The following is a 56,193-nucleotide window of genomic DNA, read 5'->3' on the forward strand; positions in this document are numbered from 1 at the left end:
ATGACGAGCGAAAATAACAGCTTACCTCTCAATCTTCAGGAAGTGGACAAGACAACCGGTGAAGTTGTTAAGCTGGATGTCAACAGTACCAGTACTGTGCAGCCGGTAGCGCTCATGAGGCTCGGTCTCTTCGTTCCAACCCTGAAATCAACCTCCAGGAGTAAGGCGAACCGGAAAAACGTTACAGATGCCACTGAGGAGCTTGTACAGCTGTCCATTGCTAAAAGCGAAGGGTACACCGACGTTAAGATCACCGGATCGCGTCTTGATATGGACACGGATTTTAAAGTCTGGCTCGGGATCATTCGCTCCATGTCAGAGTATGGGGTAAAAAGTGACACCCTAGAACTGTCGTTCGTTGAATTCGTTAAGATGTGTGGATTTGACTCCCGGCGTTCAAATAAGAAAATGCGCGATCGCATCAGTAATTCTCTGTTTAAACTCGCCTCGGTTACTCTGAAATTCCAGAGCGAGACGAAAGGATGGACCACCCATCTGGTGCAGTCAGCCTATTATGACATCAACGAAGATATCGTGGAGATCAAGGCTGAACCCAAGCTCTTTGAGCTTTACCACATGGACAGGAGGGTACTGCTTCGGCTGAAAGCAATTGACGCCCTGCAGCGAAAGGAATCAGCCCAGGCACTGTATACCTACATCGAGAGCCTTCCCCAGAATCCCGCGCCTATCTCCATGAAACGTATGCGGGATAGGCTGAACCTCACCTCAAATGTCTATACGCAGAATCACACAGTCCGAAAGGCGATGGAGCAGTTGCGGGATATCGGCTATCTGGATTACACCGAGTTTAAACGTGGCCGGGCGACTTACTTTAGTGTGCATTATCGCAATCCCAAACTCATCAGCGGGACGGTGAAGGTACCGCGCAGGGAGGAAGAGGAGAAGGCGCCGGAGCAGAATTATGACGAAGTCATTAAGGCTCTGAAGGCTGCAGGCATCGATCCTCAGAAACTTGCTGAAGCGCTCTCGGCAATGAAGCCGGAAAATTGACTGCGATACGCATTACCATGACTGCCGTATGCATAAGCGATTAGTTATTGACTGTGATATGCATCACGCATACCTCAGTCAATATTCGTTCTCTTTCCTGCAAGTGAAGAACGGACAATATTGACTGCGGTATGTTATTTCTGGCCAGCATATGCTGATATTGACTGCAGTATGTAAGTTTAGCGGGGATGTTAGCCGGCCAGCTGAGTGCTCTCCACGTGACTACATCCCACAGTCAATATTTCAGTACATCCCCGGTCCGCACTGAATGAAACCGCTCAGCAGAGCATTGATCCCCGCATTGCCGCTAAAACCAGCCCCCCAAAGTTCGCTAATCCTGTTGTACCGTTGCCCGACTTCAATCGTAAAGAGAAAGCCCGTCGCTGTCAGAACCACCCCGGGACGAAGTCACTGACGATATGTTCGTACTGAATAACGACCAGGCTTGCCGCGTTGCAAAGGCCTATCTCGTAACCTGCTCGCTCAGGACTCCTGCTGATATCCGGATCACAGTAAGTTTTATTGTCTGCGGTATGAAGGTGTCAGCTGATCACCTGAGGACCGGGCCTGCTTAATGCGGATGATGTCATGGTGCGATAAGAAGGTGAGGGAGAACGGGATGCGGTATGAGACCAGACCCGGACGGAAATGATGTCCGGGTCATACCAGATAAGTGTCACGCTTCTGCGGCCGGCACGTTGAGGGACTTTGAAGGGATTGCCTCTGACTCACATGGGTGCGGAGTCAGTCCCTTTCACGTAGCGGCAAAAGCTCCGGCCGCTTACACAACATTCTCAGCCGGCCGGAGGCAGGGAACGAAGGATCTCCGCGGCATCTCGACCGTCACCGGTAAAGGGAACGGCCAGGGTGGCAGCCATGTCCAGCGCAAATACCCGGGTATAGACTTCCATCGAGCGCGGATCCTTATGCCCGGCCAGTGCCTGGATGACCTTCCTGGGCTGCCGGTGATAAAGCATGTGCATGATATAGCTGTGCCGGAAAGTATGTGGGGTCACGGGGATCGAAAAATATACGCCGTCAGCTTCGGCCCGTTTCACCGCCTGCTTCAGCCAGTTGCGCATTGTCTCATCCGTGACCGGCCATAACGGCTCCCGCCGGCGGGGGCGGGTGGTGACCATCCAGCTTTCCATCTGACGCACAAAACTGGCATCTGTCAGCGGCACCAGTCGCACTTCATCTTTTGGTGGACGCCCGCGGCGCGCCCGTACTTTCTCCGACAGCACCCGCACAAAAGGCCGCAGGCCATCCAGGTCGAACGATTCCGGGGTGAGCGTCCGGGCTTCGCCAATACGGATCCCGGTATTCCACAGGGTGGCGAACAGCATATGGTGACGCTGATCCGGCATATACCAGAGGAGGGCGCTCACTTCCGGCGCCAGGAGGTATGCCGGCGTGGCCCCGGTTGAGGTGGCCATCCGCCGGAGTGCCACCGCGGTCGCAAAATCAACGCCCGGGGCTATCGGCAGCAGGGAGACGCGTTCTGGTGAATTCTGCAGGGGAATGACGTTGTTCATCGGTTATTTTTCACGTAGCGCACGCACTGGTTATGGATACAGTTATTCTGGCCCTAAATGACGGATCCTGCCATGACAATAAATCGCAGCATGCGGATCCTTTTGTTGTCATAACCCACATTGTTGCGGGTAAAACCAAACTGGTAAAGGAGCGTTTTTATCATCTGATCCTTGATGAAGTCAAGACTGGTGCGCCTTACAGGCCATTTCGTGCTTTTTGGGAGAAATGGGGTAATGCCAGGACAGACAGGATCGGACAGAAAGGAAAGGGAGCAGGGAAGAAGAGGGATGCACTACGTAAATTCTGACCTGGTACACCCCTGTAACCCTGACAGTTTTCACGCAGCGCAATGTGGTTGCTGATTACTGCCAGTTGAGATGATGGCCGGCATCCTGTTGCTGACTTAATATACGGATAATAACAATTTCAGTATCAGTCTGCAGAAAATAAATCATATGCCGTTCCACGGGTAATGCGCATATTTACTCCCCCAGTTGAGGACGGGGAGTACCGATATTATGATCACTCACAACCTGAAAAATGTCGGATATCTGATTAATATATTTGTCGGCCTGCTCTTCACCGAAATGGTGGTACCCGTAATACCATATATCCTCCAGAGCCAGACTGGCTTTCGGTGTGAGTTTAACGTTTTTCACCAGAAGTTCTCATGCCAGCTTTCACTTTTTTAAGAAACGCATCCTTTTCCCACGTTACAGGTTCGCCGCTGCTCAGACCTTCTGCCAGTAAATCCCGCAGGGCCTGGAGACGTGACTCTGCCTGTTTCTCGCGCAGGAGGCGAAGTGAGTCGCGGATTACTTCACTCTGTGTACGATAATCACCTGATTCTATGAAATTCCGGAGTTCATCTCCGAGAGCCACTGTCATTGTTCTGGCCATATCAAGCCTCACGCTTGTAAGTTTAAATCTTACATTCAGTTTATTCCATTCTCAAGGTGCGTCCAGTACTGAACATTGGGAGTATTGGAGTAATGCCAGGATGTACATGTTAGGCAGGAAACAGAAGAGAAGAGGGCGCTACGCGATTTCCGGCCTGGTACACCTCCGTAACCTTGCGGGATTTCGCGTAACGCTTTCATAAGTTTACAACAGAAGAGAAAAGATATTTGCTGAAAAATGAAGTCCGTAAGTTAAATAAAAAATCATGATTCGTCCGGCACTATGTACTTAGCTGTCGTTTAGGTCTTAGGTATTTTGCTAAATTACGATGGTATCCCTTGTAAGAGCTATCTGGCTTGTCCTGCACATATTCAGGTGACAATTCAGTGCAATTTCAGGGATTAATCCTTTTGTCGTCTGCAGAATGTCTCAATAAACGGGCTGTTTGTTGGTTCGCCAGAAGGAAAAAATTTATCGTCGCGCAGATTCAGGCAGTGTTGAACTTTTCTGTTCTGTATCAACAGTTCCTGCCTTAAGTTGATACAATATACCCTCAGTAGAAAGTATCGGATAAGGAAACTATGCACCTTCCTGGACAATTTTCTTGAGTCTTTCATGCCGTTTCGTCTTGTTCAGATTCAGAACTGCCATACGTTTCTTCAGCCACTGGTTTTCATAAGAAACCATGAAGATCAAGCATTTATGTCTTTACATTTATTGGAACAGATGCACTTTAATTGTGCTACAAAAAACAAGCCATTGTAAGTTATAGTGATTTTTAATATACAAACCATTATGCATTCGGAATACATGAAAGTGTTTAATGAGCGCTCCAGGTCACAGATGATTAGATGTAACAGTTCACTATTCATCATGATGTATTAGAAACTTTTTAAGTTTTATATGATTATGAGATATTGGGATTATTGAGTTCCAGGACAATTCTGATAAGATAGCGATGACCAACACTACCCTGCAATAACCACTCAAGATGAAAAATATGACAAACCATAAAGAAGAGAACAGGTTATTATCATTATATTCTATGGGGATCCTTGATACAAAATCAGAAGAACGATTTGACAGATTGACGAGGATTGCCACCAAACTCTTTGATGTACCAATAGCACTTGTTTCACTAATTGATAGAGACAGGCAATGGTTTAAGTCATGTTATGGGCTGAAGATAACAGAGACAGATAGAAGTGATTCATTTTGTACTATAGCAGTAGATCTTAGTGAACCATTAATAGTGCCCGATGCAAGCCTTGATCCAAGATTCAAAGAAAATAAATTAGTTAAAAATGATCCTTATATCAGGTTTTATGCAGGGCATCCCGTAAGACTGCCAGATGGTGAGATAGCTGGAACAATATGTATTATTGATACAGAATCAAGAGTATTAACCAGAGATGACTTCTTATTGCTTAAAGATTTAGCAGAAATCGTAGAGGATGAGTTTAGAATAATAAACGAAGCAACTACTGATCCTTTGACAGGTATATGTAACCGGCGTTCTTTCGCCCTAATGACGGATGAATCATTAAGAAAAGCCAAAAAAAAGAATAAAACATTCTGTGTTCTGATCATAGATCTCGATAATTTTAAACCAATCAATGATAACTTCGGTCATTCAGAAGGTAATGAAGTACTTTGCAATTTTGCAGATATGCTGGAAGATCTTAGTAGTTCAAAAAGCGTTGTTGCAAGATTAGGAGGTGATGAATTTGGTGTTTTATTACCCGAGTCAACCTATAAAGAAGCAGAAGAATTCCTTCATAAATTGAGGGCCGGGATTACTAGCTACAATCTTAATTCTCAAAAAAAATACAACATAGATTTTTCTGCAGGGATTATTGAATATGATGAGAAAATTCATACTAAACGTTCTGCTATCATGCAGGATGCAGACGAAAGAATGTATGAAATTAAAAAAGGAAAACGATAGTATATGAAAAAATAGGGCTTACAGCCCTATTTTTTTTTGGCCTCTCAAAAAATCAATTAGTTGGTCACCTGACAAAGGCTTCGAATAATAATAACCTTGAAATTCATCGCAATTCATATTTTTAAGCAATTCAAACTGTTCATTATTTTCCACACCTTCCGCTACTATACCTAAACTAAAAGCTTTTCCTAGAGACACTATGCTTCTTACGATAGATAAGTCCCGTGCATCGTGAGCAATACCACTAATGAATGTTCTGTCTAACTTAATCGCATCAAATGGAAATTCTCTAAGATAGTTGAGAGAGGAATATCCAGTCCCAAAATCATCAATGTGAATTTTATATCCTTTCTCTTTGAGTTTAGTCAGGTTGTTTAAAGCTAAAGTTGGATTAGTTATCATTACGCTCTCAGTAATTTCAAAAATTATTCTGCAAGGATTGACTTCATATAGTTCAGATGTTTTGTCTATATGATTAAGAAGAAAACTATTTTCAAAATCCTTACCTGATAAATTAATCGAGAAAGAAATGTTATTCACCTGTTTTGAGAAACTGAAGACCGTTGTGATAACCATTGCAGTTATAGAATGTATTAAATCTACTTTCTCAGCAAAAGGAATAAAATTGTCTGGTGGTATGAAACCATAATTTGGATGATACCACCGTATTAATGCTTCTGCGCCGGATACTTCAGAGTTAATAAAACTATATTTAGGTTGATAATAAACAATAAATTGGTTTTCGCGAATTGCTTCAGTTAGCAGACCAAGCATAATAATTCTCTCTTCGTGTTCTTTATATAAACTTTCGCTACCAAATATTACATTTTCTTTATCTATTCTGTAAGTTTGAGAGAAGGCAATTTGAACATGACTTATTATATTTGACCCTGAAATATTATAGTTGTTAACTATGACGCAACCTGCGCATATGATCGGTTTAACTAATGAATCGTTACTTGTGATTGATTTTTGTAATTCCTGGAAAAAAATCCAATTTTATCTTGAATAATATCTTTTGTGTGATATTCAACACGCTTCAATTGCAAAGAGAAAATTATAATATCGTTGTCTTTTTTAATAATAAAATCATTTTCTGAACATACTGAAGACAGTTCCTTACAGAGGTTTTCAATAATTGGAATAATGACATCCCTTCCGTAAATCTCACTGATCAGTGTGATATTTCGTACAGAAATCTGTGATATAATTAGTACAGTATCTCTAAAGTTAATTTTTGATAAAGACTTCTCAATATTATTGCAAATATTTTCTTTATCTCTTATTTCATTATCTTCGCTAGAAATGATGACTGATTTATTTTTAATATGATCGTCTGTAAGGATTAATAGTAAACAAATAAAATCATTTCTTCTAGCATACGTTTTACACGCTATCATCTCAACTTTAAAATCAATTGATTTATCGAGTGAGAAAAAACAATTACTGCTGTTTCTTATTAAACCATATTTCAGTTCTGAAAGCCAATTATCTATACTGATAACCGGGCTGTATAATATATCAGTTATTTTTTTCCTTCAAACAGGTTAGTACTTAAAAATATATTCGAATCACTATAAAATGAATTTATAAAAAATTTGTTATTTAACTTAATATATATGGTGCCTTTTGATATTGAATTATTGTAGTTATGTTTTTTGAAGGAAAGTAAATTTTTATATGAACTATCAATTAACTCTTTTTTTATTCGACGTTTTGCTAACCAGTAGCAACCTAAAAAATTAACCAGAATCTGTGTTAGTAAAAAAGATGATTGTGTTGCCCGACTTAAACCTTCAGAAAAAAAGCACAATAAAAGTAATATTGATGATAATAATACAATCAAAAAACAAACAATGCAGTCATTTTTTTCTACATTAGCTTTATGAATAATCGATAGAGGGTCCATAATCAAACCTTATAGTAAAACTAATAATGCAAGAATAAATTCATTAGGGTAATATTCCATGTGTAAACTATTCATTTTATTACCATTTAAAATGGTTACAAATCTATATCAGCAAGGTGATAACATACGATGAATGAAAAAGGTTTTTGTTTATTATTCATGTGTCATGACACTGAATGGATTAGAATAAAACTATCTATTCATACCCTGAATTACCCAGAAAGTATTACCAGATAGTAACAAGTATTATGTTTTTATAGCAGAACAGTAACTATTACAGCAACGATTTTGAAAAAAAAATGATAAGTATGGCTTGTACGGGGCATATTTACCCCATGTGAGAGAAACTTAGACTGGCTGGTTGTTTTTTAGCTAAATGATTTTGAATAGTGAAATAATTGTCACATTTCATTCCACAGGCAATAGGATTTTTCTTACTCCTGTTGTATATTACTCCCGCTGTGCATTTTGAAAAACAACAACATCTACAACATCATCATGTGAGGATAAAATGGGAAATCTGTTTTTCCTGGGGCTTGCTATCGTTCTTTTCGTTGTTTCAATTGTATCCCTGTTCTCATACATAAGAGACAGAAGGAGAATCAAAAGGGCATTCACTGATAGAAGAAGATATCCCTCCAGGCATGAATAAGGTGATAAAAAATAATTCAACCACCATATCTTTAATGATAACAAAAACCAATAAAAACAACGAATGAATTAAATAGCTAAAACTCTAATCAACCACTGCGGGTTTATAATGATTATTATAAGTTATTATATAGATGACATCTATTGCAGTAAACATAAAATAAATTATTTGCAATTTTTACGCTCTTTTTATAATAATTAGGGTTCTATCGATTGTGTGTTTTTAATAGGGAACACTAACCTATAGTTACGCTGGAGAAGGATATTATATAGTATGCCAGATATCGGTAAATCTGAGCGTAGAATGTCTGCGTTACAGAAAAAAATACTCATTGTACTTGCTGCTTTGGATGAGCGTAAGCATATGCCAGTAGCCACTAAGGATATTGAACGAGTGCTAGCACAAGGAGGGGAAAAACCGGTATATGGTTCAAACTTAAGAGCTGCATGCAGAAAGCTCGAAGAAGCAGGTTTTCTTAATACACTCAGGGCACGGAATTTGCAACTTGCTGTAGAACTAACTGAAGCGGGTAAACTTATAGCACAGCCTTTACTTGAGAAGGAGAAGAATGATGAACAGGAGAAAAAAAGGATTAGAGAGTGCCATGTATTACCCCACACCATGCCTTCATGGAGGGAAGTTGCGCATAGTATCGAGATAGATGGAAAAACATATTCTGTATTTCGCTGTGCATACGTAATTCGTTTGAATAAAACAAACTGTCTACAGTTATGGACCAACACCAGGAAAATAGTAAAACTTGAAGGCGACGCAATACAAATTGGTGAATGGTATCAGAAATGTTACGATACAGGGATACATTGTCACATTCAAATTAATGAAGGCGAATGCTTAAGCAAAAAGAGTATGGAATATCTCAATTTTAAACATGGTTTATTCATTAAATAGGTCATGTAATAGATTACGTATTGGTAAGGACATTATTTAGATTACATGGATGTTTTATTCGACGACGACCTTGTGGAATCGGGGATAATTCATCAAATGGATTATCGGGCTGTTAATGGTAAAAAATCAAATAGCATTAGCAATGAATCATTTCAAAAGATGTTTGAAGTAAAAGTATCAGTCGTTACTAAGAATGTTATTCTTTATGAAGCAATAATTCACATTTGAAAAATAATAGTAATTCCGCACGTTCGGTTCATAAGCAAAAAAGATGATGACTACCTTCTTGATAAAGGTATTGTATTTTATGAGGCCGTTCTCGGTGAATTATTCTTACCTGATACCAAATTTATGAAGTGTAAACCAGCTAGAATCGTGTTTATATTTCATGATCATACGGAGGGCTTTTGTTTTGATGATGAAAAGCGACTTAAGAATAGCACTTTTACTTTCTCAATGAAAAATAATACTGTTGAGCAACTAATGGTTACTATCAAACATAATTTGATAAATTACACACATTCGCAACCCTGTTCTATTCAGGTAAAAGAGATTGAAAAACGTGTACGCATTAATTTATCTAAAAAACATCAGAAATTACGATTCAACTGGCAAATCGACTGGATCTCAACACAATATCTTCACAAAATAAAGTCACTGTCAATACTATAAAATATCATATAAAAGAAATAAAGAAAAAGATGAAACTGGCTAGCACATATGAGTTGTATCAATTCGCGCATATGTTAAAATCCCTCAAGAGCTCGAAATAATCTCCTTTTTAATTGTTAACACAGGTATTTTTATGTTATTGTATGTTGTTTTATCTATCTCTCTGGCTTTATTATATGGGATGATAATAAAATATAAAGAGAAGTCAAGGAAATCACATGGCACTGTAAAAAAGCCTATGGCAATCAGGAATAATCGAAATCTAAAGTAGATTCAAAGGGAATAGCTTTCGAATATAAATGTAGTTATTCCGTCTTCAGTAAGTTAATGGTGAATACTTTACCCTACCTCATATTATAAAGGGCGAGTTGTTCTCATTTTTATCTAATGTGTATATTGTTCTATCTTTATATCTAAAACTGAAGTCATTGATTCCAGACAGGGCGCGGTGACGGTAGTTATCCCGTCTTGTCACTGCACAAGGATACTGTGACTCTACGGTCAATCCGACCGATTGGCCAGAATAATCAGAATTACTATTACACAACAAATTGCCTGTTCCTCACGTCAGTGACTCCGGAGGGCGTAAGTAAAAACTGAGAAGTTCTGCGCCCATAATGTATAATCTAATGTAGCTCTATATCATTTTTTCCAGAAATTAGTTGCAACAGATATATTCTGTCTTTCTCAATGAGCGCTGGAAATGTATCGCCAGCAGCTGCCAGCAGAGACCATACTTCCAGGATGGCATAGGCCTTTGTATGTTCAAGAGCGAAACCTAACCCTTCCAGAGAACCTGCTCTGCGAATATGTTCACATATTGCATTTTCACATACCCGTGTCAAGGCTTCATAACTGAGCGAAAAATCATATTTTTTATCCATCTTAAGCTATCTCCACCCAAATGCAGATATCCGGTTACACATTGCAATGCGTAACATTATCAATAATAACCCGATTATAACATCAACTTTCGTTTTGTAATGCCGGCACTACACAATATTTTAATCTGTTTTTTTTTAAAAAAAGAGTATCTTTCTTTTGGTGTGCACCTTAGGGGGCGATCGCCCAGCAAAAAATGAATATTCGTTCTATAATAGCGAGTAAAAAACCGCATTACATGCATCGCTTAAAAGTTGCGCAATGCATCTGGAGCCTTCACAAGGCTATTAATAACGCATGAATTATCTCTGTAAATTCCAACCAGTATCTATCCGAACCATGTCACATTATTTGATTCATACCCGGGATGAGTAAGGCAAGAATAGGTATACTGGCATAGTCTGTTCAGTGCCAGCTAATCGGTCAGTGAAGTTGGTGAAAAATATAGCCTTATATCTTTTCAATTTGAGGGGGGAACTGCATGGTTAGGCGTAAGCTGGAACGTTTGATTAGCCCTGGAAAGTGGATACATAATCTATCAGTCCTCTCTTTATCGATTCTTTCAGCTGGTATATTTTTTTTTGTATTATCTGAGAGCGTAGCTTACCTGGTTTTTCGGGATAAAATTAAAGACTATACATCCGATGTCCTTGTTCGCTCTGAATCGCTCCTGGTTCAGACTGAATCTGTCAAGACTGCTGCAAAGTCACATTTAATATAGGAGACAGTCCATGTACTAATGAAAATATCCTACATCTTCGGGTTGTAGTATGGCCCTATCCGTTGATTAAAGATGTTGGATACATCATAAAAGGAGAATTAGCCTGTAGTGCTCTGTGGGGGAGTTTACGTCCCACTTTGAGTCTGGAACATTTTGATAAAAAATGGCCTTCGCGGGAAGGATTGTGGCTTTTTGGTATTAATCTTATGGATGATATATCAGTCAATGGATATATTTCTGAAGGTATTATGGTGACCATATCACCATTTGTCTTCAGGCGATTCGAAACTGATATGTATTCAAAAAACTTTAGCGCTGTCGTCGGGAATAGTAAGCATGACAGGCATTACTTCAATATAGGACCTGATGCTCCTCTTCTTGATCGGCATGATAGCGTTCCACTAAGGTTTAGAGTGTTTAGGGCATGTAGCCTCCATTATGATCTCTGTGTTGCAGGAGGTGGGTATTTTACGGGGATATTTTCAGAGCACTGGAGTATACAAATGTTATTAGTAACAGTGTCACTACTTTCCGGTTTAATGATTTATATTATCATTATGAACAGAGCGGAACTCAATTTTTCACTATCTGCAAGGTTTGTAAAGGCTTTAAAAAATGAAGCCCTGTCGCTGGTATATCAACCTATTTACAGAATTGACGACGGACGGATCTGCGGATTTGAGGCCTTGCTCAGATGGAAAGATGAAAGACTTGGGAATATTAGCCCTGATGTATTTATACCGCTTTCTGAAAGGGAAGGGGTGCAGGAAGATGTGACTTTATTCGTCATTAACCGTGCTATCCGAGAATTTATCAATATTGCTATTCAGAATGAAATATTTTTGAGCGTAAATATTAATCCAAGCGATCTTGATTCAGAAAAATTCAGGGATAAACTACTAGGATTAATTTCTGAATATAATATCCCATATAAAACAATCCTTCTTGAAATTACGGAGCGTGAAGGCGGGGATTTTGAAGGTATGAAAATTCACATTGATAAATATAAAAATCATGGTGTCAGGTTTGCCATTGATGATTTTGGAACAGGATATTCTAATCTTAATCTGTTAACTGCGCTTGATGTAGATGAAATAAAAATTGACAAATCACTGACTAGTGCTATTGGTACAGAATCTTTACGATATGATCTTCTTCCCGGACTGCATGAGATGTTCCGTTCCATTGCAGAAAAGATTGTGTTCGAGGGTGTAGAAACTCAGGAGCAGGTGAACTATCTGAAGACGTTCTGGCCACAGAGTTATGCTCAGGGCTGGTATTACTCCAGAGCACTTCCACTGGAAGAGGCGACAAAACTTACCATCCGAGAATTGAACTGACCGGCGCTCTCAGCACAAACACTCAGCAATTGCTGACCTATGAGTTGGTAGAAATCGAGGGACAGTGTAATCGCGATTGCCTGACGCCGTAGAGGTATCTGTTAAACCCGAGCTGATATAGTATAATGATTCATAAGCAACGTCAGGTGATATAATCTATTATTTATAATGGGTTAGGATCACTTAAGGAGTGTCCAAATGAAAAGTGAAGAATTTGAACGTAAAGTCGAAGAAGAAATTTCTGCGCTCATTAAGAAAAGGGTTGCAGAAATCAGGAATAAAACGGGTAAAGAGGTTTCAGAAATCGAGTTCATTCCAGTTGAGACAATGAATGGGCTTGATGGATACGAAGTAAAAATTAAGTTGATGTAAATGCTATAAAGGTCGCTGCGGTGGCCTTTTTTTAAATTGGCATTATCGAACCACCTCACGAGATTGCTTGATAATGCCAAAGAGAGGAGAAATTCATGACCATACCGGATTGGGGTGAATTTCGGCAAAGGTTCTTGTCCGAACATGCCGCAACTGGTGTATTACCAAAGGATTGGTTTGAAGCACAGGGATGGCACTACGCAACTCACTTTCGCCTGCTTGTACTAATCCCCCTGACTTCCTAGACCTCTGTTTTCTTTCTCAATAAGATTATTTAGCAGGACTGCAAAAACAGTACAGTTTTGCTACTCTCAAAGAATTTCTCCTCTCATCCAGGGCGGTTTATCAATTAATGGCATACATAAAATAAGTGAAAATGGCACACTACCAAAGAAGTCTCAGAGTCAGATTAACAAAGCGGTATTCTATACCACTGCTTTGTTAATTTTTCTTCTTGTTGCTTTTGCTCCGCTCTTACCTGAAAATGCTGACAAGAACTTCAAGCTTTCAGGTGGCTCTGGGGTGAAACTACTGTCGACCTGCCACTACGAGGCTCAGCGTCCGGCGGATGATGTGCATTTATCAGGGTGCAGTCAGGCCCCCACAGGCGGACATTAGTCTTGCTTGACGTCCCATTTTTCGCGAGTGTTGTTTTTAATTGATTAATTTCGCAGTCAGATGCATGACTGTTCCTATCAGTTTTTTTTAGTCTGAACTCTTTCGCCTAAACCTATTCCTGCAGCACCTTTTTTATGCTCACTTTTTAATTTATCCATTTCCTTTAGTAATTCCTCATTTTTATTTCTCCATTGTGATAATTCGGCAGAAAAACTATCACGCTCCATTTTGGATCTGTTCTCATTTTCTTCAAGTTCTTTTCTCTTTTCGTCTAAAATAACTTTGGTATCATCGAGCATTGTCCTTAAATTAACCGTTTCAGCCTGCAGTTTTCTTGTGTTCTTCTCTAAAATTTCATTGGCCGCTTCTGATTTTACAAGCTGTTTTTTTAAATTTTCAACTTCCTGCGTATATATACTTATTTGGTTATTAACATTGCTTAATTGTTCAGTTAATGCTGAGTTTTCTTCACTCAGTTTAGAGCTTATGTCCTTTGACTCTTGGATTTGAGCTTGAAGTGTCTGAACTTCAAGGGATTCACTGACGCTCTTTTTATGGTATGCAATGTCACGTTCAGCTCTCAGTGTTTCGGTTTCAATTTCATTTTGCAGTCTATTAACCTTTATTGAATGACTATCGCCGCGTAAATACTTATTAGGGTTTCTTTGAGCGTAAGCAATAATCATATTAATAATGGGCAGGAATAAACAAATGGAAAAAGATACAATAAAGGGGAGAGTCAGATACTTGTCAGTGGTTAGATAAAAAGCTGCTTTATCTATTCTCTCTTCAATCTTACTTTCACTAAAAAGTATCGTTAAAACAAATTTCCAATTAATAGTGAGCCACGAGAATATAAATGCTCCAATATAGTAATTTTTAACTCTTTCACTAGAGTTGGATTTTACTGAAGCATAAATTTCTTTAAAAAACTCTAACATTTCAGCCACCTTAATCTTAGCTGTTGTTATTTTATTGTTATTGCATATAAAACTGCCTCTGAAGATTAAGAGGCTTTCTCTAGTTACTCTTCGGTAAAGATTTTTTCAATAGATTTTGTCGGGTAAAATAGCAGATTACTATTCTCACCAACGAGCTGTATGAAATCTAATCTGGTATAGAAGCGTTTAGCTTTATCGTTCAGAGCTTCCACGAAGAGACCATATATTCCTACGGCCTTAGATGCATCCCAGACGACATTCATTGCGTGAGTTACTAGCAATTCACCCCATCCCTGACCTTGAATTGATTTGTCAATAGCCAAGCGTCCCAAAGTAATGCTTGGCGCATTCTGATAAGGGATTTTTCTTTGCTGTGTTTTTGACGGGAGCATTTTTCTCTCGAAACAGCTCCCGGATAATGTGTAATAGCCTAACAGCTTAGGCTTCTGTTCTTTGGTTACTAATACATAACCTTTTAAAATTTGCCCATCATGCTGCCGCTTGAGATGGTCTTTCAAAAATATATTTAATGTTTCCTCTCCACAATCGAATTCGCCTATGTCATAGTCAAATTCGTCGTTGATCATCTCTATCACCAGCTCTTGCATCACGTTTAAGCTACCTCATTTTTTGTAGACGCTTCGCTGCTCGCTTCAGCCGCTCATTCGGCGCAGCAGGGTTTGCGATCGCATCCATGACAAGGTTCCAAGACTCCTCGTTTAGAACCATTCTGCGATGTTGTTCAATCACTTCCGCTGCACGTTCTGAGGCACTGGCAACTACAAACTGTGTAATAGTCTGGTTTGACATTGCCGCGGCTTCTTCGATTAAGCTTTTGTCGTCATCAGTTAATCTTAGATCTATGCGCTGCTTTCTCAGTGCGGACATACATTTGTTCTCCAAGCTGTTCTCACAGGCTTCTGTAAAAACAGTTAATTACTACATTATGTTGGTCACTCGACCGGTATATACTTAGGTTAATCACCTATTCAAAACGTTCTAGATTGTGTACGGAATATTTCCGTACACACAATATAGCGGTTGTGGGTTGCATACTCAACATGTGCAACCAACTTTTTTCACTGTTTTCGAGAGAGAAGTTGCTTACAGCATAAGCACTAACTAGCAGCATGCAGGCCGGACCACGATCCTCACAGCCATCAATCTAGATAACAATCCAAGGGAACATCAGCAAGGGCTGCCCCCGAGACGGACATCTCAAGTTAGCTACTACATATGTTGTTATTGCAAGCTTAAAATGTCAACTGATTCAGACAGTTAGAATGTAAGTATCCCGGCAAAACGAGCCATTCACTTTTAGAGATCTTCCGACATACTGATTATGTCCCCTGAGGAGATCGCTATGCGCAAGATCCGATTCACTGAACACCAGATCATCGCCGTATTGAAGTCCGTCGAAGCTGGACGTACCGTCAAGGATGTTTGCCGTGAGGCCGCTATTCTGGCGGTTAAAGTCAGCGATGAAAGTGGCAAGCCATTCATTCGCGGCTTCAATGCCGGTAATACCTTCCAGACGCATTTCTTTGATCAGCCGATCCTGAAGTGTCTGATTCGCACGTTCCACGCGGCCTTTAGCTTCAGAGCTGTTAGCACAAATAAGCTCGATTGCCAGGTCATAGAGCACACGACCGAACTGGGTAACGGTGGTATTGCGGTTCTCCGGGCCACTGACGCGAAATATTGCGTGTTTATCACTGTACAGCGATACCGGCTTCCCATGCTGCTCAATGTATTCCCGGGTTGCCAGCATGTAGTCAAAGGCTGTTTCTGACTCGCTGAACCGCAAATGCATCAGGCGGCCGGTGGCATCATCGATAAATACAAGCAGGCAGCATTTTGGCGCACGACCTTCAAACTAGTCATGGTGAGATCAGCAGCCCCAAAAGTGACATAAGAATATTGGAGTTACAGCATTGGTGCGCTTAATGCATTTTATGTTAAATATCAATGAGTTGCGGTTAGTGCCAGTTCCCCGAAAAAATAAAATCTTTAAAATCCCATTTCAGGCGTCTTAGTTCCCTCGAGCCAAAAATTTTTTCGTTACTCTGGTCATGGAGGTCAGCGGCAGGCGCTGATCGAGACAACCCACAGAAATGGACTGCTCACGATGCACAAAATATTCTATTCCCTGCAGGATAATTTTATGGACTCCCTCGGATTACCGGCCACGTTACGACGGCAGATTAATAATGGGGTTCTACAGGCCAATCAACCTGATCGGCAGGATACGATCTGGTTACGCTCCGTCGCGGCCTGGCACACCTGGCTCAGTTATGAGCAAAACTGCGTACGTTACCTCCGTCACGGCCACGACGGTGATTATGACTATCTAAAACTCCACATCCCGCAACTGGCCGGGCTGGTCAGCTGCGAGATTACAGAAAATTATCTCTGTGATATTTCTGAAATCGGTGGGATGAGCAGTTCGAGAAATAGTGACAGGCAGTGCAGCAGCCTGGAGGATTTTGCACTGCAGTGCTGCCGGGAACTGACCATCCCAGTGAGTGGTGATCATCTGGACAACAATCTCTCTCATTCTCAACTGCGGTTGAATGAGATGGAATTCAGCAAATTCTCCTGGATGCCGGCACGGATATACTGGAACAACCTGGGTGGGTCACATCATTTTGCTGCTGCCCGGTTCCAGGCTAGCCAGTTGGGTCAGCAGGTTCCTCTGACAGGCCGACTAACCTCCTACTGGATTAATCCGCAAAATGTGAGGCTGCTGACGGAGAAATGGGACCTGTTCCTGATATCGGATACCGTGGTTTATGGCGAATTTAAAGATGCGCTGGCGCGACTCAAATGCCCGTTTGGCGTATCTCATCCCCCTCGATGGGAAAATGGAGACGAGCAGCTTTTCCGGATTATATGGCTGGAACGTGATCAACCTGTCCCGGCGCGGGTATCGCGAACTCTGACGCAGGCGGGATTTCCGTCAGTAGGTCAGCTGCTGCTCAAACCGGGACTCTGAGCCTGTATAAAAGTCACTTTTATCAGGCGCGCCGTAAAACCCCGTCCTTCAGGACGGGGATATGACAGGCGGGTACAACGACAGATTTAATCCGGTGTGATGAAAAGTGGAGTCAGGCATTTAATTGCTATTACTATTGTGTCCAGGTGTGCAGAGAAAGCCACTGCTCGGCTTATTCATCTAGAATTAGGCTGATCTCGTACAGATTTCCTGTTTCATCAAAACTAAACCAATATGCGTTATAGTCTTTATCTTCGCAGTTTACATAAAGTTTCCCTGTGAAGTTTAAATCGGTGTAGGATCCATCCTGATTATCTTTGAGTAACCGTCCTTCTTCGGAAACAACATAGAATGGACAGAAAAACTCTAAATCTTTTGTGCAAAAATTTTCGGAAGTGGCGGCTTCGGGTAGTGGTCTTTTCTTGTACGTGATGTTATTTACAAAACCCATTATAGATACTTTCCTTTCAGTCGGTTATGAGTGAACCATTTTGCATATATGATGTAAATCACAAAAGTTAAGAGTGCGGACAGACTATATATCCAAATAACAGGGATTTCATTGTAAAAAGTTATCGACTGGCCGCTGTTATCTTCCAGAACCAGAATTGCTTTAAAATATTCAGTCACCTGAAAGAACTGGTAGAAGGGTTCCATCAAAACATAAACATAAAATAAATTAAGCAGATACATTAGTGTCAAATCATGCTCAAGCCCGTTCAGGGGGACATGCTGCGCAAAGCAGACCAGCCATCCTGTAAAGACCAGAAAACATACCACAAGATACACCACCGCCCCTGACACTGTTTTCATACCTTCCCCGCATAATTTAATTTTCATATCTCACCTGTGTCATTCAGTCGTTCCGGTCAGTCCCGCTCTGTTTCATATAATCACTGATACTGAGGCCGGACAAACGAATTTTATCCGAAACCTCCCTGAACTGCTCTTTCCAGCCATTTGTCAGATGTCTTTGTGACGCGATTTTGCAGGCGACGCTGAACGGCGTTCTCCCCAGTTTCTCGGAAAGCCAGAAAAGATGCTTACCAATATCATCATTCGGGACGCCATCGAGCGCATCCAGTAATAAAGTTTCCTCTTCAGCCACCCAGGCCTGGCGGGCATTCGGAAAGCGTGGGTCAGGTACAGGTGCCTGTTTCTCTTCCTTCGGTTTCGACGATGCCGGTATCGCGGGCTTTTTCATGCCGACGCGCGCTTTCATGGCGCCGATGGCGGCGACGGCCAGTACCAGCGTTTCACGCTCCTTGCGCGTGAGAAGGCTGTCCTCGCAAATCAGGGTGTTCAGGTTATCGATCAGCGTATTCAGTCCGGGTTCAGTGACTTTCATTTTATGCTCCTGTTCCTTGGGTGGTGGCGATCATTCCCGGCTCTCATTCACCTGGACGGTGACCGGCAGGCCTGCATCAAAACAGGTCTGATACCAGCTGGCCACCTGCAGGGGATCGCCCTCTTTTATCCGGCGTATGCCGCCGGCATCCGTCAGCTGCAGGCAGGTGGTACCGTCCAGACGGATCACGTAGGCCGCTTCCCTGATGATGTAATAGCCGTCATCCAGCTGCAGCTCCACCGCATCACCGGCAGCCGTCTGGTGTAACGGCAGATGCCGGACGTCTGTCAGCCGTTGTCGTGCCGTTTCAGACTCGCGTTCTGCCTGGAAGAGCGGTTCTGCAATGCCACGACCGGCCTCCGTCAGCTCGACGGCCAGCTGCAGGTTCGGGGCGCGCAGGGTGCGCAGCCAGCCCGCGGCTTCCATACGCCGGCAGGAGGCGCGCAGGTTCGGCCCGTACACCGGGGCGTCCCCGCCCTGCTCCAGCACCCGCTCGATATCCCGCGTCGCCACCGGCCCCGGACGTTTTGCATCGAGGGCGGCCAGCACAATCAGCACCCGCCGCTGCAGCGGCGACGGTCGGCGCGCCTGAGTCATGGCTTATCCGTCTCCGGCCAGATGAGTTTTCTGAGACGCTGATGATCGGCGTCAATGAGCGCTTTGGTTTGTTCATAATTTTTCACTGGCGCACCGGTAATGGCCAGTTCATACCAGAATCCCAGAATGGCGCTGGCCTTACCCGATTCGCTGAGGTATTTAGCGCCCTGGCTGGCCAGCTCGCATTCCCGGATACGCGCCTCCGCTATCCGGGTCAGCTGCTCATAGCTGAGTGAAAAATTCACTTCTTTCTCATCCATCCTGCACGCTCCGTCTGATAATGTCCGCTTAGGTTAAAAATCATATCATGTATGATTTGTTACTGAATGCTTAAACATCATATCGGATATTATTATGTAGTTAACGCTAAATATCATACTTGATATGATTTTATGTGTAGTCTTGAATATCATATCTTTTAAAGATTTCCCGCCGCGCAGATCCGATTTCTGGCTAAGTCGGATCTTTGTCAGCGAGGTGTTCAAATGAGCTTTATGGATAACGGCCGGATTAGACTTTTTGTAGGACTTTTGTTTCTTAGAGACTGATTCACAGGCAACTATGAGTGAGGAGCTAACATAATAAGTATGTCGGAAGATCTCTAAAGGTGAATGATTCGTTTTGCCGGGATGCATACAACAGGTTTGTGTATACTTCCCCTATCAATACCTGACTCACCGATAAGGTTTAGCACCAACGTATGGGAAGTTTATCTAAAGCATTACTCATATCGCTTATATACACGGCGATAGTGATTATTCTTGATGCAGTTGCCATCTACTATTTCAAGCTGAGCGCCCCGATCATTGTCGTAGTGACGACGTTTTTGATGTTCTGCATATTAGCGTTTGAATACGTGGATGCGACAAAGCGCTCAGAACGGAACTTTGCTGAGCGCCGTAAGAATCAGGCGCAGGGGGCGGCATTTTCGATGATGTGGGATACCCTGGATTCAGACGCTAAACAACGTTTTTACCAAAAAGTCGATGAGGGGCGAGAATCCAGCGAGTTTAAGTCCAGATACCAGCTATTACAGAACGAAATTCGATATTGGGACAAAGAGATAGAACGGCTACGGTAATCATCGCCTCCCGGCAAAGGTGGTGACCGAGATCACGATACGGTGATCATCAGTTGTTAAACAATAAGAATACTGCCAGAGTGAGAAATTCTGGCCGTATTTCACTTCTTCCTTGATGCTCTATCTGTTCGCTGTGCGCCTCATTTTTTTATTAAAATTAAAGCAATTCATCAATATAAGTCATAATGGAACGAACCAGATTTATGGCAAAACGCGCATCGGCTTCATTAAGCAAAGTTTCAGTAGGATGGGCCATGCTGTAATTGTTACGCAGGTTGTTGATCCCATGAAGTATTGCGGCAGATGATCTCAACATTTTAAAAACATCTTCATTTCTTCCATCATCAGGCAGGTCTTTGAGATGTGCAGTTATCAGGGAAAGCAAGCCTGGAACATTATCATTTGTACTATTGGTCGCAATTACATGGTTGGCACACATTTGTCTTAATGAAGCATGAAGAGCTGTATGAACACGATCATATGCCCGGTGTGGCCCATTATTTTTAAGCAACACTTCCGCATCTTCTAAGGCCTGGTAAATGTTTTCATTTACATTTTTCACTGGTGCTGCCGAAACATTTCTTTGCCCGTTCTGATTCACAATGTTCTTTATTTCATTGAATAACTCAGTATTGGCAATGCTGATAAAGCGTTGAACATTATCCAGCGCCCAGATCTTAGAAAGATTATCAGCGTCCCTGGCCAGAGTGCTTTCTATGGCTGAGATGGCCACCCCTTTCAGCTCAGGGTTGTCCCAGTGAACATGCCGGTAGAATTGATTTAGTCCTTCCGGGACGTCTTCACAATCTGTAATAGCAAACAGCTCCTGCCAGTCACCTTCGTTAAATTTTTCAGCCAGTATTTTGGCCAAATTAATTTGTGAAACTTTATTCAACATACTGATCCCTAGAAGTTTGTGCTTCTTAATTGAATTTACCGGTACGGCGTCTCAGTAAACGAAATCCGTGTACTGGTATACCCCTTGCTCTGCAACAGGAATGAAATCCCGTCCATCATCATTGCTCTGTCACTGCGGGGACCAATTCTGACGTTTGTCAGTGGCAGCTTATCTTTTGCTTTAATGATCAGATATGGTACCAGACCGCTGTCATTGACACGAAAATTGACACCCTCAAAAGGGCTGTCCGGAAGGATTACCATCCTGAACTCCTGCTCCTCTTTGAAACCGTCATTCTTGAAAAAAGGCGGCAGGCTGTGTGCCAGTCTGGTTGCCTGAATCATCTCATGCATTACATCTGCATTTATTGCCGCCTGAACCTGTGGCTGACGAAAGAAGGCGAGGATTTCGTTCCGGGCTTCAACCGTGGAATCCTCTTTGGTATAGAGCACACGGTTTTTAAACACCTGATAATGAGTTAATTCCAGCGAGGCAAGCAGCTCTTCATCATCAAATTCCAGGCACACGCCCTGAGAGCTGCCATAACCCCGCCACTGGCTTAACAGGTCGGGTTCGAGACAGAACGAAAGGTTATAGACGTGAGCTGCCCAGTGCATTCTGAAGTGTGTCAGTGCCTGTTCGATGAACTTAAGGGTTTTCGGGTTAAAGTCGTCCCTCAGGTACTGCAGGGCATTCTCAAGGCAGTTCATGCCGTGAGTCAGCTCATTACTGTCATTGAGAAAGGAAAAGTGCGTCGCCCACAGTGAGCCTGATTCGATGATGCCCTTCAGGCCGTTCAGGTCAGTGTAATGATAAATCTTCATCTGGCAGCCTCCTGACTGTCCGGGCCCTGTTCGCACTCAGTTTTTTGCACGTCAGACAGAAACGGGAACACCTTAATAGCGGCTTCCCTTGCTTCTTCTATCGACCGTTCCCGGGCCTGCCATTCCGGATCTGCTGCCAGCACTTCGTCGGCGGTATCGCGTAACCAGGCATACAGCTCTTCGCAACCATCGAGATCAATCTGGCGGGTTTTTACCGGGTCCTCATGCTTCATGATATTACGCAACAGCTTACCAATCTGCCCGTCAGATTCGACAGGTTCGTAAGGAATGTAGTCCGGATATTCGTCGAATTGATCCAGCGTCAAATCGATGTACTCTCCGTCCAGCAATACGATGACATGCCCGTGAACTGTTGAGTTTTCCGCTTCATGAAAGCCAGCGTTCCCTCCCATAAAAATGATGCACGGATGGCATCTCTCTCGTTCCTTGAGGTAGTACGCCAGAGTATTGCTGGCTAAATCGCAGCTGCCGTGCGGGAAATTCCTCAGTTCCGTTTTCCAGCGGGGAAAATGACGACACCCGTCAGCCCGTTCACCGCCACCAAGCTCCAGTGCCCGTCGAAATGCCTTTATACGTAATACTCTTTCCTGTCTCATTTCTTCACCTTCCCGTCCTGGCGGGCCAGAGCCAGCAGTTCGGTCTGAAGCTGGCGGCCGTCCTCCCGGGCTTCCTTCAGCTCCGCTTTCGTGTCCTGCAGCTGCGTCGCCAGGTGTTCGCCGGTGGCGGTCAGGCGGGCCACCTGCTCGCGCAGCGGCAGCGCCTCCGCGCGCAGCTCGCGTACCTCCTGCAGCAGGCGGTCACGTTCGGCCACCACTTCGCGCAGCACCGCCAGCTCGCTTTCCAGCGCGGCCACGTTCGCCAGCGCCTCATCCCGCTCCTGGTCGGCCCGGGCAATGTCGTCGTCGGCCTGCTCGCGCGCCGCCAGGGCCCCGGCTTCAGCCTGTTTCACGGCCGCCTGCCACAGCAGCCCCAGCTGGCCGGTCAGCAGCTGCACCAGCTCCGGCGGCAGGGGCGTGGCCTGCTCAGCGGCCTGCTCGCGCTGGCGGGCGCGGAACGCGCGCATCACCGGGGAGATGTGGGACAGGGAGCCACCGCCGAGGTGCTGACGGACCTGCTCGTTGGTCGGGTTCGGGGTGCCGGCGGCGATCAGGGCGGCGGCGGCGTCTTCAATGCGGCGGACGGTGTCCGGGGAGAGGGATGTCATGGTCTGGCTCCGGTTTCTCAGGGAATGGCGCCATCGTACGCCCGGTATGAAAAATACACAATACACGTAATACAAATAATACATACAATACAGTTAATACATATAATACATACATTACAGAACTTACATACACTCTTTCTCTTTTCCAGGTCAGATCCGAAAACCGGTAGTTCCGGAACTCAGTAAAATCGTAAGAATTTTGAGTTGTCTCCACTCCTTCCCTTTTTCAAAATGTTATCTATAACTGGCTGAGGAATTTCACTGCTGCGGAGGCTAATTTGGGCGTAAAAATTACAGGTATAGATAAATTGCAGAAACAACTGAAAGAAGTTGAGGAAGCGGCTGAAACCCTTAACGGTAGTTATCCGGTAAGTTTTGATGCAAACGATCCTGTCAGCATTGAAACTGCGATTCAGGAAGCGTACAGCATGTTGGAGGAGCGAGCCTCACGGTATGCCGCTAATCCGATGATTAGTTCCATGATCGAGGCCATGAAAGAGGATTTGCGTCACCAAATTCTGGATAGTGCCGAACAGCAAAGACAGGAGAACGGGCAGGATGGCAATTGACATTTTTCAGTCACTCAAAAATTGTGTGTATGATTTGCAGCGTGCGGATGCACAGAACTATCAGCAACCACTGAAACAACTGGCCCGGCTCCTGAACGACGGTAATCTACAGGCTGTTAACAAACGCCTGACATGTAATGTCGATCTTGACGCCTTTCTGGCGAAAAGTCATGAAACCGAATCCAGTATGGCTGGCTCCGCCATCCTGCAGTGGCCTGAAGAACCGCGTGAAATTTTAGGCCTGAAGCTTTTGTTAATCAGGAAAATGTCCGTTAACGATAATTTCGCATTCAATTTTTGCCACACGTTTTTCTATGACCGAAAAATTATTGAATCTGTCCGTAAGTTCACATCCTCGTTACTGGTAACTTTTGTTCGCGACTACCAGCTGTATGTTGAGAATGAATCCGATCCGGATCCGGTAGTAATACGTCAGGCCTCGCGCAAAATTTTTATTGTTCACGGCCATGATAATGAAGCCCTTCAGTCTGTTGCCCGCTTTATATCCCGGATAGGGCTGGAGGAAATCATACTCTCTGAACGTCCTGATGGCTCAAGGACGGTAATCGAGAAATTTGAAGCGGAGTCAGGAGATGTCAGCTTTGCCATAGTGCTGATGACACCCGACGACAGTGGAAATGCCCTGGCATCTGAAAACACACGACTGCGTGCACGCCAGAATGTCCTGTATGAACTCGGATATTTTGCGGGTAAGCTTGGGCGCGGGAAAGTGCTGGTACTAAGGAAGGGAGATATCGAAATACCTTCCGATCTCGCGGGCGTACTCTATACAGAGCTTGATGAGCATGGTGGCTGGAAACGCAAGCTGCTGAGTGAGCTGGCGTATGCCGGTGTTCCTTTTGACAAGGAAAAAGCGTTAAGCGCCTGAGCCACTTTAATAAGTAAGAAGAAGGCCGCCTGGCGGCCTTTTTATCGGATCAGTCGTCATTTTCCAGTGCACTTTTGAGTTCCTTCTGCTCCGGCGTCAGCTCGTTGCCGGACAGCATAACCTTCAGCTTCTCTTCGACTTCAGGCCAGTCATCAAAGAACGGACTGACTTGGTCACGCGCAATCCGGCGATATGCCCCTCTGTGAGAGCTGAAGACACTGGTCTGTAATCGTATCAACAGGTTAACAAGGCCTTCATCAGTGGCAGTTACTTCTCTGACCCATTGCTTCACCGTTTCAACTGAGCTCATGTCTCTCCAGGCGTAGAGATACCCGAGAATAGACTGGCGCAGGAGAAGTTGTTGCTGAAGTTCTGGCTGATTCATACGTTCAGCAAACCTGTCACGCAACCGTTCCGTAATATCGCGACTGAAAATAGCGTCAGAAGGCGAAGGCACTGCATTTTGAGCAAGACCGTGTTCCCAGATGAGATCCCGCATAAAATCGGCTATCCAGAACGGTGAAGCGCCCGTAACGATCAGCGTTTCCATCCGCGCTACTGTTCTGGTCTCATCAATATCCTGCATATGCTTAAGCAGATGCCGTACAACCTGATTTATACCCGTTTCACGCAGGGAAAACCATGCGTTACGGATCCGGAAGCGAGAACTGACTTCATCTGCATGATCGAAGAAAAACTGAACCAGCCCTGCGCACTCTTCGAAATTGCGTTCTCTTATCAGGCCCGGGGTCAGCCTGCTCAGTATATGTTCGAACCAGGTTCCAGACAGACTGCCCACACTGTTGATTTTTGAGAGAAGGTCTTCTGAGAGCTGCTGCTGCTTTTCCGGTACGCCCGCCTGCATAAAAAGCTGGTTGAAGAACTCAGGGGGCAGAACATTCTGGGGCGAGGAAAATGCAAAATAATATCGCCAGTGCGTCAGGCTGCTGAGTCGTTTGCCGGTCGTCTGGATATGACGAAAATCCTCACTGACGGGCTCAAAGAGATTCAGATGCTCATCATTATGCCCGCTGATACCGGGGATCCAGTCTGCGAGCGTCAGAAACGAGTCTGCATTCGATGCCCTCAACATCTTCATACACCTGATAAGCCCCTCCCGGAAGTCATCCTTTTCTCCGTCAGAAAGCATGCCCTGGCCGGTTTCAATCACGGACCGTTCTGTCAGGTAATGCTCTGTCCAGTCATACAGGGCCGGATTTGTCACCCGTATAAGCTGGAGCAGGCATAAATCAGGGAAATACACAAAATCCCGCATACCCGGATAGAGAAAAATCAGGGAATTAATGGCCTGATGGATCTCACGTGGCGTCGAAAGTGCGGCACCATACGTATCGATCACCGCGGCGAGATCCCTTGCCATTCCAGAGTCTGGCGGTTGATTATTAATTTGCTGATACAGAGCCTCAGCCCGCTGGCGAAATTCATTTCGTAAATCAAAGGCCTCAGGCCGGGGTAATTTAAAACTGAGCTGAATGATTTTCTGCAGGTAACGGCTGCCGTCTTCAATATTTAGCGCATACTCAGCTGCATGAGTAATAATCTGCCTGTCATAACAGAGAATATGGGTAAAGCGGGGTAGATCGGCTACAGCCCGTACCAGTCTGAACACTTCAGCAATCTGGGAAGGTTCAAGTCGATCAAGGTCATCCATAACGACGATGAATTTAAGCTCCAGACTGACCAGTTGTTTCGCAATTTCAGCCCGCAGTTTTGTTGTCGTTTTTTGATCCACTGCGAGACGACTCTCAGTAAATACCTTTATCCCGCCTGCTATCCAGTTAATGATGCTGGAAAACTGCCCGATATACTGAACCAGCGGAAGGACGCGCGAGGAAGTATCCTGCGCATACTCAATCACTTTCTGCGCTTCTGGTGACAACAGGTATTTACGCCAGAGCTTTTTGAAGCCCTTCGGAGGATAGCGTTTTTCCATTTCCTGCTGGATAACCGTGGCAACAGGAAGAAAGAGCGCTTCAATCGGACTGCTGACACTCAGCCAGGGGGAAACATGCAGCACATGCGTGTGCCCATCTTTGTTCAGTGCAAGGTTTTTCAGGATCAGATTCAGGAGGCTTGTTTTACCCGATCCCCATGTGCCCTCTATTCCGACAACATTTGAAGCTTCCTGAGGAAGAGAAAGGATGGACCGGGATATATTTTCTGCGATATTACTGAAACCGTATCGATCCTCAGGTATATCTTCAACTGCCGCATCAAGCCCTTTCTGGTTCCACAGCTGTCTCAGTATTCTCATATTACAAATCTCCAAACAGGCAGCGCAGCGCGGTCAGGGCCTCCGCCAGCGCGCCTTCAGCGCATCGCATGCTGAGCTCCCGGACCAGCGTCTCAAAGGCCTCCGCTGACATAAAAATTCTTAACCCGTCGATGCCGAAGAATCCCTCTTTTGAAACGTGCCCGGGCGGGGAGAACATCACGCGCTCCCCCTGGTGACCGTGCGCCAGGGCTTCCGGATGGCGGACATACAGCGTGAACAGGCCCAGCAGTTCCGAGAACGCTTCCCAGCCGTACGGCACCACAAAGTCCTGGCCGGTGATGAGCAGGTGCAGACGGGGCGTGGTGTACCAGGCCCCAGGCCGTTCTCCGGGGTGCTGTCCGTCAGTGCGGATCTCCAGGCGCAGGGTACCGGCTTCAATGGTTTCCGTGACGGCCGGGATCACCGGGCGCAGCTCCTGAGCCAGATCTCGGGCCTTCTCCCCGCTCCAGTCCAGCCCGCGCAGCATCAGCGGAAAAACGGCCTTCAGCCGCGGCAGGGTGAAAATCCCAGCTAGCGCACTGTCGGGAATATCGGCGAGGTTAAAACAGTCGCTCTCCAGCGGACGCAGGAGGTGTTCGGCATACATCTGATCCACGACGGGGCGCAGCTCCGCCCGGAAGGCGTCAAACTCTTCAGCCCAGTTTTCTCCGGCCAGGCGGAAGATCCCCTTCAGGTAGTGGCCATCCACCGGACGGTCATACTCCACCTGCCAGGCCAGCAGGTCACGGGTGATGTCGAGCAGCGTGCCCAGGGCCGGCAGGGTTGCCAGCCTGTTATGCCCGCGCAGGAAAGCTTCCCGGGTATGAACCAGTATAAAGCACAGCTCGTCGCGGGAGAGCACCGACGTGCCGAAGGTCTGGCCGAGAATGATATGCCGGTACAGCTGCCGGATCGTGGTTTCAGGGTCGGCAATGAGCTGAAAATACCCGTCGCCGGGCGCGACCGTTTTCAACCCATCATCGAGGAAGCGTTCGGCCAGAGCGTTGACCGAAGTATTTTCCCGACCGGCACGCGCTTTCAGCGCCTCGATCAGCTTTTTGTGAAAACGCAGGTTAAGCTGGCTGAGCATTATCGATCCTTTCATCTTTGTTTTGCTCTTAATGCTAACCTAGCATTTTATTGTTAGCTATTATTAAGTTAATAAAGTTTCTTTAAATTGTGATGCCTTTTGAATTACTGAAAGTGATGACTGTAGTGCTACAGCAACGCCTGACCCTTCTCATTTCCGCGTAGATCCGAAAACCCTGAGTTCCGGATCTTCTTCAGATGCACCGGTGCGCTGTAGCCCGGTAACACAAGATGTAGCGGTGACCTCAGATGATGGTAACGCTATATGTTGTGTCCCTCCCCTGCCCCGTGACTGCCTGATGACTACCGGAAATGCACGCTTTGCTGGTTCCCTGACCGTGGTACACTTCCGGAAAGCTATAAATAAGAAAAAAATCGGTTCTGACTGGAATGGCCGTCCGGTAATTTAACACTGCGGCTATATGACTAATTATTATTAGTATGAAAATGATAACTAAGTGGGAAAACAATCTCGTGTGACAGATACAAGGTTGTGCATAATAGATTGCGCAGTGCGTCATAATTTCCATGAGTGACTATTACGAAGAAGTCGATATTGCCGAAAACTCTTAATATAGTTTTTGATTATCTGACGACCCAATATGGTCATCAGCATTTATGGCTCAAACTGGAAGCACGAACCTCTTGTCTAGAAAATTATCGCTACCCGATAGATTTTTATGTTGTCTCCAGTACAGGGCATGAACTGGCGGAGTTTGATGGAACGAAGTGGTATTACATCAATCCTTGCCTCCTGACATTCAATGTGGCGATTCATGGTATTCCTCCATCAACAGCAGGTCACATTCATCTGAACGCATTGACGATTGAAGGGTTTATGCAGACTTTTGGGATTTAAAGGTTGGCGGGATTTCCATGATGTGAGAGGTAGCTACAAATGGGAAGTATGAAAGAACAGCTGTTTGAAATGCAGGAAAAGCGAGCGAATGAATGGATTGCGGAAAATTATCCGGGTGCTGAGCAAGGGACTCCCGAATGGGATGCGGCAGCACAGGAGTACAGCTGGTTTCAGGAGTGTATGGATGAGGCAGCCGAACAGCAGTGTTTTGAAGCTTCACTGGCTAGTATTCCTGACCGCCAGCAGGATGCAAAGGCTGAACTGGATGAGTTAGAGAGCCTGATGTAGTTCAACCAACCCAGGATTGTGGAGCGGATGGCTTATGTTCATTGCGTGAGTGTACTGGACAGCTTTCTGATGTACAGCGCCAGGACACTTCTTAGTCATCCCCTGCTTTTACAGAAGTTTCTGCGCGCGGCTGACTCCTGGTTCCTAATAAGGAAGACAGAAGAAAATTACGTGCATCCAAGTGGATCGAGCAGCTCACAGCCTGCCTCAAGGTAAAGATAATCTGTCTCTTCAGTGAATCGTGATTTTTTCATCAGCACAACCTCCGCTCGGGGAAGTGAATACCATACCGGAATTCTGTTTCTGAATGGAGCAGGATTTCGGGTCAGTGTCACTATTGGGGTAACAACTAAACTGCTTCAAGGCTCTGCTGTTTTATGGTCGAATATTCGGGAACTGTGATGTCCATTGAGGCTTTATTTTCGTATCGTTAATCGCATTCAACAGCACGTATGAATACGTGAGTTATCTCCTTTAGGTCTTGGGAAAAATCCCCACCTACCTGTGATTCATTAGGAATGTACGGTCTGAGATTTTAAAGCGTATATACTTGGTAAACGCTCTCTTTATTCTGATGAATGATTTTATATGGCTAGGTATACATCCAGCCAAGTGTACCGATGACAATTGCAAGGATGATTAAAGTAATTGCAGTTTTACGCATTAGCACACCATAAAATGCCAGAGACATTCCGATGCACAGAATTATTAACACGGGCCACATACTGAGTAAAACGTATAGATAAATTTCTACATCGTTGCTAATAGTTACATTCACACCAATATTCCTCACCTGACTTTTCATAGGTTAAATATCGCACCATATAACATCATGCAACTGTCTTGCTTTAATATGCATTGGTGATAAAAAATCTTCTACTTGAATTCATTAGTTCTTACCATTTCGTTTAGGATAGCGAGTCGTTTACTCAAAGTGGTAACGAGACCTACTTTATTGAGGTTACCAGTTACACCCAAAGGCAAGCAATAGATAATGAACCTGGTTCCGTTTTCAGGTTTCTGCAAGCTCGCTGCGCAACACGACAAAATTTTTGTACTGGGTGTTATTACAACAGCAAAACGATACTGCTAAACACTTGGCACATTTCTTAATGTTCACGCATGAAGGTGTCTATATAGTTCACTCTGGTTTCCCAAAAAAACTGTACGTTCAAATGTATTTATACCGCAAGCTGGCATGGAGGCGCCAGTTGGAGTTAAATCAGGTTATGGTTGTAAGGGGGGTCAGTCCACAGCTCCTCAACACAACGGCTCCGTGATTTCATCTGTGATTGCAAAAGTGGCTATAACGTTACGGAGTCATATCTCATTGACACTCTATATTGGCCATTGTATAAAACCCCGCCTCAGTAATGAGTTTCATTTTCATTCAAAAAACACCCCGGATTTTCGAAAACGATATTAATGAAGGATAGCTAATGAAAAAGGTCATCTGCGCGTTGGGTATTGCGTTTGCCTCGGTCAGTTCTGCTCTGGCAGCCACCTATCCTTTAACCATCGAAAACTGTGGGTATAAAGAGACATTTTCCCAAGCACCTGAACGCGTGGTGGCACTGGGCCAAAATACCGTTGAGATTTTGCTCCTGCTGAACCTGCAAGACAAGGTCATCGCCAGTGCATTTTGGCCGACCAAAGTTTTGCCACAGTTGGCTGAACAAAATGAGAAAATCAAGACGCTGACGGTAGAAATCCCTACCCTTGAATCCGTGCTTGCGCAGGATCCAGATTTCGTTGCTGCTCAATTACCGCTGTTACTGGGGCCGGAAAGCAAGGTCGCCAAACGTGAAGATCTGGTGACCTTCGGCGTGAACAGCTATGTGTCACCGGGCATGTGCGCCACCAAAAAAGCCATCGGCGACATGTATGGGAGCCGCCAGAAGCTTTGGGATATGACCTATCTCTATAAAGAAATTGCCGATCTTGCCAACATTTTTAACGTTGAAGATCGTGGTCGGGCCGTTATTGCCGATTTCAAAAAGCGTGAGGCAAACCTACGCCAAGAGTTCGGTAAAAACAAACAGGATCTCTCCTTTGTATTTTGGTTCTCGAGCTCATCCCCCTCAGCTGACGCTTATGTAGGAGGTAAAAACAGCGCATCCGGATTTATCGCCAACGTGCTGGGCGGACATAACGCCATCACTTCCGAGACAGAGTGGCCGACGGTGAGTTGGGAAAGTATTATCGCTGCGAATCCGGATGTGATCGTGGTCTCCAGTCTGGATCGTAATCGTTGGGCGCTGGACAACGCGGCGGAAAAAATCAAATTCCTAAAAAGCGATCCGGCTGTCAGCGAACTCGACGCAGTGAAAAAAGGTCATATCGTGGTGATGGATGGCCAGGCGATGAACCCGACAATCAGGACGATCTACGGTGCTGAACAGGTGGGTGAACAACTCCGAAAACTGGGACTGAACTGATGACGGCCGCCGTTCTTCACCCTCGCAAGGGGCTGTTTCGGAGCTTCACGATTTTGCTCGCCGTGGCGCTGTTATTCTTGGTGATCGCGATTGGCGTGAGCGTAGGGGAGCTTTCGATCCCGCTGCAAAGCGTTTTTTATGCCATCAGTAATAAAATGGGGCTGACTGAAATGCCACTCAGCCGCATCCAGGAAAGCGTGATTTGGGACTTCCGTCTAAGCCGTGCACTGGTAGCGGCATGCAGCGGTGCCGGGTTAGCCATTTGCGGCGCCGTTTTGCAAAGTTTACTGAAGAATGCGCTAGCCGAGCCTTATGTACTCGGTGTTTCTGCCGGGGCATCGACCGGAGCGGTTTCTGTCGTGGTTATGGGCATAGGCACCGGAACCGTCTCTCTTTCTGCGGGTGCTTTTGCCGGGGCATTTGCCGCCTTTGCCTTTGTCGCTTTTCTGACCAACGGCGCGCGCGGCGGAAATGAACGCACTATTCTGGCGGGGGTTGCGGCTTCCCAGCTCTTCAATGCGATTACCGCTTACACCATCAGCACGTCGGCTAGCGCGCAGCAGGCGCGTGATGTGATGTTCTGGCTATTGGGCAGCTTCAGCGGCGTGCGATGGCCAGAATTCCAGCTGGCGCTGGCGGTGGTGGTGATAGGGCTTGCCGTATGCCTTTACTATTCCCGGGCACTGGATGCATTTACTTTCGGTGATGATGCAGCCGCATCGCTCGGCATCGCGGTGCCATGGGTTCGTCTGACTCTTTTTACCGTCACCGCGCTCATTACTGCGACCATCGTTAGTATGGCGGGCTCTATTGGCTTTGTGGGACTGGTGGTTCCGCATGTGATGCGTTTCTTTTTTGGCCCGCTGCACCGGACGCTGCTGATTGCCAGCGCGTTGGCGGGCGCTATCCTGATGGTGCTGGCCGACATTGCCTCGCGTCTGCTAATTGCACCGCAAACTCTGCCGGTCGGCGTGGTAACTGCGCTGGTCGGCGTGCCTTTTTTTACCGTGATTATTTACCGTTCAAGGAATAAGTGATGAGCATCTCCGCTGACAACATTACATGGAAGGTAGGCAAAAAGGTTATCGTCAATGGCGTCTCGCTTAGCGTTTCTCGCGGTGAAACCGTGGGGCTACTTGGCCCCAATGGTTGCGGTAAATCTTCGCTTTTGCGTATCCTCGCGGGCCTCCGCCGCCCGGATGCCGGTCGCGTGACGCTGGATGGGCAAAACATTGCCCATATCGCCAAAAAGCGGCTTGCCCGCCGGGTAGCCTTCGTTGAGCAGCATGGCATGACCGAGGCCAACATGCGCGTTTGCGACGTGGTCAAACTTGGGCGTATTCCTCATCACTCTGCTTTTTCGAACTGGAGCGCGCACGATGATGAGACCATTATCGCCGCCCTACAAAGAGTGGACATGCTGGAAAAAAGCGCTCAAGGCTGGCTGAGCCTCTCCGGAGGGGAGCGCCAGCGGGTACACATTGCCCGTGCGCTGGCGCAGACGCCCACCGAGATCCTCCTGGATGAGCCGACCAACCATCTGGACATTCATCATCAGATGCAGCTCATGCAGTTGATCAGCGAGTTACCCGTCACAAGCATTGTGGCCATTCACGATCTCAATCACGCAGCGATGTTTTGTGATTCACTGATTGTGATGCAGGGCGGGCAAATCATTGCCACCGGGACCCCCGAGGATATTTTGTCGGAAGCGCTGCTCTGGGATGTCTTTAGGGTGAAAACGAAAATTGAGATCTCCCGCTTCCATGGTAAAAAGCACATTCATTTTCTCGTTTAGGATGAGGTTGCATGACTCTTTTCTACCTGCGTCCTGCCACAACGCTACGGCCATCCGTTTTACTGGGTAGCCAGTTTGTTTTTAACATCGGCTTTTACGCGGTTGTCCCCTTTCTTGCGATATTTTTGCGCGATGACATGAGACTCTCCGGCGCTATTATCGGATTGGTTCTCGGATTGCGTACCTTCTCGCAGCAAGGGATGTTCATCCTCGGCGGCGCACTTTCTGACCGGTACGGCGCAAAGGTCGTCATCCTGAGCGGCTGCATTGTTCGCGTTGTAGGCTATCTACTGCTGGCGTTCGGGCAATCCCTGTGGCCTATCATTCTGGGGGCATGTCTTACCGGCATCGGTGGTGCGCTGTTCTCTCCATCGATTGAAGCGCTGCTGGCTAAAACGGGGACGTACAGCGAGGTAAACGGAAAGCGCAGCCGAGCGGAGTGGTTTGCACTTTTCGCCGTGTGTGGCGAACTCGGCGCCGTGTTGGGCCCGGTTGTTGGCGCGCTGTTAACAGGGCTCGGTTTCCGTCAGGTGGCGCTCTTAGGGGCTGGAGTCTTTGTTATAGCCTTGGTGGTGCTGTACTTCTGCCTTCCTGCCACTCATCGTAGCGAGCGGACGCTAGAAATAGTGCCCTGGTGGACGACATTCCGTCAGCCGCGTTTCGTCGCGTTTATCACCGCTTACAGTTCGTGGCTTTTAAGCTACAACCAGCTCTATTTAGCGCTACCGGTTGAGATTCAGCGATCGGGCGGCAACGAAAAAGATCTCGGCCCGCTTTTTATGCTAGCTTCCATCCTGATCATTGCCTTCCAGCTTCCGCTTGCGCGTTTCGCACGGCGAGTAGGATCAATCAAAACCTTACCAATGGGTTTTTTGCTGCTGTCTGCCGCTTTTGGGAGTGTGGCCATGTTCGCCGCGACACCGCCGCTGGCAGGCTGGCTGCGGTTAATGCCTTCGGCATGTCTGGTCACGCTTTTAACGTTAGGGCAGATGCTGCTGGTGCCATCGGCTAAGGATCTGATCCCGCGGTTCGCCAATGAGTCGACGCTTGGCGCGCACTATGGCGCGTTAGCCACCGCCGGAGGCTTCGCGGTGCTGACCGGTAATTTATTGTTTGGCCCGTTGTTGGATAAGGCGTTGGTCCCTTCAACGCAGGCTATCTATCCCTGGTTGCTATTGGCACTGTTTCCCTTATGCAGCGCTGCGGCTATGACCGTGATTTGTTGGCCACTGCAAAGAACGCTGGGCGAAAAAACCAGAATACGATGATATGGTCTTTGGACTGCCCCCAGACAGGCCGTCAGGAAAACGCAATAATAAGAATGCGTGCCGATAATTGTCGTCTGAACTGCATGAGAGCATTTTGAATCGCCGCGGATAATCTAGACACTTCCGAGCCGTTGATGGACTGACCCCGCCCCGGTAGACGATCCTGCCCTATAGGTAACCGGCAAATGATGCCGGGCCTCGCTGAGCGTATTATCCGCGAAAGTTATGCTGATTTTGGTCCGGCTTTAGCCTGTGAGAAGCCCACCGAGAACCATGGTCTGTATCTGGCCAAAGAGACGCTACGTAAGCTGATGAGACAGGCCGGAGTATGAATGATAAAGAGCAGTAAATGTTCTTTATCAATATTGCTTGTAGCGATTGCAGTCAGCGGCCAAGGTGCAAAACATCAAAACGTGATCCGAGACGTATAAGGCGCTGGATTCATATGCGTTGAAATGAAAATCATTCTCATATATTATTTGTGTCTAAATATTTCTCGATTTACTCTTCTCCGGCGGTTAGAGCGACATGTCATCTCCTGGTTTTTGCTCAGCTGAAAATATTGTGCTGCTGTTCTCCGAGCATAACAACTGGCTGCAAAAGTTGCTCAGACGACGCCTCGGGAATGCCAGCGATGCCGCCGACCTCGCGCAGGACGTCTTCCTGCGCCTGCTGATAAAACCGCGAAACTTTGACAATCTTACCGGCGCACGCGCCTATCTTGGTTCGATGGCTCAGGGCATGTGTATTGACCTGTGGCGCAGAAAAGAAATCGAGCGCGTCTGGCTGGAAACATTGGCAGCTCAACCGCTGGCCACCGCGGTCTCAGCAGAACACTGCGCGATCGTCCTGGAAACACTTTTTCAGGTGGATGCCATGCTGCAGGCGCTGCCGGAGAAAGTCCGCGCGGCGTTTTTGATGTCGCAGATCGGCGGGCTGACCTACGCGAAAATCGCCGCTGAACTCGCCGTCTCCGAGCGCATGGTGAAGAAATATATGGCTCAGGCCATGCTTCACTGCCTGAGTTTTGAAGTCGAGTATCTCGATGCACTCCCCCCCCCCCCCGCTGCGGTCAGATACGATGAGCCATAAACCCGGCTTCGCCGCGCTGCAGCAGGCGGCAAACTGGTATGCCGAAGTCGAGGACCTCGCGTCACCGCAGACCTATCCCGCCGCGTTACAGCGCTGGCTTGACGAGAGTCAGGAGAATCAGCTGGCGTGGCGGTACGTGCTGAATATCAGCCAGCGCTTTTCGCTGCTGCGGGAAAGTGATGAGCGACAAACGGCGGCACTGACCGCGTTGACCCAGAGAACGCACGCCGCCGGGCGGCGCCAGGTGCTAAAAATGGCGGCCTGGATGTCCGTCGGCACCCTGCTCGCCTGGGGCAGCTGGCGTCATGCGCCGCTGCGCAATCAGCTCCTGGCGTGGCATGCCGATTATCACAGCCCCTGCGGCGAAATCAGGTCGTTTACGCTGGCTGATGGCTCGCGGATCTGGCTTGACACCGACAGCGCGCTGAACGTTGATTACTCCCCGACGCAGCGCGCGCTGCGGCTGCTGAACGGCCGGGTGATGATCGAAACCGCCGCCGATCAGCATCGCCCGCTGACCATCGCCACCGCGCAGGGCAAAATGCGCGCCCTCGGCACGCGCTTCAGCGTGCAGGCGCTCGGCGATACCACCGTGTTGCAGGTGTATCAGGGGGCGGTGGAAGTTTCTCCGGCGGCCATCAGCGACGCGTCGATCGCACAGGCCGGTCAGGCGATGACCTTCCGCCAGTATGCCTTTGGCCCGATCTCGCCGCTGCGTAATGCGCAGCCTGCCTGGCCCCGCGGGTTGCTACAGGCCGATAATCTCCCCCTCGGTGAGTTTATCGAACGGCTGTCGGCCTACCGCCACGGCTATCTGGGATGTGATCCGGCCGTGTCAGCGCTGACCGTCACCGGTACGTTCCCGTTGAATGATACCGATATGGCGCTGAACATGCTCACCAACGCGCTGCCCGTGCAGCTCAACCGCCGCTTCTCATGGTGGCTGACGGTCGCACCGCGCGATAAATAACAAATAAATTCGCCTCATCGGTTCCCCTTTACGTGCCCTCATCCGATTAACTCTATGCAGCACTTTTACTTTTGGGAATTATCAGGGGGATCTATGTCATCATCACCACGCACCAGCCCGCTGCGGATTTTCCGTCGTTCGCCGACGCCCGCTCTCCTGCGCATGATGTTTTGTGCGCCGCTATTGATCTTTGCCATCGCCCTCGCGCCCGCTGCGCAGGCCGCCGAAACGGCGACGGATAAGCACGTCTATGCGATCCCGGCCGCGCCGCTGGCGACTCAGCTGAATCAGTTTGCCGCGCAGTCGGGCATTTATCTGGCGAGCGATGCGCGGCTGACGGCCGGTAAATCCTCTCCGGCACTCAAAGGCACCTACACCCTTGCTGAAGGCTTCTCCCGGCTGTTGACCGATCGCGGGCTGCTGGCAGAACGTCAGCCCAACGGCAGCTACACCCTGAAAGCGATCCCTGAAGGGGACGAAATGGTGGTGGTCGGTGACATTAACTACGGCGCGATGACTGAAGACACCGGCTCTTACACCACCCGCAGCATGTCGGCGGCGACCCGTCTTAATCTCTCGCCGCGGGAGACGCCGCAGTCGGTCAGCGTAGTTACCCGCCAGCGGATGAACGATCAGAATATGACCTCGCTGGACGACGCGATGCGTCAGGTCACGGGCGTGAACGTCATCAACGAAAGCTCCTACCAGACTCGTTACCAGTCGCGCGGTTTCACGATGGATAACCTTCAGGAAGACGGTATCAACTCCTCGTTTCAGAACAGCCTCGCCGGAATGGGGTATGCCGAAGCCTCCACCGAATCACCGGATCTGGCCATTTACGATCATCTGGAAGTTCTGCGCGGCGCGTCAGGCCTGACCCAGGGCAGCGGCGAACCGGGGGGAACGGTGAACATGGTGCGCAAGCGTCCGACCTACGATTTTCGCTCTTCCGTCAGCGCCAGCGCCGGCAGCTGGGATAACTACCGCGGCGAAATGGACGTCTCCGGGCCGCTGAATGACGATGCCTCGCTACGAGGCCGCGCAGTTGGCGTACTGCAAAAAAGAGACAGCTTTACCGATTACGTGCACAGCGATCGCCAGGTGCTGTTCGGTACTCTCGCCTATGATTTGACGTCGCAGACCACACTGACCACCGGTCTCTCCTGGCAAAAAACCGATACGGTGCCCAATCTTTACGGCGTGCCGATGTCCACCAACTACTCCAGCCTGGGTCTGCCCCGCTCGACCTTCCTGGGGGCCAGCTGGAATAACATCACCTTCGAGAAAACTAACGCCTACGCCGAGCTCGAACACTATTTTGATAACGAATGGGTCGCCAAAAGCTCGCTGAACTACACGACCGCCAGCGCCGAGGGCAAATTCATCGGCGTTTACGGCAACGGCACTCAGGGCGTGGATGATTCAGGCAGCGCGAAGCTCAACAGCTACCTGCAACGACACAACCGCAGTAGCCAGTACGGCGTGAACATCAACCTGAGCGGGCCGTTCGGGCTGCTGGGTCGCGATCACCAGCTGGTATTCGGCGGTGATTATCAGAAGGAGAACTTCAATAACTTATTTGGTTCGCTGAGCAATTCCAGCGCGGTAAATATCTATAGCTGGGACCCCGATAGCCTCTCCGAACCCGTCTGGGATTACACCCGCCGCTATCAGTACAACGTCTATCAGCGCGGCCTGTACGCCACGACACGGCTGAGCCTGACCGACGACTGGAAGCTGATCCTCGGAAACCGTTACAGTAGCTTTACCTACGACTCCTATTTTACCAATCTCACCACCGGGGCGATGACCGCGCACAGCAATTACAAGGTGAAAGGCAAAATCATCCCCTACGGCGGCCTGCTGTGGGATTTCGCCAAAGACTATACCTGGTATCTGAGCTACGCCGAAATCTACAAACCGCAAAGCCTGCAGGATGCCAGCGGCAACTTCCTGCCGCCGGTCACCGGCAGCAATTACGAAACCGGCGTCAAAGGGGAGTTCTTCAACGGTGGGCTGAACGCCTCCGTCGCCCTGTTCCGCATTATTCAGGCGAATAACGCCATGAGCGGGGTGGACTGCGATGACTGCTACGTCGCCGACGGCAAGGTGCAGAGCCAGGGCATTGAAATGGAGATGTCCGGGCAGCTTGCGCAAGGTTGGCAGGTGTACGCCGGATACACGCTAAATAACAGCAAATATCTCGAAGCCGCCACCACGCAGAAAGGCACCAACTTCAGCAAACACACGCCGCAGCATCTTTTCCGCTTGTATAGCAGCTATTGCCTGCCGGGAGAGTGGGAGAAATGGTCCGTCGGCGCAGGGCTGACGGCGCAGACGGATACAACCACCAACTACGATGTGTCGCAGGGCGGATACACGCTTTTCAACGCCAATATCGGCTATCAGTACAGTAAACAAATAAGCCTGAGCCTGAACGGTAACAACTTGACGGATAAAGAGTACTACCTCGGCGTTTCCAACCGTCACCGCGGGGGAAACAATTTCTACGGCGATCCGCGTAACGTCATGTTCAACGTGAAATGGGCTTATTAAGCGCAAAGGATAATGGGCAGCCGTCCGCAAAGGCGGCCGTCACGCTTTTTACACACTCTGTGCGAACTTCTTTATGCAAAGTTTGAAACGGTTTTATCAACTGATAGCCCCCTGTTGGCTACACACTCGCGAATGGTTTTCGTGGCTTTTATTGGTGATGCTGACCGCTCTCACGCTGAGCATGGTATGGGTAAGTGTGCAGTACAACAGCTGGAGCCGGGAACTTTATGATGCCCTCAGCGACTACTTTCAGCATGCGTCGATCAGCATGCTGGCGCTCACTTATGCCGGATATACTGCGCTGTTTGTGGCGTTTATTATCAGCTCGAACTGGCTGAAAAAATTACTGACCATCCGCTGGCGACAGAAAATGACCATGAGATTTCAGCATCTGTGGCTGCGACAACATAATCATTACCGTCTCAGCCTCCATGTGGAACACGATAATCCCGATCAGCGTATAGCCGAGGATATTCGTCTGCTGGTTGAGCAGAGCCTTGGGCTATTCTTGTCGCTGCTAAAAAACATCACGGGGCTTTTATCGTTCATCTTTATTCTGTGGCAGCTCTCTGGCACGCTCAGTCTCAACGTTGCCGGACACAACGTCACTCTGCACGGTTATCTGGTGTGGGTGGCGCTGGGGTATGCGACCATTAGCAGCCTGCTGGCCCACTGGATAGGCCGCCCGCTGCATCAGCTGAATATAGAGCGGCAAAAAAGCGAGGCGGACTACCGTGCCAGCCTGCTGCGCATCCGCGAAAACAGCGAGCAGATTGCCTTATACAGCGCTGAACGTGCAGAACTGCGCCGCGTACACCGTCATTTTTCGGCAATTGCGCAGAATTGGCAGCGGCTGATGTCGCGCGAGTTTCGCCTTGATACGTTCACCACCTCCTATTTTCGTCTGAGTCTGATGATCCCGATTTTTGCCGTCCTGCCGCTGTACATCGCAAAACAGATCTCGCTTGGCGGCGTCATGCAGACGCGCGCCGCTTTCGGTTATGTCCTTGACGCCTTCGGCTGGTTTATCGACTCCTACCGCCAGATAGTGGCCTGGTCAGCGACGGTAGAGAGGCTATGGCAGTTTGAGCAAGACTTAATCGCACTGCCGGCGCAATCGCGCTTTTCACGCCAGCCCGGTGCATTACGCTGTCTTCATCTTGTCGCCCGTCACGCTGATGGTACGCCCCTGTTTAACCCGATAAGTCTCGACTTACGGCGCGGGGAGGCGCTGGCGATTATCGGCGCCAGCGGGTGTGGGAAAACGACCTTCTTAAGAGTACTCTCCGGGTTATGGCCATATCGCAGCGGGGTCTATAGCCATCCGACCGGCAAAAGTCTGTTCGTGCCGCAAAAACCGTATCTGCCCGACGATCTTCTGAGCCATGTGTTGACGTATCCGGGCTTAGCTAAAGTCAGCAGTCAACGGCTGGAGATCTGCCTGAAGAAGGTTGGGCTACACCATTTGTGCCGGCAGCTGAATGAGCGCCAGCCATGGCGCGGTATCCTTTCTGGCGGCGAGCAGCAGCGTCTTTCCTTTGCCCGCATTCTGGTGAATCAGCCCGATTTTATTTGCCTTGATGAATCAACTAGCCACCTGGACGATGGGACGGCCGTAGCGCTGATAGGCGCTATCCGCCGCGAACTCCCGCAGAGCATCATCCTGGTTGTCAGCCACCAAAGAGCAGTTATAGATTCGATGAATATGCAATATCTTATTGAAGGGTATCGTTAAAATTTTTTACAGCCATTTTAGATTAGGTACAAAAAAGAACATAGCGTCCTCTTTTCCTGCCATTAATCTGCATATCCATTATGGCCTGTTGTTTGCAGCAGGTTCTGTTTCCGTCTGTCCATGTGGGTGGGCAACTGGCGGTCTCAACACAGATGTCAAAGTGAAAAATGGTCAGGCGCTGCGGGGACTGTTACGACCTCTGAGCGCAAAGCTGATACTGAGTGACTGAACACATGCTGCGATGTGCAGTGGAATACGGTTAAGGATGCCTACGACAGCTGGAATTATAAAAGTCAGAGGTATGAATCGGGCTGTGGCGATTGCTAATGCAGCAGCAGCCGTGACAAGCAGGTAGCTCGCCTGTGCTGCTATCCAGCTACGATAAGGACCGTTCAGGAACCAGAATTCACTTGCCGCGCACTGGAACAATGGCCTTTGGATGGCGTGGAGCTGCGGCTTATCCAGCCCGGCAAGCCGACAGAGAACGGATTTATTGAAGGTTTAACGGAAGATATAGAGATGAATGCCTGAGCGACCACTGGTTCAGCGATATTGTTTATACCAGGAAAACTATTAATGACTTGCGGCAGGATTATAACGAGTGCCATCCACATTCATCGCTGGATTATAAGACGCCAGCTGAATTTGCAGCGGACTGGCGAAACGGGAAGTATGAAGAAAAACTAACCGACATTATGGACTTACCACTTATATTTAAACTAAAAAACAAATAAATTCCAGATTTATCAAGATCAATTAACTTTTAAATTTATATAAATAAAGTGAGCAATTAATAAATCAGCCTCATCCAACAGGCTGCTTTTTATCCATTAAGATTCTCTTCAAATCTGCTGAGCTAAAAAGATAGTATTCTATATATGAAAAGTATATCGACATATAGTCTTCAACTAAATCTAATAAGCATTGACTCACCACTATTGTATTTTTATTCATGCTTTGAAGGTATCCATCTTTCATTAACTTATTAATTAACCTTATAACTTGCGTTCTTGAAACACAAATCACGCACGCTAATTTATTAATCGTGTAGTTAACCTGCATTTTATTATGAACCGAGTTCATATATAAATGAATTAAAAGTGATCGACCACCGTCCTTATCAAGATAATAATCAATTTCATTGTTTATCGATTTATATGTCACACCTTTCAGTAAAGGAACAGATACGCCATAGAAAAAGTCCTGTAGAAAAGAATAAGTAGCAATGGACTCCATGTTGAAATTATATTCAGGATATAGATTTCTCAATGGTGCGATAACCGTATAAATATAACTTTTGAGGTCTCTCAATCCTTTTGGTGTAATGATCAGCTTTACGTTTCTCCTGTCATCTGCATCTCTTTCTGTATCGATTCTACCTGACGCCTTGAGCAATGAGATAACAGCTATAATACTGTTCTGGCTAGATATGGAGTTTATCTCACAGTATTTTTTAATATCTGTTATAGATGTTACGCTACCATTAAAAATGAAGCAACATGTCATAAGTATAATATTAAATCTACTCTCATTGAGTATATACTTAAAGAATGCGGGCTGTAGTTTCAATAGAGCTTTATCATTCTGATAAAATTCCTCTATAGCGTAAAAAAAATTCTTGCGACTTTTAATTGTTAACGCATTTGATATAATGGCTTGCTTTATTATTTCTGCTGACATAATTAACCTGCCAAAGATATACTGAATTTGATAATCTCATCACTCTCTTGAACAAACTTGATCATAGATTCCTCACTGAGCGGTCTACTAATTAATCCTCCCTGAAAGTCAAGCTTAGTAAGATGACGTAAGGCATTTAATTTTTTAATACTATCAATACCTTCTGCAATACACTTTCTGTTGGTTAAAGAACAGTAATGCTGTAGAGAGTTTATTAATGCCAGACAATCGAAGTCGCACAAAGAGTCACTCACTGCAGACATATCTATTTTATAGCCGTCAAACTTAACTTTCCGAACAGGGAAAAAAGCACTTTTATCAGAAAAACAATCATCAAGAAAAACACGATATCCCAAATTCTGTATAGAAATGATATTATCAATTACTTCAGGATGATGTTCGAAGGAAGTCTTTTCATTCAGTTCGAGAACCAAGCTGTTATAGTTTTGATTATTTATCGATGATCGAGCTACATTGAGCATTTTCACAACTCCCTGCTCATAAATTAACTGACTCGGGAGGTTTATAGAGAAATAATACTTTCCCTGGAACCTGTTTATCATTTTTATAGCATGCCTGAGTACAAATGCAGACAACACCATCCATGGGTACTTACTACGAAATCCAGGAAGAAAATCACCCGGATATCTTATAATACCCCCCTGTAGCCATCTGACCAGGATCTCGAAACCTTGCAGTCTGAGATTATGGTCAACTATTGGCTGAAAAACTACAAAGATATCATTTTCTGCAACAGCATTTACGAAACTTCTTTCATCCTCTGATAAACAATCAAAATGTCTATCACAAATGATCCCAGGTTTTTTATCTGTAGTCAGAGTTGCCATGCCCCAGCATTTGAATTTTTTCATACCTGTCAACCTGTATTTGTAAAGTGATTTAACACTTAGTCCAGTTTCAGAAACCTGTGATCTGAGGTCTCTTCCTCGATACACATTTGTGAGTACCTGTAATTCGTGATTACTCATGCCTTTCGCCGTCATGGTACCCAGTAAGTTTTCAAGAAATGCATTACACATTAAACAGTTATGCATGGCACTTCCTGTTTTCAGGAGTTTATCCACGTTCTGCACGGTACAACTGACAGGCGCAATGATAAAATCGATACGTCTGAGTATCCTCTTTTTCATGTTAGCGATTAATGTTTTAGCGATAAGTAATGCAGAGGCATCTGTCACAAATACTACGGTAATTCTATTGTCACTTTCATTTAAGACTTTAATTATCTCACCAAGAGTCGAAAGAAAGCTATATTCATGCCTAGGCAAATGAGCGATAGCCGCTTCAGGTAACCATGCATCTTTTGGCTCAACTTCAGTCGAGGCTTCAGTTCTAATTTTGAAATATTCTCTGATGCCTTTTTTAAAAAAGGCACATTTTGAAATAACAATGCTGACATCCATTTTAGTTTTCCCGCCATTTTAAGATTAAACGATGACGTTATATACAAATATAAGCCACTGAAGCTTTCCGGCACAATTAATTTCGTAGCATTAATTGGTTTTTTTTGTGTCTATTTTATATGGATATTTATGTCAGCATCGTCTATTTTTGTTCCCGGGTCACATATTTACCGATATGTCTGTTAACTCCCCCCCGTCCCCAATAAGTGTGAATATAATTCTGACTGGTGAATCTGCGATGGAATTCTCATGTATGCTGACTTCTGCATGTGGCGGGAATGTTAACATGCCATTTTTTATGGTGTGTTCTCTGTTTTCCTTATCCAAATATCTGATGCGTGAAACCGACAGATAGTTTGCTGAATGATTACTGCATTTCAAAAGACCTTTGCTCTGAAGCGTACATCGTACCTTCGCAAGGCTTTCAGCCGGCGTAGTGGTGACTAGCGTAGGTCTGTAAATAATTTTAATTTGCGTGTTCATGGTAACAAGAACACTGTTTTCTTTATTCATTCTTGTATCGGGCGGCATTTCATAAATATTAAGCCAAAAAAGTGACTCCCGATCCTGAGCCAGTGATGTATCATTTTTGACTATGCGAATGCCTCTGACATCACCCATTTCAAGTCTGAATACCGGAGGAAGGATGATAAAGGGAATGTTCTTCACATCCGGATCACCTTCTCCATTATCGGCCCAGGTCTGCACAACTACTGGGTAAGAATTGGTATTCACCAGCATAAGGCTCTGCATTCTGTCAGAGGCATTAAAAATGACTCTTGACTGAGACGGCATTACGCCAGAGTAAACGGGTGATACTAACATCCAAAGCATCAGGCTGATTATGATTTTATTCATTGTACCTGCACCATTACCGTCGCAGTGGATTTAACTTTACCAGCTACAACTGTCTGTCCATCTATTTTTTTTAGCGTGGCGGTGAAGTTATAGCTGTAATTTGTATATCCGCTGCTGGAACTACCAACCGGGGTCGCATTGTTCAGCACAGGGTACCATCCCGCTGAATTGCCGGAATGGTTAAGAATATCCATGCCCTGCTCGCCGATAAGAGTCAGGGCTGTACCCGGCGCACTGCTGTATGAAATTGCGATCCCCACACCTTTTGCCATTCCTGTCGCCTGATAGTTATCAGACAGCAGTATGCTGACGCCATTGCTGCTGTTTACCAGTCCAAGTTCCCTGGCTGCTGTAAATGCCCCGCTTGATACCTGGAATCCTATAGCGGTCTGGCCGGAATTCGCGGTTGTACCTGAGGTAACTGAATTACTGCATTCAACCGTCACATTAAAACCAGCCGTACTGGTGAGACCTTTATTTAAATCACTTACTGAAATCGTTGGCAGAAGCACCACTGGTGTAGCACTTCTGGCGACACAGCTTGGTGAGTTGTAAAGCGTGTTGACAGATCTCATGCCATAACCAAATCCGTTATCAACTCCCCAGAAACGGTAGTTAGTGTTACTGTCTTCGCCTATATTGTCATGGGTCAGGCCCGGACCGACCAGCTGAATATAGGCGTTCGGCTGTATGCATGAATAATTGACACCGGTCGGTGTTCCTGTGACAACGCCGGATGTGCCCCTTCCACAATAGGCTGAACCAGAACCACTTCCGGGAGGAATGGTACTGATGCGATATAATTCCGCCTGAAGAGCAGGTACGTCCTGCAGACGAATATCTATCTTGGCTGAGTTGGATGCGTTAGTGGCATAGGTCGTAACCGGAACCTTGGCCCAGTAACGCGTCAGCGTTACGCCACTCATTGTCTGTTTTATACCAACATAAGCAAAATACGTTGCATACACATCCGGTATGCCGTCCTGTTCTCCGAGATCCCAGTATCCACCAACCCTGTCATCACCATTCGTTGCCGCAAGGAAATAAATATTCGGCAAATCTGTCAAATCACACGTCCATAGAATGGTCGACGCCGTTGCACCTCCAAAGGTGTAGTTTGTCGGTGGCACGGTAATAGACCCCAGTAGGGTACGAACCGGCTGAAAGTAGGTATCCGTTAAATTGATGCGCCCAAAAGGAATCAATGCCGTCCTGTTATCTTCCGTCTGTGAGGCACCTGTGCTCTTACAGGTTGCCCAGGTCCCGGAAGCGCTCAGAGAAAGAAGCAAAACTAAAATTATACGTATCATTCCGTCAAATCTCTTCATGAAACACCTCCCTGCCGGTTGCTGCATGTTGCGCTGAGATTCACTATCTCTGCGTTTATCTCATCTTCACTGAGGGTGTACGGTATGTAACATTTATTATTGTCACCCCATTCAGCCAGAAGCTCGCCGCTGGTATCTGACACCCTGACATAGACCTGTCCTCCCTGCCCGGCAATTCCGACCGCCTCGCCTTTTCGGTCGTAGATTTGTGTCCCCATCGGTAGGGTATCCCCATTCCTGGAAGTAACCGTTATCAGCAGGGCAGTTCCTGTCCGCGTTTTGAAACTGACATTAACGGCAGCACCGGCGACAGGAACAACTCTTTTCTGGCTGTCTATGATCTCTGCATGTCCCTGCATGCCTTTGGGATCAAGAGAAATATTGTTATAGCGGTACGGCGTGAGCGCCGGAATTAATGCATAACCATTGTTGTCGATAACCGTCTGGTCAGAACTGAATATACGGGCCCCTTCGGCGCCTTTTGCTTCGACAATTGCAAAGGTATCACCCAGATAAGGGCCAAAAGTCACGCCGCCCGCATGTACGGCTAACGCGCCCTGAGCGTTGGCCGATGTTTGCCAGTATCCTTGCCCTTTCGAAGCGCTTGCAGCCAGCGACGCCTTTGGCAATCTCCGCTGTAAACTGCCGCTGAATACGTTCTGCCGGTATTTTTGATCCCGAATGGCGGTAATGCTGTAACTGGTTGTATGATTGTCATCTGCCATACCTGAAGCACTTGCCTGATATTGATCCCCACCACTGTTGCTGTGGTTATAGGATGTACTGAAACTCACGGGACGCGGACTGTCTGAGAATAGCGGTATAGAAAATGAAACTGCTGCAGCATTTTCAACATGGCCACGATCGCTATAGGTTCCGACGCGTTGTCTTGTTATAGCCAGGTTCATACTGATGTTCTGACCAAGCATTTTGCTGAAACCCAACTGGTATTGCGTGTCCCGCGACCGGCCGTCACGATAGGACTGGGTGGCGGCATTAATATATGATGTACCAAAATCACCGAGCGTCTGGCTCAACGTCAGGTCCCATCTTTCGCGTTGACCGCTGGTATAATTTAACCATTCATTACCTGTATATATTCTGTTCCTGTCACCCAGCACTGAAAGCAGATCGCGATAGCCGGCAGTAGAGTACCTGTAGCTGGCAAGTGACAGGTTTGTACCGGTAGCAGTGAAAGTTTTGCTCCATGATAAATGACTCATCCAGCCTTGACTGGTTGTATCGTCACTCAGCTTCGCCGTGGAGTAGGTTGCATCTGCACCAATTGCACCGATTCTGCTGGCATGGACACCACCAACAACATAAGCCGTGTAATTTTTTGCCACGCGTAATCCACCGTTTGCAGTCAGAGTATTAGTTATCCCTCTCTGATAGATAAAATCACCAAATTCGGTAGTCACATCCGTATCGCGTACTCTCCCGATCGCTAAGTTGTATTTCGACATGCCGGGACGTATTGACTCAGGTAAAGCAGAGAAGGGGACGGAATAGGTTTTTATCGTGCCATCGGCTTCGGTAATAACAACGGTCAAATCACCATTACCACCTGTAGGATAAAGGTCATTGATTTCAAATGCGCCAGGAGGAACAGTTGTCTGATAGATATCCTGACCATTCTGACGTATGGTCACTTTCGCATTACTTGACGCGATACCATTAATCAACGGTGCGTAACCTCTTTGTGACTGAGGAAGCATCTCTTCAGCGGATGAGAGGTTTAAGCCGTTATAGCTCATACCCGAAAAGAACTTCCCGTTGGTAATCAGCTGGCCAGCCATCAGTTGAGTGTTGAAGGCTGGTAGCGGACGCTGTACGTACTGGCGAACGTTATTCCACTGATTACCTGTCTCTTTATTCCAGTTCAGGTTGCTAATCTGCCGGTATTGCCATGAGGCAATATTGATGCCTCCGTTGAGTGAAAGCCACAAAGAATCCAGGTTGCTGCCACGAGAATCTGAGTAGGACACGTGATAATAGTTAGATACATAGTTCAGGAAACCCACGTTGTTTCCTGTCTGGAATTTGTCCGGATTAACATAATCTTTGGGTCTGGTAAGCAGCATTGCCTGAGGTGCAGTGACGTTTAGTTTAAGTTCAGAAAGGTTTGTCCTGGCAACAATCGCTGTTGAAATTTCGGAGATAATGAGACAACTCTTTGTATTTTTCGAGGCCGTCACATTCTCTCTAAACCCGATATCAGATATCAGGTTTTCTGGAAGGCACGGCAATACACTATTGTCATACTTAATGTAAGGAATTGTGTAGTTACCTAACAATTCATTATTGATATAGACATCAAGTTTATATTCGCCAGCAGCTATCGCGTTAGGGTTCTTCAGAGACTCAAGAACAGATTGATCGAAGTTAGCACCTTTAAATAATTCAGCATCAAAAATATATTCTTCTGAGCTTACCTCATCGGATGCTGTGGCGGTGAAAGATATTACTGAAAGATTTACGATTGAGAGCGCTATGCTGAGTAAAGATAACTTTGCAACCTCTTGGGGCACTTTACAAATGTCTTTCCTTAACAACATCCGCTCCATAGTCATTCACCATTATCAGTTTGATTGTCGTCCCTCGCAGTGAATGGATTCCATCCGGAAGAGACCATTTGACCTGTGAATCAGGATTTAACATCACGCTTTTTGCCAATATTATAAAACGACTGCCTGACTTCAGTTCAGCACTTCTGACATTAACAAAATAACCCGTTGGGTTTTTAACCATTAATTCGCTTCCGGAGGCAGAGAATTCCATTTTTTCATACGCATTTTCTGCTTCCCCGTTCAGTCCTGCTGGTCTGTAGAAAATCTTCACCCTGTTTGTAATGGCCAGAACTAGCTGATTCTGGCTTTTCTGCTCAGGTGTTACCATTGGCAACTGTGTGAAACTAAGATAAAAGATAGATTCTCTGTTCTGAGGTAAGTGACTCGCATCTTTCGTAATTAACCTTACAGATTGTCCTGTTTCACTCTCCATTCGAAATACAGGTGGTACAATAACGAAAGGAGAATGAGAATCAGGTTTACCTTTATCATCTGTAATCTGCATCTGAACAACGTAGGGTTGACTATCAGGGTTTTTCAACTGAACGGTTTTCTCTTTATTGTTAAATGGCACGATGACACGAGTTCCGGTCATTACAACGTTTGCATTTGCACACGGTATCATGCCAAACGCTGCAAAAAAAAGAATTATTGGCCTGATTTTCATATATTACCTGCTAAAATTGGCTGCACGTAAGTGCAGCCAGTCATGTCATCAAAGGTAACTGATGCTGTATTCTGCAACAGAGGTAATTTTACCGGCAGTGCCCGCGCTTCCCAGTGAAAAATATTGCGCGCCAAACTCGTAGTTCGCAGTATTTTCGCCTGATGGTAGTACCAGCCCGGTAACACCGGTTACACCATTGAGTGCAATAGCAGTACTTCCGCTGGTGCCTCCGTTGAGCAACTGAATACCAAACCCTGTCGCGGCATTTGCACCTGTCAGGGTATTCCCCAGCACACCATAGGTTGTATCAACGTTATATCCGAGGAAGTTGGTAGTAATTGCAGTATCAGATGGGCTAGTAGTGCAACCACTCACGGTAACTTTGAATGGCGTCAATCCTGCAGTTTGACTTGCGGCAAGTGTCGCACCGAAATCCTTGACTGATACCGTTGGTAAAAGAACAACAGCATTAGTAGTCCCGTTAATATCTACTGTACATGTTTGCTCAGTTACTTCCCCCTGGAAAGTAACTGTAGGTGCAGCTTCGGAAGCAAACGGAACGAGTGAAAAAACGGCTAATGGTAAATATTTATTCAGTGTAATTTTCATGGCAATGTCCTATTGATAAATTTCGGGAATTCCTGAATAGACGACTAATTTACTAAGGATTAAAACTCAAAAGTAATATCTACCTAAGAGATAGATCTGAAGAAAAACATGTTGCTTTAAGAAGAGTATGTGGACTTTTAATTTATGTCAACCATGCACACAAAATTGGTCATTTTTTTTATCTCATCATAACTAACTGATAAATAAAGACTATAGTATATATACTTACACAAAAAAAATGTGTGTAGGTTTTATAGGCTTTTATTAAAAAAGTTGTTAAAAAACTAAATAAAACAAAAATACAACTACCATATTTAGGAGGGGTGATAGAAAATTAGAGATCTCACTACTAAAAAATAATAATTATCATTTAAATAGAATTTAGACTTGAGCATCCATGACGGTACTGTTGCAAAGATCGTCACATTGATAAACTTGCACCCATTTCCATCAGTCAACACGCGATCCATGAACGTATTCAAAGGCTGACATTTTAATCGTGACTGGACTGACCCCGCCCCGGTAGACGATCCTGCTCTATACTTGGACTGGAGTCAAAAAACTGAGGCGGCAACAGCCGAGTAATCAAGACGTTATTCAAAGTGAAGAATTAATCTGCAAAACACTACTGATAACAGATTCACAGTACAAAGAAGTATTGAATGATAAGGCTACCTACGGCTAGACTATCAGGGCAAGTTCGGTTCTGTGCTCTGTAAAAACAGTCGCCACAGTTCAGAAATTTGTCGGTTAATGAGCCTTCTAAAAACCATCTTGAAGGATGGTTTTTTCGTTTACGGCTCAGAAGATTACAGCTAGAACGAAATGCTCTAAAGAAGATCATAACCCTCATTTGTCATATACGATTAGCTAATACATTCTTAGGTATAAAAATGGAAAAATGCATAACCCTTATACCCGTAAAAACAACTGACGTTGCTGATTTTAAATCAGAGTTACAGATAGCTTTCTCCGTAGCGATAGTCGATACATTTGAAGAACGTTCAGATGAGCCAATTCCGTCAGATAAAACCCTAGACATGACAATGAATGCTACCAATGCCGTGTCACTTCACATTCTTTGTAATGGTCGAAAGGTTGGAGGTGCTGTGCTGAATATTGATAATAAAACCAACCACAATTCGCTCGATTTCTTTTTCTTGATGGTTGGACAGGAAGGGCGAGGCATAGGCCTTAAAGCCTGGCATTTGATCGAGGAAGAATATCCAGAGACAGTATCCTGGCAAACACATACGCCCTATTTTGAAAAGCGTAATATTCATTTTTACGTAAACAAGTGTGGGTTCAAAATCGTTGAATTCTTTAATAAAAAGCATCCTGACATTAATAATCCAGAAGATTATGTTTTTCTCGAAGATGACAACGATGCATTCCGTTTTGAGAAGGTTATGCGCGAGAGCGAGATCTAGCGTCAGATGTAACCCTATATCCCCATCTGGTGGGATATAAGTGATATCAGTCACCAAGACCTGGTTGAGCTTTAACACAGTTAATTAACGCTAAGCGCTGTTGGGGGCAATGACAGAATGCTTCCGGAGAAAACCTTCATCACCATGTTAAGGAAGGCGCTGGGTAAATCGACGACGCAGTATTTTTCTTCGCTGAAATAAGATGTTTTAGATAAAAACAACCTTGAGGAGTCCGAAGGGGAAAGAAACTTACTCAATTAATGATGATAATTTTATGAATGTATGCTCTTCGCTCAAAACCGACCTTCACATGCACCCCCATCTAGATTGAATCCTTTTAGGCCTTAATAGAAGGTTGCAAATTAAGAGGATATCTTATCGCCCCGGACATCCCGCGCCAGCGAGCAGACAAGGGAAAGTCGCCCCTACCCTGACGCTCGGTCCCATCACACCTGAGAGTTGACGGCGCGGACCTCTTTTACCACGTCCCGCAATATGCGGCGATCAAACCAGCGGCGAACCGGATCGTTCGGAAAACGCAACAGCTCTGTGATAACGACTGCATCCTCAATATTTTCCTCCCGCTCGTTTACATATCCCGGACTGGCCATTGAATCGACTGCGCGGTTTGCTGGCGTGGGAAGTCGATCTCGCATCTGCTTAATTCTTATCGAACCTGAACTTTGCTGCTGACACGGTCCAGAGATCCAATGCAACGCCACACGCTATTTGTGTTCTTTGCAAAGAATTACCTGTAGCATCTCCCAGAAACGCAACTATCAAGGTCCTCGATCACGTTTCAGGACGTATCGACCAGATGTTCGTGATCATAATGAGGTTCTTTTACTTACCGGATAACATTATGTTTCGAGACCTTTCATGCTTTCTTTTTTTCATTCTCTTTAGCGTCGCATCGCATGCCAACATTGCTTTTCGCCAGTTGCATATCAACGAGTCAAATTCCCGAGATCTCAATATCGCTATATGGTATCCCACAGCTGAAACTGGCTCGCCAGAAAATGTGGGTGACAATATTGCTTTTTACGGCACCTCTGCGCTGCGCGATGCGGCACCGGAAGCGGGCGAGCATCCACTGCTTCTGCTTTCTCACGGATATGGCGGAAACTGGCGCAACCTGAACTGGCTGGCAACGGAAATGGCGGCTCAGGGCTATATTGTGGCGGCGGTCGATCACCCTGGCACAACAACATTTAACAAGCGTCCGCAGGATGCGAAAGAACTCTGGCGCCGCCCGCAGGATCTCCAGCGGGTGATGGTGAAAATTATCACGACCCCCTCACTTGCTGGAAAAGTTGATAAGCAGCGAATAGCAGCAGCAGGACACTCTCTTGGCGGCTGGACAGTACTTGAACTGACGGGGGCGCGCTTTGACGCCGCACGCTTTCAGAATGATTGCCGGACACATACCAGGCTGTCAGCCTGCAAGTTAATTCAGACGCTGGGTATTGATGACACCGCCGGGCTGCTGGCAGCAAACGAAGGCGATCCGGCAATCAAAGCAGTTGTCTCACTCGATCTGGGCCTGGCCCGCGGATTCACGCCAGAATCACTTTCTCAGATTGCAGTGCCGGTGCTGATTATGACGGCTCAGGCGGACAGCGATGAGTTACCCGCCAGGCTGGAGTCCGGCTACCTGGCTGAATATATCCCTGCCGCGGTAAGACGGGTAGTGAGTGTCGAAGGTGCCACTCACTTTAGTTTTATGCAGCAGTGCAAACCGGGTGCAATAGCATTAATAGCAGAAAAAGAACCGGGCGAAGAGATTGTCTGCCAGGATGGGGGCACCCGGAGTCGGGATGAAATTCACCGTCATCTCGTCAGAGATATCAGCGCCTTCCTCCATCAGACCCTCGACTTTCAACCGCTGTCCGGCGGTAATCCGTCGGGGTTATACCGCTGATACGAAGAAACTCGCGATGAAAATTCGATTTGGTGGCAAAACCTGCTTCCAGCATCACTTCCGTTACCGGCAGGGTCGTATCCCGTAGAAGCTGCTGCGCATAGTCGATGCGCAAGCCGTTGATCCACTGTGAGACATTGCAGCCGCGCACTAGGTTGACCGCTTTTGAAATCTGCCGCGCGGGTACCCCGGTTTTTCTCGCCAGCGCATTCAGCGTCAGAATCGGGATTCAGATACAGATTCTGCTCGTTTACCAGCGTGTTGACTCGCTGATAAGTCGAGACGAATTCTTCATTACTGATCTCTTTACTTTCTTCGGGGGCAATAACGACTCTCCGTCCTGGAGTGACGGACGGCTGTTACCGACAATGGCAAAACAGATAAATGGCAGCAGAATAGCCTGCGAGATTGCAACCATCAGCGGCGCCTGCTGGCCCTGATAAAAATGGAAGTTTAGCGCGATGGCCAGATCGGTCAGTCCGGAAAAACAGAGAAAGCTCCCCGCGATAAAAGCGAGTGATGAGGTTGAGGTGCTGTCGCTAAGCCGCTTGAAAATAAACGTATTGCTCCCCTGCAGCGCCGTTCGAATCAGGGTGCAGCCGTAGCCGATATAGAGCAGCATCAGCACTGCATCCGTGGTTGCCGGAGCAATAAGGTTTAGCGCCAAAGCGAGTGTCGGTGGTCCCACAAAAGCGGCAATTTTTTGCTGCAAGCGCTGTCCTGTAAAGCAGTGCCAGGCTAGCGGTGGCAGGGTAATAGCCATAACAGACTGCAGCTGACGCAGCTGTATAAGATCAAACTGCCACCGAAGGGCTGACATCAGTACCTGCAGCGAACAACCCGCAATAAAAATCGTGCTGTTACGATAACCCGCGGGGCGCTGCTGGCAAACCTTCAACAGTAAAATAAGCAACATAGAAAGGGTGTACTATGGAAAGGGAATGGCTAGCATGTGATACCTGTAAGCAAATCATTTATATCAGAGGATATGTTGTTCCATAAACAGGCGCAAAAAAAACTACTACCCACATAAATCTTTAACGATTCAACACGCTCCCTCTTTTTACGGTTTCCGGGCTTATGAATTCATCATTTCTGAATAACTTGACATCCTCCCCGCCCAAAAGGATGGGGATTCCTTCAGCTAGACGGCAATGTCCTGCCGCGAGTATATTCTTTGACGCGTTCACATCACGATCATGTAGCGTTCCACACTCGCTACAAGCCCATACTCTTATTCGTAAACCTGCTCTACCTTTCAGACTGTTGGGGGTTAGCACCCCGCAACACGAACAAGCCTGGGTGGAATAGGATTCGTTGACTACTTGAAACATGGCTGATGCGCAGTCGCTTTATATTCCAGTTGTGCCCAGCCAGCGTCTAAAATGCTCTTAGCTATCTTTGTTTTGATTAGCTTGCTGGCGCTCACATCGCCTACGGATATTGGACTGTCAACTTCTGACTGATTAAAACATGCTTAACGTGGGATAATTTCCGTTTTCCAAGCGGACCCCATATAAATTAAACTACAAAGAGAAAACACATGTCTGAAGTCAAAAAAGTTATTACCGTTGCTGAACGTTCGACTAAAGCTTTAGTTAAAGTCGTTGCTGACGGCCAAAAGATGTTCTCCGAGCTGGCGGGCCTGGCCAACTCCACTGTAACTCTGACCGAAGAGATCGAGTTCAAACAGGGCCAATTGGTTGATATCGACAATCAGATCGCCGCTACTGAGCGTGAAGCAAAAGCTCAGTTGCGTCTGCGCGTTATCGAAAATGAAGATAAAGTGTTAGCCGAACTGATGCGTTCCCGCGATTACGCAGTAATCTCTCACGCTGATCTGGATGCACTGAACTCTGACCTGGCTGCAGCCAAAACCGATAATGACTTCGCTGTTTCTGAAGCGCGTGAAGCTGGCTATCAGGCCGCTGCTGCTAAATTTGGCGCCGAAAACCGCGAACTGGCGTCCCAGCACAAAGTTGAACTGGCTGAGCATAAAGCCCAGGCTACCGCTAAAAATCAGCGTATCAGCGACCTGGAAGCACAGGTTACCGAACTGCGTGACCAGATCACCGCCGAGCGCAATACTCGCCTGGAAATCGCTCGTGCTGACGCTGGCCGTCAAGGTGTCGTGGTTAACGCCGGTAAGAGCTGACTGCAGTCGTAACCTTAGAAGAGAGAAGACAAAAAGGAGCCGATGGCTCCTTTTTCAATATTTTGAATTATGCTATATGCTTAAAGGCGGTCACTGCAGTATAAAGCAATACAACTCACATATCTGGCACTATGACAATTTAGTGAAAGATTAGTTAAACATACAAGTGATACAGGAGACTCATATGAGTATCGAGACCGCTGTAGAAAAAAGTAATGAACCATCTCCACCTATTTATATTCATTTGGAAGATGAGCAAGGAAACTGCGCATGTAATAACGATAAAAATGGTGGCATAAGAAAGGCTGATTTCGAGACTAAGATCGAGGATAATAAGCTTCATATT

55 protein-coding genes and 9 pseudogenes (1 of these 64 only partly in view) are annotated in these 56,193 nt (G+C 46.4%); 31 read left to right on the forward strand and 33 right to left on the reverse strand.

Translation table 11 applies throughout. The features are described 5' to 3' along the window. Window positions 1–1,011 carry a RepB family plasmid replication initiator protein gene (locus K7H21_RS28040; RefSeq protein WP_042936824.1) on the forward strand — a complete coding sequence of 337 codons (1,011 nt, stop codon included), beginning with the start codon at window positions 1–3 and terminating at the stop codon, window positions 1,009–1,011. Window positions 1,012–1,805: 794 nt separating this feature from the next. Here the strand turns inward: K7H21_RS28040 and K7H21_RS28045 are convergent. Continuing rightward, window positions 1,806–2,546 (reverse strand): tyrosine-type recombinase/integrase, encoded by a 741-nt coding sequence (locus K7H21_RS28045; protein WP_049141479.1) that lies wholly within the window; start codon window positions 2,544–2,546, stop codon window positions 1,806–1,808. Between the two features lie 32 nt (window positions 2,547–2,578). Between K7H21_RS28045 and K7H21_RS28050 the strand changes: the two genes are divergently transcribed. Further along, window positions 2,579–2,854: a hypothetical protein gene (locus K7H21_RS28050; RefSeq protein WP_223036032.1), complete on the forward strand. Its 276-nt coding sequence runs from the start codon at window positions 2,579–2,581 to the stop codon at window positions 2,852–2,854. Between the two features lie 55 nt (window positions 2,855–2,909). On the opposite strand, the pseudogene K7H21_RS29120 reads toward K7H21_RS28050, so the two are convergent. After that, window positions 2,910–3,206 (reverse strand): annotated as a pseudogene (locus K7H21_RS29120) (type II toxin-antitoxin system RelE/ParE family toxin). Then, the gene (locus tag K7H21_RS28055; RefSeq protein WP_228751090.1) at window positions 3,193–3,447 is read right to left on the reverse strand and encodes a type II toxin-antitoxin system ParD family antitoxin; all 255 of its coding nucleotides are present in this window, start codon (window positions 3,445–3,447) and stop codon (window positions 3,193–3,195) included. The pseudogene K7H21_RS29120 and the gene K7H21_RS28055 overlap by 14 nt, the downstream one beginning before the upstream one ends. Before the next feature lie 1,000 nt (window positions 3,448–4,447). Here K7H21_RS28055 and K7H21_RS28060 point away from each other — a divergent pair. Beyond that, a complete protein-coding gene (locus tag K7H21_RS28060) occupies window positions 4,448–5,395 on the forward strand; it encodes a sensor domain-containing diguanylate cyclase (protein WP_223035978.1) in 948 nt (315 codons plus the stop codon). An 18-nt stretch (window positions 5,396–5,413) separates the two neighbouring features. Here K7H21_RS28060 and K7H21_RS28065 read toward each other — a convergent pair whose 3' ends face one another. Both K7H21_RS28065 and K7H21_RS28070 read right to left on the reverse strand, forming a co-directional pair. Then, on the reverse strand, window positions 5,414–6,169 hold the full coding sequence (locus K7H21_RS28065; RefSeq protein ID WP_223035979.1) for a putative bifunctional diguanylate cyclase/phosphodiesterase: 756 nt from the start codon (window positions 6,167–6,169) through the stop codon (window positions 5,414–5,416). A gap of 170 nt (window positions 6,170–6,339) precedes the next feature. Beyond that, window positions 6,340–6,795, reverse strand: a complete 456-nt coding sequence (locus tag K7H21_RS28070; RefSeq protein ID WP_223035980.1) for a hypothetical protein — start codon at window positions 6,793–6,795, stop codon at window positions 6,340–6,342. 1,020 nt (window positions 6,796–7,815) lie between these two features. Here K7H21_RS28070 and K7H21_RS28075 point away from each other — a divergent pair. From K7H21_RS28075 to K7H21_RS29465, 3 genes are all read left to right on the forward strand, one after another. Next, a complete protein-coding gene (locus tag K7H21_RS28075; RefSeq protein WP_223035981.1) occupies window positions 7,816–7,956 on the forward strand; it encodes a small membrane protein in 141 nt (46 codons plus the stop codon). A gap of 273 nt (window positions 7,957–8,229) precedes the next feature. Next, on the forward strand, window positions 8,230–8,865 hold the full coding sequence (locus K7H21_RS28080) for a hypothetical protein (RefSeq protein WP_223035982.1): 636 nt from the start codon (window positions 8,230–8,232) through the stop codon (window positions 8,863–8,865). A gap of 635 nt (window positions 8,866–9,500) precedes the next feature. Further along, on the forward strand, window positions 9,501–9,638 hold the full coding sequence (locus tag K7H21_RS29465; RefSeq protein ID WP_418795450.1) for a hypothetical protein: 138 nt from the start codon (window positions 9,501–9,503) through the stop codon (window positions 9,636–9,638). A 525-nt stretch (window positions 9,639–10,163) separates the two neighbouring features. Here K7H21_RS29465 and K7H21_RS28090 read toward each other — a convergent pair. Then, window positions 10,164–10,421: a hypothetical protein gene (locus K7H21_RS28090; RefSeq protein WP_049141472.1), complete on the reverse strand. Its 258-nt coding sequence runs from the start codon at window positions 10,419–10,421 to the stop codon at window positions 10,164–10,166. A 781-nt stretch (window positions 10,422–11,202) separates the two neighbouring features. On the opposite strand from K7H21_RS28090, the pseudogene K7H21_RS29125 reads away from it, so the two are divergent. The 4 genes and pseudogenes from K7H21_RS29125 to K7H21_RS29135 form a co-directional block, all read left to right on the forward strand. Then, a pseudogene (locus K7H21_RS29125) lies at window positions 11,203–11,577 on the forward strand (CSS-motif domain-containing protein); the annotation flags it as partial. Window positions 11,578–11,643: 66 nt separating this feature from the next. Then, on the forward strand, window positions 11,644–12,480 hold the full coding sequence (locus K7H21_RS29130) for an EAL domain-containing protein (RefSeq protein ID WP_228751099.1): 837 nt from the start codon (window positions 11,644–11,646) through the stop codon (window positions 12,478–12,480). Window positions 12,481–12,678: 198 nt separating this feature from the next. After that, window positions 12,679–12,852, forward strand: a complete 174-nt coding sequence (locus K7H21_RS28100; RefSeq protein WP_065366343.1) for a GnsA/GnsB family addiction module toxin — start codon at window positions 12,679–12,681, stop codon at window positions 12,850–12,852. 95 nt (window positions 12,853–12,947) lie between these two features. Then, window positions 12,948–13,073 (forward strand): annotated as a pseudogene (locus K7H21_RS29135) (terminase small subunit); the annotation flags it as partial. A 474-nt stretch (window positions 13,074–13,547) separates the two neighbouring features. Here K7H21_RS29135 and K7H21_RS28105 read toward each other — a convergent pair. From K7H21_RS28105 to K7H21_RS28115, 3 genes are all read right to left on the reverse strand, one after another. Next, the gene (locus tag K7H21_RS28105) at window positions 13,548–14,411 is read right to left on the reverse strand and encodes a hypothetical protein (protein WP_211811656.1); all 864 of its coding nucleotides are present in this window, start codon (window positions 14,409–14,411) and stop codon (window positions 13,548–13,550) included. Between the two features lie 83 nt (window positions 14,412–14,494). Further along, a complete protein-coding gene (locus K7H21_RS28110; protein ID WP_211811657.1) occupies window positions 14,495–15,022 on the reverse strand; it encodes a GNAT family N-acetyltransferase in 528 nt (175 codons plus the stop codon). Between the two features lie 7 nt (window positions 15,023–15,029). After that, window positions 15,030–15,299 (reverse strand): type II toxin-antitoxin system TacA family antitoxin, encoded by a 270-nt coding sequence (locus K7H21_RS28115; protein WP_048264996.1) that lies wholly within the window; start codon window positions 15,297–15,299, stop codon window positions 15,030–15,032. A 475-nt stretch (window positions 15,300–15,774) separates the two neighbouring features. On the opposite strand from K7H21_RS28115, the pseudogene K7H21_RS28120 reads away from it, so the two are divergent. After that, a pseudogene (locus K7H21_RS28120) lies at window positions 15,775–15,873 on the forward strand (transposase); the annotation flags it as partial. On the opposite strand, the pseudogene K7H21_RS28125 reads toward K7H21_RS28120, so the two are convergent. Continuing rightward, window positions 15,868–16,302: pseudogene (locus K7H21_RS28125) on the reverse strand (transposase family protein); the annotation flags it as partial. The pseudogenes K7H21_RS28120 and K7H21_RS28125 overlap by 6 nt on opposite strands. Window positions 16,303–16,575: 273 nt before the next feature. On the opposite strand from K7H21_RS28125, the gene K7H21_RS28130 reads away from it, so the two are divergent. Next, window positions 16,576–17,406, forward strand: coding sequence for a DUF6685 family protein (locus K7H21_RS28130; RefSeq protein ID WP_228751091.1), 831 nt, complete (start codon window positions 16,576–16,578; stop codon window positions 17,404–17,406). Between the two features lie 172 nt (window positions 17,407–17,578). Here K7H21_RS28130 and K7H21_RS28135 read toward each other — a convergent pair whose 3' ends face one another. The 5 genes from K7H21_RS28135 to K7H21_RS28155 are packed head-to-tail and all read right to left on the reverse strand — an operon-like array spanning window position 17,579 to window position 19,611. Continuing rightward, window positions 17,579–17,857 carry a hypothetical protein gene (locus K7H21_RS28135; protein WP_223035984.1) on the reverse strand — a complete coding sequence of 93 codons (279 nt, stop codon included), beginning with the start codon at window positions 17,855–17,857 and terminating at the stop codon, window positions 17,579–17,581. Next, a complete protein-coding gene (locus tag K7H21_RS28140; RefSeq protein ID WP_223036022.1) occupies window positions 17,857–18,219 on the reverse strand; it encodes a hypothetical protein in 363 nt (120 codons plus the stop codon). Before K7H21_RS28140 ends, K7H21_RS28135 begins: the two co-directional genes overlap by 1 nt. Window positions 18,220–18,262: 43 nt before the next feature. Continuing rightward, window positions 18,263–18,754, reverse strand: a complete 492-nt coding sequence (locus tag K7H21_RS28145) for a DNA-binding protein (protein ID WP_223035985.1) — start codon at window positions 18,752–18,754, stop codon at window positions 18,263–18,265. Window positions 18,755–18,784: 30 nt separating this feature from the next. After that, window positions 18,785–19,351: a hypothetical protein gene (locus K7H21_RS28150; RefSeq protein ID WP_223035986.1), complete on the reverse strand. Its 567-nt coding sequence runs from the start codon at window positions 19,349–19,351 to the stop codon at window positions 18,785–18,787. Further along, a complete protein-coding gene (locus tag K7H21_RS28155; protein WP_223035987.1) occupies window positions 19,348–19,611 on the reverse strand; it encodes a hypothetical protein in 264 nt (87 codons plus the stop codon). The genes K7H21_RS28150 and K7H21_RS28155 overlap by 4 nt, the downstream gene beginning before the upstream one ends. Window positions 19,612–20,051: 440 nt before the next feature. Between K7H21_RS28155 and K7H21_RS28160 the strand changes: the two genes are divergently transcribed. Then, a complete protein-coding gene (locus tag K7H21_RS28160; protein WP_015874975.1) occupies window positions 20,052–20,432 on the forward strand; it encodes a YrzE family protein in 381 nt (126 codons plus the stop codon). Window positions 20,433–20,589: 157 nt separating this feature from the next. Here the strand turns inward: K7H21_RS28160 and K7H21_RS28165 are convergent, their stop codons facing one another. The 5 genes and pseudogenes from K7H21_RS28165 to K7H21_RS28180 all read right to left on the reverse strand — a co-directional run bounded on the left by K7H21_RS28165 (window position 20,590) and on the right by K7H21_RS28180 (window position 23,379). Further along, window positions 20,590–21,330, reverse strand: a complete 741-nt coding sequence (locus K7H21_RS28165; protein WP_223035988.1) for an abortive infection family protein — start codon at window positions 21,328–21,330, stop codon at window positions 20,590–20,592. A gap of 35 nt (window positions 21,331–21,365) precedes the next feature. Next, complete coding sequence (locus K7H21_RS28170; RefSeq protein WP_228751100.1) at window positions 21,366–21,947, reverse strand: DUF2971 domain-containing protein; 582 nt, start codon at window positions 21,945–21,947, stop codon at window positions 21,366–21,368. 15 nt (window positions 21,948–21,962) lie between these two features. Continuing rightward, window positions 21,963–22,154, reverse strand: a pseudogene (locus tag K7H21_RS29140) (hypothetical protein); the annotation flags it as partial. Beyond that, the gene (locus K7H21_RS28175) at window positions 22,151–22,771 is read right to left on the reverse strand and encodes a hypothetical protein (RefSeq protein WP_223035990.1); all 621 of its coding nucleotides are present in this window, start codon (window positions 22,769–22,771) and stop codon (window positions 22,151–22,153) included. The pseudogene K7H21_RS29140 and the gene K7H21_RS28175, both read right to left, overlap by 4 nt. Next, window positions 22,768–23,379, reverse strand: a complete 612-nt coding sequence (locus tag K7H21_RS28180) for a DNA-binding protein (RefSeq protein WP_346268618.1) — start codon at window positions 23,377–23,379, stop codon at window positions 22,768–22,770. The genes K7H21_RS28175 and K7H21_RS28180 overlap by 4 nt, the downstream gene beginning before the upstream one ends. Before the next feature lie 278 nt (window positions 23,380–23,657). On the opposite strand from K7H21_RS28180, the gene K7H21_RS28185 reads away from it, so the two are divergent. Together K7H21_RS28185 and K7H21_RS28190 are read left to right on the forward strand one after the other, a co-directional pair. Beyond that, window positions 23,658–23,948, forward strand: coding sequence for a hypothetical protein (locus tag K7H21_RS28185; RefSeq protein ID WP_223035992.1), 291 nt, complete (start codon window positions 23,658–23,660; stop codon window positions 23,946–23,948). Beyond that, window positions 23,938–24,837, forward strand: a complete 900-nt coding sequence (locus K7H21_RS28190; RefSeq protein ID WP_223035993.1) for a TIR domain-containing protein — start codon at window positions 23,938–23,940, stop codon at window positions 24,835–24,837. The genes K7H21_RS28185 and K7H21_RS28190 overlap by 11 nt, the downstream gene beginning before the upstream one ends. A 49-nt stretch (window positions 24,838–24,886) precedes the next feature. Here the strand turns inward: K7H21_RS28190 and K7H21_RS28195 are convergent, their stop codons facing one another. Both K7H21_RS28195 and pifC read right to left on the reverse strand, forming a co-directional pair. Further along, the gene (locus K7H21_RS28195) at window positions 24,887–27,112 is read right to left on the reverse strand and encodes a KAP family P-loop NTPase fold protein (RefSeq protein WP_223035994.1); all 2,226 of its coding nucleotides are present in this window, start codon (window positions 27,110–27,112) and stop codon (window positions 24,887–24,889) included. Window position 27,113: 1 nt separating this feature from the next. Beyond that, entirely contained in the window at window positions 27,114–28,202 is a 1,089-nt protein-coding gene (gene pifC / locus K7H21_RS28200) for a transcriptional repressor PifC (RefSeq protein WP_223035995.1), read from the reverse strand. 555 nt (window positions 28,203–28,757) lie between these two features. Here pifC and K7H21_RS28205 point away from each other — a divergent pair. The 12 genes and pseudogenes from K7H21_RS28205 to K7H21_RS28260 form a co-directional block, all read left to right on the forward strand. Next, on the forward strand, window positions 28,758–29,060 hold the full coding sequence (locus K7H21_RS28205) for a hypothetical protein (RefSeq protein WP_223035996.1): 303 nt from the start codon (window positions 28,758–28,760) through the stop codon (window positions 29,058–29,060). A gap of 48 nt (window positions 29,061–29,108) precedes the next feature. Beyond that, window positions 29,109–29,348: a hypothetical protein gene (locus K7H21_RS29145; RefSeq protein ID WP_228751092.1), complete on the forward strand. Its 240-nt coding sequence runs from the start codon at window positions 29,109–29,111 to the stop codon at window positions 29,346–29,348. A 1,439-nt stretch (window positions 29,349–30,787) separates the two neighbouring features. Then, window positions 30,788–31,786 (forward strand): siderophore ABC transporter substrate-binding protein EitA, encoded by a 999-nt coding sequence (eitA, locus tag K7H21_RS28215; RefSeq protein ID WP_223035997.1) that lies wholly within the window; start codon window positions 30,788–30,790, stop codon window positions 31,784–31,786. Then, complete coding sequence (locus K7H21_RS28220) at window positions 31,786–32,823, forward strand: FecCD family ABC transporter permease (protein WP_223035998.1); 1,038 nt, start codon at window positions 31,786–31,788, stop codon at window positions 32,821–32,823. Before eitA ends, K7H21_RS28220 begins: the two co-directional genes overlap by 1 nt. Beyond that, the gene (gene eitC / locus K7H21_RS28225; protein WP_223035999.1) at window positions 32,823–33,584 is read left to right on the forward strand and encodes a siderophore ABC transporter ATP-binding protein EitC; all 762 of its coding nucleotides are present in this window, start codon (window positions 32,823–32,825) and stop codon (window positions 33,582–33,584) included. The genes K7H21_RS28220 and eitC overlap by 1 nt, the downstream gene beginning before the upstream one ends. Window positions 33,585–33,595: 11 nt before the next feature. After that, window positions 33,596–34,852, forward strand: coding sequence for an MDR family MFS transporter (locus K7H21_RS28230; RefSeq protein ID WP_223036000.1), 1,257 nt, complete (start codon window positions 33,596–33,598; stop codon window positions 34,850–34,852). Between the two features lie 185 nt (window positions 34,853–35,037). Next, entirely contained in the window at window positions 35,038–35,184 is a 147-nt protein-coding gene (locus K7H21_RS28235) for a hypothetical protein (RefSeq protein WP_462442482.1), read from the forward strand. Between the two features lie 196 nt (window positions 35,185–35,380). Next, the gene (locus tag K7H21_RS28240; RefSeq protein ID WP_223036001.1) at window positions 35,381–35,944 is read left to right on the forward strand and encodes a sigma-70 family RNA polymerase sigma factor; all 564 of its coding nucleotides are present in this window, start codon (window positions 35,381–35,383) and stop codon (window positions 35,942–35,944) included. Further along, complete coding sequence (locus K7H21_RS28245) at window positions 35,934–36,914, forward strand: FecR domain-containing protein (RefSeq protein WP_223036002.1); 981 nt, start codon at window positions 35,934–35,936, stop codon at window positions 36,912–36,914. The genes K7H21_RS28240 and K7H21_RS28245 overlap by 11 nt, the downstream gene beginning before the upstream one ends. Window positions 36,915–37,007: 93 nt before the next feature. Next, window positions 37,008–39,470, forward strand: a complete 2,463-nt coding sequence (locus tag K7H21_RS28250; protein WP_228751094.1) for a TonB-dependent siderophore receptor — start codon at window positions 37,008–37,010, stop codon at window positions 39,468–39,470. 73 nt (window positions 39,471–39,543) lie between these two features. After that, window positions 39,544–41,205 carry an ABC transporter ATP-binding protein/permease gene (locus K7H21_RS28255; protein WP_228751095.1) on the forward strand — a complete coding sequence of 554 codons (1,662 nt, stop codon included), beginning with the start codon at window positions 39,544–39,546 and terminating at the stop codon, window positions 41,203–41,205. 369 nt (window positions 41,206–41,574) lie between these two features. Beyond that, window positions 41,575–41,939 (forward strand): annotated as a pseudogene (locus K7H21_RS28260) (integrase core domain-containing protein); the annotation flags it as partial. A 70-nt stretch (window positions 41,940–42,009) separates the two neighbouring features. Here the strand turns inward: K7H21_RS28260 and K7H21_RS28265 are convergent. From K7H21_RS28265 to K7H21_RS28295, 7 genes are all read right to left on the reverse strand, one after another. Then, window positions 42,010–42,885: a MarR family transcriptional regulator gene (locus K7H21_RS28265; protein WP_223036004.1), complete on the reverse strand. Its 876-nt coding sequence runs from the start codon at window positions 42,883–42,885 to the stop codon at window positions 42,010–42,012. Window positions 42,886–42,887: 2 nt separating this feature from the next. After that, window positions 42,888–44,309 carry an EAL domain-containing protein gene (locus tag K7H21_RS28270; protein WP_223036005.1) on the reverse strand — a complete coding sequence of 474 codons (1,422 nt, stop codon included), beginning with the start codon at window positions 44,307–44,309 and terminating at the stop codon, window positions 42,888–42,890. 159 nt (window positions 44,310–44,468) lie between these two features. Beyond that, entirely contained in the window at window positions 44,469–45,167 is a 699-nt protein-coding gene (locus K7H21_RS28275; protein WP_223036006.1) for a fimbrial biogenesis chaperone, read from the reverse strand. Continuing rightward, window positions 45,164–46,495, reverse strand: coding sequence for a fimbrial protein (locus tag K7H21_RS28280; RefSeq protein ID WP_228751096.1), 1,332 nt, complete (start codon window positions 46,493–46,495; stop codon window positions 45,164–45,166). The genes K7H21_RS28275 and K7H21_RS28280 overlap by 4 nt, the downstream gene beginning before the upstream one ends. Further along, window positions 46,492–49,062: a fimbria/pilus outer membrane usher protein gene (locus K7H21_RS28285; protein WP_228751097.1), complete on the reverse strand. Its 2,571-nt coding sequence runs from the start codon at window positions 49,060–49,062 to the stop codon at window positions 46,492–46,494. The genes K7H21_RS28280 and K7H21_RS28285 overlap by 4 nt, the downstream gene beginning before the upstream one ends. Beyond that, window positions 49,028–49,732 (reverse strand): fimbrial biogenesis chaperone, encoded by a 705-nt coding sequence (locus K7H21_RS28290; RefSeq protein WP_223036007.1) that lies wholly within the window; start codon window positions 49,730–49,732, stop codon window positions 49,028–49,030. Before K7H21_RS28290 ends, K7H21_RS28285 begins: the two co-directional genes overlap by 35 nt. Window positions 49,733–49,780: 48 nt before the next feature. Further along, window positions 49,781–50,341, reverse strand: coding sequence for a fimbrial protein (locus K7H21_RS28295; RefSeq protein WP_170101085.1), 561 nt, complete (start codon window positions 50,339–50,341; stop codon window positions 49,781–49,783). A gap of 893 nt (window positions 50,342–51,234) precedes the next feature. Between K7H21_RS28295 and K7H21_RS28300 the strand changes: the two genes are divergently transcribed. Then, complete coding sequence (locus tag K7H21_RS28300) at window positions 51,235–51,771, forward strand: GNAT family N-acetyltransferase (RefSeq protein WP_223036008.1); 537 nt, start codon at window positions 51,235–51,237, stop codon at window positions 51,769–51,771. Between the two features lie 446 nt (window positions 51,772–52,217). Here the strand turns inward: K7H21_RS28300 and K7H21_RS28305 are convergent. Further along, window positions 52,218–52,364, reverse strand: a pseudogene (locus tag K7H21_RS28305) (hypothetical protein); the annotation flags it as partial. Window positions 52,365–52,633: 269 nt separating this feature from the next. Here K7H21_RS28305 and K7H21_RS28310 point away from each other — a divergent pair. Then, on the forward strand, window positions 52,634–53,692 hold the full coding sequence (locus K7H21_RS28310) for an alpha/beta hydrolase family protein (RefSeq protein ID WP_223036026.1): 1,059 nt from the start codon (window positions 52,634–52,636) through the stop codon (window positions 53,690–53,692). On the opposite strand, the gene K7H21_RS29155 is transcribed toward K7H21_RS28310, so the two are convergent. The 3 genes and pseudogenes from K7H21_RS29155 to K7H21_RS28320 all read right to left on the reverse strand — a co-directional run. Then, complete coding sequence (locus K7H21_RS29155; protein ID WP_261366014.1) at window positions 53,619–53,843, reverse strand: helix-turn-helix domain-containing protein; 225 nt, start codon at window positions 53,841–53,843, stop codon at window positions 53,619–53,621. The genes K7H21_RS28310 and K7H21_RS29155 overlap by 74 nt on opposite strands. A 99-nt stretch (window positions 53,844–53,942) precedes the next feature. Beyond that, window positions 53,943–54,455 carry a hypothetical protein gene (locus K7H21_RS29160; RefSeq protein WP_228751098.1) on the reverse strand — a complete coding sequence of 171 codons (513 nt, stop codon included), beginning with the start codon at window positions 54,453–54,455 and terminating at the stop codon, window positions 53,943–53,945. A 361-nt stretch (window positions 54,456–54,816) separates the two neighbouring features. Next, window positions 54,817–55,145, reverse strand: a pseudogene (locus K7H21_RS28320) (zinc ribbon domain-containing protein); the annotation flags it as partial. A 90-nt stretch (window positions 55,146–55,235) separates the two neighbouring features. Here K7H21_RS28320 and K7H21_RS28325 point away from each other — a divergent pair. After that, entirely contained in the window at window positions 55,236–55,847 is a 612-nt protein-coding gene (locus K7H21_RS28325) for a hypothetical protein (protein WP_223036009.1), read from the forward strand. Between the two features lie 184 nt (window positions 55,848–56,031). Then, window positions 56,032–56,193: the 5' end (the start) of a hypothetical protein gene (locus tag K7H21_RS28330; protein ID WP_142884384.1), read on the forward strand. It continues 186 nt past the right edge of the window; 162 of the gene's 348 nt are visible here — the first part of the coding sequence; it begins with the start codon at window positions 56,032–56,034; its stop codon lies off the right edge, out of view.

This window comes from Klebsiella sp. CTHL.F3a (genome assembly GCF_019890895.1).
GTDB classification, from domain to species: domain Bacteria; phylum Pseudomonadota; class Gammaproteobacteria; order Enterobacterales; family Enterobacteriaceae; genus Klebsiella; species Klebsiella grimontii.

What these genes read in the sequence shown, in the direction of transcription:
- K7H21_RS28105 (WP_211811656.1), bottom strand. Translation starts at nt 14,411, where the DNA reads ATGTTAGAGTTTTTTAAAGAAATTTATGCTTCAGTAAAATCCAACTCT.
- K7H21_RS28080 (WP_223035982.1), top strand. Translation starts at nt 8,230, where the DNA reads ATGCCAGATATCGGTAAATCTGAGCGTAGAATGTCTGCGTTACAGAAA.
- eitA (WP_223035997.1), top strand. Translation starts at nt 30,788, where the DNA reads ATGAAAAAGGTCATCTGCGCGTTGGGTATTGCGTTTGCCTCGGTCAGT.
- K7H21_RS29145 (WP_228751092.1), top strand. Translation starts at nt 29,109, where the DNA reads ATGAAAGAACAGCTGTTTGAAATGCAGGAAAAGCGAGCGAATGAATGG.
- K7H21_RS28280 (WP_228751096.1), bottom strand. Translation starts at nt 46,495, where the DNA reads ATGAAGAGATTTGACGGAATGATACGTATAATTTTAGTTTTGCTTCTT.
- K7H21_RS28265 (WP_223036004.1), bottom strand. Translation starts at nt 42,885, where the DNA reads ATGTCAGCAGAAATAATAAAGCAAGCCATTATATCAAATGCGTTAACA.
- K7H21_RS28055 (WP_228751090.1), bottom strand. Translation starts at nt 3,447, where the DNA reads ATGGCCAGAACAATGACAGTGGCTCTCGGAGATGAACTCCGGAATTTC.
- K7H21_RS28230 (WP_223036000.1), top strand. Translation starts at nt 33,596, where the DNA reads ATGACTCTTTTCTACCTGCGTCCTGCCACAACGCTACGGCCATCCGTT.
- K7H21_RS28065 (WP_223035979.1), bottom strand. Translation starts at nt 6,169, where the DNA reads ATGCTTGGTCTGCTAACTGAAGCAATTCGCGAAAACCAATTTATTGTT.
- K7H21_RS28255 (WP_228751095.1), top strand. Translation starts at nt 39,544, where the DNA reads ATGCAAAGTTTGAAACGGTTTTATCAACTGATAGCCCCCTGTTGGCTA.
- eitC (WP_223035999.1), top strand. Translation starts at nt 32,823, where the DNA reads ATGAGCATCTCCGCTGACAACATTACATGGAAGGTAGGCAAAAAGGTT.
- K7H21_RS28155 (WP_223035987.1), bottom strand. Translation starts at nt 19,611, where the DNA reads ATGGATGAGAAAGAAGTGAATTTTTCACTCAGCTATGAGCAGCTGACC.
- K7H21_RS28285 (WP_228751097.1), bottom strand. Translation starts at nt 49,062, where the DNA reads ATGGAGCGGATGTTGTTAAGGAAAGACATTTGTAAAGTGCCCCAAGAG.
- K7H21_RS28270 (WP_223036005.1), bottom strand. Translation starts at nt 44,309, where the DNA reads ATGGATGTCAGCATTGTTATTTCAAAATGTGCCTTTTTTAAAAAAGGC.
- K7H21_RS28175 (WP_223035990.1), bottom strand. Translation starts at nt 22,771, where the DNA reads ATGAGACAGGAAAGAGTATTACGTATAAAGGCATTTCGACGGGCACTG.
- K7H21_RS28220 (WP_223035998.1), top strand. Translation starts at nt 31,786, where the DNA reads ATGACGGCCGCCGTTCTTCACCCTCGCAAGGGGCTGTTTCGGAGCTTC.
- K7H21_RS28135 (WP_223035984.1), bottom strand. Translation starts at nt 17,857, where the DNA reads ATGGGTTTTGTAAATAACATCACGTACAAGAAAAGACCACTACCCGAA.
- K7H21_RS28100 (WP_065366343.1), top strand. Translation starts at nt 12,679, where the DNA reads ATGAAAAGTGAAGAATTTGAACGTAAAGTCGAAGAAGAAATTTCTGCG.
- K7H21_RS28140 (WP_223036022.1), bottom strand. Translation starts at nt 18,219, where the DNA reads ATGAAAACAGTGTCAGGGGCGGTGGTGTATCTTGTGGTATGTTTTCTG.
- K7H21_RS28165 (WP_223035988.1), bottom strand. Translation starts at nt 21,330, where the DNA reads ATGTTGAATAAAGTTTCACAAATTAATTTGGCCAAAATACTGGCTGAA.
- K7H21_RS28190 (WP_223035993.1), top strand. Translation starts at nt 23,938, where the DNA reads ATGGCAATTGACATTTTTCAGTCACTCAAAAATTGTGTGTATGATTTG.
- K7H21_RS28300 (WP_223036008.1), top strand. Translation starts at nt 51,235, where the DNA reads ATGGAAAAATGCATAACCCTTATACCCGTAAAAACAACTGACGTTGCT.
- K7H21_RS28050 (WP_223036032.1), top strand. Translation starts at nt 2,579, where the DNA reads ATGGATACAGTTATTCTGGCCCTAAATGACGGATCCTGCCATGACAAT.
- K7H21_RS28250 (WP_228751094.1), top strand. Translation starts at nt 37,008, where the DNA reads ATGTCATCATCACCACGCACCAGCCCGCTGCGGATTTTCCGTCGTTCG.
- K7H21_RS29130 (WP_228751099.1), top strand. Translation starts at nt 11,644, where the DNA reads ATGTTATTAGTAACAGTGTCACTACTTTCCGGTTTAATGATTTATATT.
- K7H21_RS28090 (WP_049141472.1), bottom strand. Translation starts at nt 10,421, where the DNA reads ATGGATAAAAAATATGATTTTTCGCTCAGTTATGAAGCCTTGACACGG.
- K7H21_RS28170 (WP_228751100.1), bottom strand. Translation starts at nt 21,947, where the DNA reads ATGCACTGGGCAGCTCACGTCTATAACCTTTCGTTCTGTCTCGAACCC.
- K7H21_RS28180 (WP_346268618.1), bottom strand. Translation starts at nt 23,379, where the DNA reads ATGACATCCCTCTCCCCGGACACCGTCCGCCGCATTGAAGACGCCGCC.
- K7H21_RS28150 (WP_223035986.1), bottom strand. Translation starts at nt 19,351, where the DNA reads ATGACTCAGGCGCGCCGACCGTCGCCGCTGCAGCGGCGGGTGCTGATT.
- K7H21_RS28045 (WP_049141479.1), bottom strand. Translation starts at nt 2,546, where the DNA reads ATGAACAACGTCATTCCCCTGCAGAATTCACCAGAACGCGTCTCCCTG.
- K7H21_RS28240 (WP_223036001.1), top strand. Translation starts at nt 35,381, where the DNA reads ATGTCATCTCCTGGTTTTTGCTCAGCTGAAAATATTGTGCTGCTGTTC.
- K7H21_RS28245 (WP_223036002.1), top strand. Translation starts at nt 35,934, where the DNA reads ATGAGCCATAAACCCGGCTTCGCCGCGCTGCAGCAGGCGGCAAACTGG.
- K7H21_RS28145 (WP_223035985.1), bottom strand. Translation starts at nt 18,754, where the DNA reads ATGAAAGTCACTGAACCCGGACTGAATACGCTGATCGATAACCTGAAC.
- K7H21_RS28070 (WP_223035980.1), bottom strand. Translation starts at nt 6,795, where the DNA reads ATGATAGCGTGTAAAACGTATGCTAGAAGAAATGATTTTATTTGTTTA.
- K7H21_RS28310 (WP_223036026.1), top strand. Translation starts at nt 52,634, where the DNA reads ATGTTTCGAGACCTTTCATGCTTTCTTTTTTTCATTCTCTTTAGCGTC.
- K7H21_RS28290 (WP_223036007.1), bottom strand. Translation starts at nt 49,732, where the DNA reads ATGAAAATCAGGCCAATAATTCTTTTTTTTGCAGCGTTTGGCATGATA.
- K7H21_RS28060 (WP_223035978.1), top strand. Translation starts at nt 4,448, where the DNA reads ATGACAAACCATAAAGAAGAGAACAGGTTATTATCATTATATTCTATG.
- K7H21_RS28295 (WP_170101085.1), bottom strand. Translation starts at nt 50,341, where the DNA reads ATGAAAATTACACTGAATAAATATTTACCATTAGCCGTTTTTTCACTC.
- K7H21_RS28275 (WP_223036006.1), bottom strand. Translation starts at nt 45,167, where the DNA reads ATGAATAAAATCATAATCAGCCTGATGCTTTGGATGTTAGTATCACCC.
- K7H21_RS28130 (WP_228751091.1), top strand. Translation starts at nt 16,576, where the DNA reads ATGGACTCCCTCGGATTACCGGCCACGTTACGACGGCAGATTAATAAT.
- K7H21_RS28195 (WP_223035994.1), bottom strand. Translation starts at nt 27,112, where the DNA reads ATGAGAATACTGAGACAGCTGTGGAACCAGAAAGGGCTTGATGCGGCA.
- K7H21_RS28075 (WP_223035981.1), top strand. Translation starts at nt 7,816, where the DNA reads ATGGGAAATCTGTTTTTCCTGGGGCTTGCTATCGTTCTTTTCGTTGTT.
- K7H21_RS28325 (WP_223036009.1), top strand. Translation starts at nt 55,236, where the DNA reads ATGTCTGAAGTCAAAAAAGTTATTACCGTTGCTGAACGTTCGACTAAA.
- K7H21_RS28160 (WP_015874975.1), top strand. Translation starts at nt 20,052, where the DNA reads ATGGGAAGTTTATCTAAAGCATTACTCATATCGCTTATATACACGGCG.
- pifC (WP_223035995.1), bottom strand. Translation starts at nt 28,202, where the DNA reads ATGCTCAGCCAGCTTAACCTGCGTTTTCACAAAAAGCTGATCGAGGCG.
- K7H21_RS28235 (WP_462442482.1), top strand. Translation starts at nt 35,038, where the DNA reads ATGATGCCGGGCCTCGCTGAGCGTATTATCCGCGAAAGTTATGCTGAT.
- K7H21_RS29160 (WP_228751098.1), bottom strand. Translation starts at nt 54,455, where the DNA reads ATGGCTATTACCCTGCCACCGCTAGCCTGGCACTGCTTTACAGGACAG.
- K7H21_RS28040 (WP_042936824.1), top strand. Translation starts at nt 1, where the DNA reads ATGACGAGCGAAAATAACAGCTTACCTCTCAATCTTCAGGAAGTGGAC.
- K7H21_RS28115 (WP_048264996.1), bottom strand. Translation starts at nt 15,299, where the DNA reads ATGTCCGCACTGAGAAAGCAGCGCATAGATCTAAGATTAACTGATGAC.